Origin of the sequence: Pseudomonas sp. B329 (assembly GCF_023127835.1) — a bacterium.
Lineage (GTDB): Bacteria > Pseudomonadota > Gammaproteobacteria > Pseudomonadales > Pseudomonadaceae > Aquipseudomonas > Aquipseudomonas synxantha_A.
Window position 1 is genome coordinate 113,018 of sequence record NZ_SPKP01000030.1, and the last position, 57,671, is coordinate 170,688.

The 57,671-nt window shown below is 59.0% G+C and carries 47 protein-coding genes (1 of these 47 cut by a window edge); 19 read left to right on the top strand and 28 right to left on the bottom strand.

Annotation, left to right across the window (positions count from 1 at the left end):
• Nucleotides 1-22: 22 nt before the first annotated feature.
• Nucleotides 23-925 (bottom strand): LysR family transcriptional regulator, encoded by a 903-nt coding sequence (locus tag E4P00_RS17310; RefSeq protein ID WP_078821340.1) that lies wholly within the window; start codon nucleotides 923-925, stop codon nucleotides 23-25.
• Between the two features lie 101 nt (nucleotides 926-1,026).
• Here E4P00_RS17310 and E4P00_RS17315 point away from each other — a divergent pair, with 101 nt between their 5' ends.
• Entirely contained in the window at nucleotides 1,027-1,731 is a 705-nt protein-coding gene (locus E4P00_RS17315) for an SDR family oxidoreductase (RefSeq protein ID WP_248132233.1), read from the top strand.
• A gap of 24 nt (nucleotides 1,732-1,755) precedes the next feature.
• On the opposite strand, the gene E4P00_RS17320 is transcribed toward E4P00_RS17315, so the two are convergent.
• Both E4P00_RS17320 and E4P00_RS17325 read right to left on the bottom strand, forming a co-directional pair.
• The gene (locus E4P00_RS17320) at nucleotides 1,756-2,628 is read right to left on the bottom strand and encodes a hypothetical protein (RefSeq protein WP_032875424.1); all 873 of its coding nucleotides are present in this window, start codon (nucleotides 2,626-2,628) and stop codon (nucleotides 1,756-1,758) included.
• Nucleotides 2,629-2,807: 179 nt separating this feature from the next.
• Nucleotides 2,808-4,118 (bottom strand): MFS transporter, encoded by a 1,311-nt coding sequence (locus tag E4P00_RS17325; protein ID WP_248132235.1) that lies wholly within the window; start codon nucleotides 4,116-4,118, stop codon nucleotides 2,808-2,810.
• Nucleotides 4,119-4,278: 160 nt separating this feature from the next.
• Here E4P00_RS17325 and E4P00_RS17330 point away from each other — a divergent pair, with 160 nt between their 5' ends.
• The gene (locus tag E4P00_RS17330; protein ID WP_078821344.1) at nucleotides 4,279-5,394 is read left to right on the top strand and encodes a sugar diacid recognition domain-containing protein; all 1,116 of its coding nucleotides are present in this window, start codon (nucleotides 4,279-4,281) and stop codon (nucleotides 5,392-5,394) included.
• 100 nt (nucleotides 5,395-5,494) lie between these two features.
• Complete coding sequence (locus tag E4P00_RS17335) at nucleotides 5,495-6,634, top strand: glycerate kinase (RefSeq protein WP_248132237.1); 1,140 nt, start codon at nucleotides 5,495-5,497, stop codon at nucleotides 6,632-6,634.
• Here the strand turns inward: E4P00_RS17335 and E4P00_RS17340 are convergent.
• From E4P00_RS17340 to E4P00_RS17355, 4 genes are all read right to left on the bottom strand, one after another.
• Complete coding sequence (locus E4P00_RS17340; protein WP_223018332.1) at nucleotides 6,624-7,736, bottom strand: class II histone deacetylase; 1,113 nt, start codon at nucleotides 7,734-7,736, stop codon at nucleotides 6,624-6,626. The two genes, E4P00_RS17335 and E4P00_RS17340, sit on opposite strands and share 11 nt — an antisense overlap.
• The gene (locus E4P00_RS17345) at nucleotides 7,733-8,887 is read right to left on the bottom strand and encodes an MFS transporter (RefSeq protein WP_248132239.1); all 1,155 of its coding nucleotides are present in this window, start codon (nucleotides 8,885-8,887) and stop codon (nucleotides 7,733-7,735) included. The genes E4P00_RS17340 and E4P00_RS17345 overlap by 4 nt, the downstream gene beginning before the upstream one ends.
• 22 nt (nucleotides 8,888-8,909) lie before the next feature.
• Nucleotides 8,910-9,785: a transporter gene (locus E4P00_RS17350; protein ID WP_248091337.1), complete on the bottom strand. Its 876-nt coding sequence runs from the start codon at nucleotides 9,783-9,785 to the stop codon at nucleotides 8,910-8,912.
• Between the two features lie 99 nt (nucleotides 9,786-9,884).
• Nucleotides 9,885-10,856 (bottom strand): LuxR C-terminal-related transcriptional regulator, encoded by a 972-nt coding sequence (locus tag E4P00_RS17355; protein WP_248128701.1) that lies wholly within the window; start codon nucleotides 10,854-10,856, stop codon nucleotides 9,885-9,887.
• A 227-nt stretch (nucleotides 10,857-11,083) separates the two neighbouring features.
• Here E4P00_RS17355 and E4P00_RS17360 point away from each other — a divergent pair, with 227 nt between their 5' ends.
• Nucleotides 11,084-11,596: a GNAT family N-acetyltransferase gene (locus tag E4P00_RS17360; RefSeq protein WP_248132241.1), complete on the top strand. Its 513-nt coding sequence runs from the start codon at nucleotides 11,084-11,086 to the stop codon at nucleotides 11,594-11,596.
• Here E4P00_RS17360 and E4P00_RS17365 read toward each other — a convergent pair.
• Complete coding sequence (locus E4P00_RS17365) at nucleotides 11,593-12,285, bottom strand: aspartate/glutamate racemase family protein (RefSeq protein WP_103735153.1); 693 nt, start codon at nucleotides 12,283-12,285, stop codon at nucleotides 11,593-11,595. The two genes, E4P00_RS17360 and E4P00_RS17365, sit on opposite strands and share 4 nt — an antisense overlap.
• A 165-nt stretch (nucleotides 12,286-12,450) precedes the next feature.
• On the opposite strand from E4P00_RS17365, the gene E4P00_RS17370 reads away from it, so the two are divergent.
• Both E4P00_RS17370 and E4P00_RS17375 read left to right on the top strand, forming a co-directional pair.
• Entirely contained in the window at nucleotides 12,451-12,945 is a 495-nt protein-coding gene (locus E4P00_RS17370) for a hypothetical protein (RefSeq protein ID WP_032875395.1), read from the top strand.
• 105 nt (nucleotides 12,946-13,050) lie between these two features.
• Nucleotides 13,051-13,722, top strand: a complete 672-nt coding sequence (locus tag E4P00_RS17375; protein ID WP_005788271.1) for a DUF3313 domain-containing protein — start codon at nucleotides 13,051-13,053, stop codon at nucleotides 13,720-13,722.
• 19 nt (nucleotides 13,723-13,741) lie between these two features.
• Here the strand turns inward: E4P00_RS17375 and E4P00_RS17380 are convergent, their stop codons facing one another.
• From E4P00_RS17380 to E4P00_RS17390, 3 genes are all read right to left on the bottom strand, one after another.
• The gene (locus E4P00_RS17380) at nucleotides 13,742-15,142 is read right to left on the bottom strand and encodes a DUF1254 domain-containing protein (RefSeq protein WP_148853345.1); all 1,401 of its coding nucleotides are present in this window, start codon (nucleotides 15,140-15,142) and stop codon (nucleotides 13,742-13,744) included.
• A 128-nt stretch (nucleotides 15,143-15,270) separates the two neighbouring features.
• The gene (locus tag E4P00_RS17385; RefSeq protein WP_216091395.1) at nucleotides 15,271-15,627 is read right to left on the bottom strand and encodes a response regulator; all 357 of its coding nucleotides are present in this window, start codon (nucleotides 15,625-15,627) and stop codon (nucleotides 15,271-15,273) included.
• A gap of 197 nt (nucleotides 15,628-15,824) precedes the next feature.
• Nucleotides 15,825-19,436, bottom strand: coding sequence for a hypothetical protein (locus E4P00_RS17390; RefSeq protein ID WP_248132243.1), 3,612 nt, complete (start codon nucleotides 19,434-19,436; stop codon nucleotides 15,825-15,827).
• A 264-nt stretch (nucleotides 19,437-19,700) separates the two neighbouring features.
• Between E4P00_RS17390 and E4P00_RS17395 the strand changes: the two genes are divergently transcribed.
• The 6 genes from E4P00_RS17395 to E4P00_RS17420 all read left to right on the top strand — a co-directional run bounded on the left by E4P00_RS17395 (nucleotide 19,701) and on the right by E4P00_RS17420 (nucleotide 30,469).
• Entirely contained in the window at nucleotides 19,701-23,198 is a 3,498-nt protein-coding gene (locus E4P00_RS17395; RefSeq protein WP_248132245.1) for a response regulator, read from the top strand.
• 15 nt (nucleotides 23,199-23,213) lie between these two features.
• Nucleotides 23,214-24,029, top strand: coding sequence for a protein-glutamate O-methyltransferase CheR (locus tag E4P00_RS17400; RefSeq protein WP_005788281.1), 816 nt, complete (start codon nucleotides 23,214-23,216; stop codon nucleotides 24,027-24,029).
• Nucleotides 24,026-24,625 (top strand): chemotaxis protein CheB, encoded by a 600-nt coding sequence (locus tag E4P00_RS17405; protein WP_005788283.1) that lies wholly within the window; start codon nucleotides 24,026-24,028, stop codon nucleotides 24,623-24,625. Before E4P00_RS17400 ends, E4P00_RS17405 begins: the two co-directional genes overlap by 4 nt.
• Nucleotides 24,619-25,812: a hybrid sensor histidine kinase/response regulator gene (locus E4P00_RS17410; RefSeq protein ID WP_078821356.1), complete on the top strand. Its 1,194-nt coding sequence runs from the start codon at nucleotides 24,619-24,621 to the stop codon at nucleotides 25,810-25,812. The genes E4P00_RS17405 and E4P00_RS17410 overlap by 7 nt, the downstream gene beginning before the upstream one ends.
• 78 nt (nucleotides 25,813-25,890) lie before the next feature.
• On the top strand, nucleotides 25,891-26,268 hold the full coding sequence (locus tag E4P00_RS17415) for a response regulator (protein WP_005788286.1): 378 nt from the start codon (nucleotides 25,891-25,893) through the stop codon (nucleotides 26,266-26,268).
• Between the two features lie 361 nt (nucleotides 26,269-26,629).
• Nucleotides 26,630-30,469, top strand: coding sequence for a hypothetical protein (locus E4P00_RS17420; protein ID WP_248132247.1), 3,840 nt, complete (start codon nucleotides 26,630-26,632; stop codon nucleotides 30,467-30,469).
• Nucleotides 30,470-30,524: 55 nt separating this feature from the next.
• Here the strand turns inward: E4P00_RS17420 and E4P00_RS17425 are convergent, their stop codons facing one another.
• From E4P00_RS17425 to E4P00_RS17440, 4 genes are all read right to left on the bottom strand, one after another.
• Nucleotides 30,525-32,120: an ATP-binding protein gene (locus E4P00_RS17425; RefSeq protein WP_228309906.1), complete on the bottom strand. Its 1,596-nt coding sequence runs from the start codon at nucleotides 32,118-32,120 to the stop codon at nucleotides 30,525-30,527.
• A gap of 71 nt (nucleotides 32,121-32,191) precedes the next feature.
• Nucleotides 32,192-33,694, bottom strand: a complete 1,503-nt coding sequence (locus E4P00_RS17430) for an ATPase domain-containing protein (protein WP_078821359.1) — start codon at nucleotides 33,692-33,694, stop codon at nucleotides 32,192-32,194.
• A gap of 132 nt (nucleotides 33,695-33,826) precedes the next feature.
• Complete coding sequence (locus E4P00_RS17435) at nucleotides 33,827-34,885, bottom strand: tetratricopeptide repeat protein (RefSeq protein WP_078821360.1); 1,059 nt, start codon at nucleotides 34,883-34,885, stop codon at nucleotides 33,827-33,829.
• Nucleotides 34,886-34,961: 76 nt separating this feature from the next.
• Nucleotides 34,962-35,855: a bestrophin family protein gene (locus E4P00_RS17440; RefSeq protein WP_248132249.1), complete on the bottom strand. Its 894-nt coding sequence runs from the start codon at nucleotides 35,853-35,855 to the stop codon at nucleotides 34,962-34,964.
• A gap of 246 nt (nucleotides 35,856-36,101) precedes the next feature.
• Here E4P00_RS17440 and E4P00_RS17445 point away from each other — a divergent pair, with 246 nt between their 5' ends.
• From E4P00_RS17445 to E4P00_RS17465, 5 genes are read left to right on the top strand one after another with little or no spacing between them, the layout of a single operon-like run.
• The gene (locus tag E4P00_RS17445) at nucleotides 36,102-37,751 is read left to right on the top strand and encodes an AMP-binding protein (protein WP_032875355.1); all 1,650 of its coding nucleotides are present in this window, start codon (nucleotides 36,102-36,104) and stop codon (nucleotides 37,749-37,751) included.
• Nucleotides 37,752-37,772: 21 nt separating this feature from the next.
• Nucleotides 37,773-38,540 (top strand): SDR family NAD(P)-dependent oxidoreductase, encoded by a 768-nt coding sequence (locus E4P00_RS17450; RefSeq protein ID WP_005788301.1) that lies wholly within the window; start codon nucleotides 37,773-37,775, stop codon nucleotides 38,538-38,540.
• An 11-nt stretch (nucleotides 38,541-38,551) separates the two neighbouring features.
• Nucleotides 38,552-39,736: an acetyl-CoA C-acyltransferase gene (locus E4P00_RS17455; protein WP_078821362.1), complete on the top strand. Its 1,185-nt coding sequence runs from the start codon at nucleotides 38,552-38,554 to the stop codon at nucleotides 39,734-39,736.
• Nucleotides 39,737-39,745: 9 nt separating this feature from the next.
• Nucleotides 39,746-40,873: an acyl-CoA dehydrogenase gene (locus tag E4P00_RS17460; RefSeq protein WP_032875350.1), complete on the top strand. Its 1,128-nt coding sequence runs from the start codon at nucleotides 39,746-39,748 to the stop codon at nucleotides 40,871-40,873.
• Nucleotides 40,874-40,884: 11 nt separating this feature from the next.
• A complete protein-coding gene (locus tag E4P00_RS17465; protein WP_032875347.1) occupies nucleotides 40,885-41,658 on the top strand; it encodes an enoyl-CoA hydratase in 774 nt (257 codons plus the stop codon).
• A 136-nt stretch (nucleotides 41,659-41,794) separates the two neighbouring features.
• Here E4P00_RS17465 and E4P00_RS17470 read toward each other — a convergent pair whose 3' ends face one another.
• The 12 genes from E4P00_RS17470 to arnC form a co-directional block, all read right to left on the bottom strand.
• The gene (locus tag E4P00_RS17470) at nucleotides 41,795-42,946 is read right to left on the bottom strand and encodes an acyl-CoA dehydrogenase family protein (RefSeq protein WP_005788309.1); all 1,152 of its coding nucleotides are present in this window, start codon (nucleotides 42,944-42,946) and stop codon (nucleotides 41,795-41,797) included.
• A gap of 3 nt (nucleotides 42,947-42,949) precedes the next feature.
• Nucleotides 42,950-44,050 carry an enoyl-CoA hydratase/isomerase family protein gene (locus E4P00_RS17475; RefSeq protein ID WP_005788310.1) on the bottom strand — a complete coding sequence of 367 codons (1,101 nt, stop codon included), beginning with the start codon at nucleotides 44,048-44,050 and terminating at the stop codon, nucleotides 42,950-42,952.
• A gap of 131 nt (nucleotides 44,051-44,181) precedes the next feature.
• On the bottom strand, nucleotides 44,182-44,889 hold the full coding sequence (locus E4P00_RS17480; protein ID WP_078821363.1) for an HPP family protein: 708 nt from the start codon (nucleotides 44,887-44,889) through the stop codon (nucleotides 44,182-44,184).
• A 165-nt stretch (nucleotides 44,890-45,054) separates the two neighbouring features.
• A complete protein-coding gene (locus tag E4P00_RS17485) occupies nucleotides 45,055-45,243 on the bottom strand; it encodes a type VI secretion system contractile sheath small subunit (protein WP_256584644.1) in 189 nt (62 codons plus the stop codon).
• Nucleotides 45,244-45,564: 321 nt separating this feature from the next.
• Entirely contained in the window at nucleotides 45,565-47,187 is a 1,623-nt protein-coding gene (locus E4P00_RS17490; protein ID WP_216091387.1) for a phospholipid carrier-dependent glycosyltransferase, read from the bottom strand.
• Entirely contained in the window at nucleotides 47,188-48,570 is a 1,383-nt protein-coding gene (locus tag E4P00_RS17495) for a UDP-glucose/GDP-mannose dehydrogenase family protein (RefSeq protein WP_032875337.1), read from the bottom strand. It abuts the gene before it with no gap.
• The gene (gene arnF, locus E4P00_RS17500) at nucleotides 48,567-48,980 is read right to left on the bottom strand and encodes a 4-amino-4-deoxy-L-arabinose-phosphoundecaprenol flippase subunit ArnF (protein WP_078821367.1); all 414 of its coding nucleotides are present in this window, start codon (nucleotides 48,978-48,980) and stop codon (nucleotides 48,567-48,569) included. The genes E4P00_RS17495 and arnF overlap by 4 nt, the downstream gene beginning before the upstream one ends.
• A complete protein-coding gene (gene arnE, locus E4P00_RS17505) occupies nucleotides 48,977-49,324 on the bottom strand; it encodes a 4-amino-4-deoxy-L-arabinose-phosphoundecaprenol flippase subunit ArnE (RefSeq protein WP_078821368.1) in 348 nt (115 codons plus the stop codon). The genes arnF and arnE overlap by 4 nt, the downstream gene beginning before the upstream one ends.
• Nucleotides 49,321-50,976, bottom strand: a complete 1,656-nt coding sequence (gene arnT / locus E4P00_RS17510) for a lipid IV(A) 4-amino-4-deoxy-L-arabinosyltransferase (protein ID WP_248132252.1) — start codon at nucleotides 50,974-50,976, stop codon at nucleotides 49,321-49,323. The genes arnE and arnT overlap by 4 nt, the downstream gene beginning before the upstream one ends.
• Nucleotides 50,973-51,857 carry a 4-deoxy-4-formamido-L-arabinose-phosphoundecaprenol deformylase gene (gene arnD, locus E4P00_RS17515; RefSeq protein WP_032875325.1) on the bottom strand — a complete coding sequence of 295 codons (885 nt, stop codon included), beginning with the start codon at nucleotides 51,855-51,857 and terminating at the stop codon, nucleotides 50,973-50,975. Before arnD ends, arnT begins: the two co-directional genes overlap by 4 nt.
• On the bottom strand, nucleotides 51,857-53,848 hold the full coding sequence (arnA, locus tag E4P00_RS17520; protein ID WP_032875322.1) for a bifunctional UDP-4-amino-4-deoxy-L-arabinose formyltransferase/UDP-glucuronic acid oxidase ArnA: 1,992 nt from the start codon (nucleotides 53,846-53,848) through the stop codon (nucleotides 51,857-51,859). The genes arnD and arnA overlap by 1 nt, the downstream gene beginning before the upstream one ends.
• Nucleotides 53,845-54,891 (bottom strand): undecaprenyl-phosphate 4-deoxy-4-formamido-L-arabinose transferase, encoded by a 1,047-nt coding sequence (gene arnC, locus E4P00_RS17525; RefSeq protein WP_248132254.1) that lies wholly within the window; start codon nucleotides 54,889-54,891, stop codon nucleotides 53,845-53,847. The genes arnA and arnC overlap by 4 nt, the downstream gene beginning before the upstream one ends.
• A gap of 410 nt (nucleotides 54,892-55,301) precedes the next feature.
• Between arnC and E4P00_RS17530 the strand changes: the two genes are divergently transcribed.
• Nucleotides 55,302-56,114: a hypothetical protein gene (locus tag E4P00_RS17530; protein WP_216091383.1), complete on the top strand. Its 813-nt coding sequence runs from the start codon at nucleotides 55,302-55,304 to the stop codon at nucleotides 56,112-56,114.
• Nucleotides 56,115-56,220: 106 nt separating this feature from the next.
• Nucleotides 56,221-57,135, top strand: a complete 915-nt coding sequence (locus E4P00_RS17535; RefSeq protein ID WP_103735172.1) for a tyrosine-type recombinase/integrase — start codon at nucleotides 56,221-56,223, stop codon at nucleotides 57,133-57,135.
• Between the two features lie 22 nt (nucleotides 57,136-57,157).
• On the opposite strand, the gene E4P00_RS17540 is transcribed toward E4P00_RS17535, so the two are convergent.
• A protein-coding gene (locus E4P00_RS17540) for a multidrug effflux MFS transporter (protein WP_103735173.1) crosses the window boundary here: on the bottom strand, nucleotides 57,158-57,671 show its 3' portion. Its footprint extends 698 nt past the window's final position; the window shows 514 of its 1,212 coding nt (coding positions 699-1,212); its start codon lies beyond the right edge, outside the window; the stop codon is at nucleotides 57,158-57,160.

Sequence of the window (57,671 nt, forward strand, 5' to 3'; positions counted from 1 at the left end):
AACAAGCCCTGGGCGCATTTCTTCATCCGCGCAGCAATGTCTGGCAGCGGGCCTGTAAAAAACGATGCAGCACTTTCACCCGCTCCGATACTTGCAGACGGTGAGGGCACATCAGGTTGAACGGCGTGGGTTCGCCTTGCCAGTCGGGAAGCAGCGGCACCAGCCGCCCGGCCTGGATGTCTCGGGCCACATCCAGGTTGGCTTTATAGGCAATGCCATGGCCGGCCAGCGCCCAGCGCCGAACGATTTCGCCGTCATCGCTGAGGTAGTCGCCGCTGACTTCGACCTCCTGCAGCAGTGTGCCCTGGCGGAAATACCAGGTGCTATTGGCCTGCCCGCGGCGCATGTAGCGCAGCGTACTGTGCTGCGCCAAATCTGCAGGCACCTGCGGTGCACCGTAGCGCGCCAGGTAGTCGGGGCTGGCGCAGACGATGCGCTGGTGGCCGGGCACCACCGGCAGCGCCACCAGGCTGGAATCCCTCGGCACGCCAAAGCGCAGGGCGATATCGACGGTGTCACGAAACAAATCGGCATTGCTGTCGTTGAGTAACAATTGCAGGCGGATGTTCGGATGCTCGAGCTTGAACTCATCCAGCCAGCCCAGCAGCACATTGCGGCCAAAGTCCGAGGGAGCGGCCAATTGCAATAAACCACTGAGGCTTTGGCCTTGTTGCTTGATGGCATGTTCGCCTTCGGACAGGGCTTCCAGCGCCACTCGCACGCTGTCCAGATAACGCCGGCCTTCTTCGGTCAGGCGCATGCTGCGGGTGGAGCGGGCAAGTAGTCGGATGCCGAGCCGGGTTTCAAGACGCTTGAGGGCAATACTGGCCGCTGCTGGGGTAAGGCCGAGGCTACGGGCGGCAGCGGTCAGGCTACCGGTGTCGGCGCTGCGCACAAAGACTTCAAGGTCGAGAATCGAGCCCATTGATAAAAATCCTTTAAAGATCTTGTCGTTTTACCCGGATTTTTCACCGATTGCCAAGCTGTGAAGATGAAGGCTCACTTTCTTATCCAGGTAGTTTTCACATGGTCTCTTCTCTGAGCGGTAAAACCGTCATCGTTATTGGCGGCAGCAGCGGTATCGGCGCGGCAGTGGCCCAGGCGGCCATCGCTCGCGGCGCGCACGTGGTGCTGGCCGGGCGTCGCTTGACCTCCGGCATCGAGAACGGCGTACGCAGCGAACCGGTGGACGTCACCGATAGCGCGTCGTTGCAGCGATTGTTCGAAACGGTGGGGCATTTTGACCACCTGGTCTACACCTCGGGCCCTTCGGTGCGGGCCAAGCCCCTGATCGAAACCGACCTTGACGAAGCCCAGGAAAATTTCAATGTGAAACTCTGGGGCGCGCTGCGTGCGATTCAACAGGCGCTGCCGTTCCTGAATGAACACGGCAGCATCAGCCTGACTTCCGGTCAGTTGGGGCGCAAGCTGGCACCGGGGCAGTTCATCAAGACCGGCATCAACGCTGCGACCGAAGCATTGGGCAAGCAACTGGCCAAGGAACTGGCGCCACGTCGAGTCAATGTCATCAGCCCGGGCGTGATTGACACCCCGGCCTATGCCGGGTTGGCGCAAAAGCAGCGCGTGGCGATGTTTGCCAACGCAGGCGGGGCATTGCCGGTTGGCCGGGTAGGGCAGGCTGAAGACGTGGCGGCGGGGTATGTGCTGGCCATGGAGAACAGCTTTATAACGGGAAGCATCATCGACATCGACGGCGGCGGGCAGCTGTAACCGCCCACCGCCGGTGCCCTTTGGTTAATGACGGGCCTTGTCCAGTGTAAACGTCCCTATGGCAGTAAACTCAGGCCCGTCATTTCTTCGAAAGGAACAGGCAAACTCACCCGAGCCATGCTCGTCAGTGACTTCTTCGTTCAGTTTCAGCACCCCAGCATGGGCTGTCACCGTCCCATAAGTGTCGAGTCGTTGAAACTGAACGCGGACGTCATTATTGCCGGCCAGGTCATGGATCAATCCCTTCGCGTCGTTATAGACCACGATGGCAAAAATATTCCGAGTCCGCGGCAAGCCGTCATCGTAATAGTCGCCCATGAAGATTCGGCGATCCGGGCGGTGGCCCCCGAAGTCGGAGCTATCAATCCGCAGGTCGGTTTTGAACGAGTAAGAACCCGGTAGCGGCCCACCCTCGAAAGTCAGGTCCAGTTCACCCTTGGCCGGATACTGGGCGCTGTGAACCATTGACACGCCTGTCAGGTCGACATCACCTTTTGTCAGCGTTATTTGTTTATCGCTACCAAACTGCGCTTTACCCGAGAAAGACGCCTGCATCCGTTCACCGTCGAATGACACTGTTATCTCCCCAGCAGTTGCCCAATAGGGAGAAATGCCCGAGTTTTCATACGCAGAAAAGAGCAACCTGGCGTGCCCATCGGCAAAGCTATAGCTGTGTTCGGTCCCGTCACTCGGTAGCTCAGCGGGAAGATAAATATCAATGCCATAAAAATGGTTGGGCTCTGGAGAGAGACGTTTTGTCGCCACCAAATGCCATATTCCATTTGGCTCCTGGTACATATCCATTTTATCCGCGTCACCTTGGAAGGTCAGGTTGTGCGCGCCTGCTACTGTGACTGTTAACTTACCTTGGGTGCCCTGTGCTGTTTTACTGATCATCTCGATAGCCCTTCAAGAAGTGAAATGAATTCACAGTGAAGGCTAAATGCGATCCAAAAATTTGAATACTGTCAAAAGTGACAGGTATAAAAAGCAAGCCTTTAATTCCATTCAAGGCAGCGTGTGCCGACGCAAACACCCTCACGCCTTCCAAGAGCATCTGCGCCGTCCCATGGAGGTTAAACCTTGAGCGCACGCGTCATCCGCAAAGCCAACATACTCCCACCCACAATCACCGCCGCCAGCAGGTACAACGCCACATCGGTTGAACCAGTGGCATCTTTCACAAAACCGACGATATACGGGCTGAGAAACCCCGCCATCTGCCCCATGGAGTTGATCAACGCCAAGCCACCCGCTGCGGCACCGGCACTGAGCATGGCGGTGGGCACCGGCCAGAACATTGGCAGGCCGGTAAGTGCACCCATGGTGGCGATGGTCAAGCCAAGGATGGCGATGGCCGGGGTGGTGGCGAAGTTAACCGCAATCACCAGGCCGATGGCGCCCATCAGCATCGGCACTACCAAGTGCCAGCGGCGTTCCTTGCGCAAGTCAGCGGAGCGGCCCACCAGCAGCATGAACACCGCCGCCAGCAAATAGGGGATCGCGCTGAGCCAGCCGATCACCAGGTTGTCGCTGAACCCCAGGTTCTTGATGATCGAAGGCAGCCAGAAGTTGATCGCATACACGCCGCTCTGGATGCAGAAGTAGATCAGGCCGAACGCCCAGATCGCCGGGTTCTTGAAGACTTCGGCCAGCGAATCGCTGGTGGTTGCGGGCTTGTTCGCCAGGTCCGTGGCCTGGTCGGCTTCCAACACTGCGCGCTCATGGGGCTTGAGCCACTTGGTATTGGCGAAGCTGTCACTGAGCAGAAAGTAGGCGAGGGCGCCGAGGATCACAGTCGGGATGCCCTGCAGCAGGAACATCCACTGCCAGCCCGCCAGGCCACCTTGGCCGGCTGCGAAGTGGTTGAGGATCCACCCAGAGAACGGGCTGCCGAGCAAGCCGGACACCGGGATTGCCGACATGAACAGCGCCATGATCCGCCCACGGCGGAAGGTCGGGAACCACTGCGAGAGGTACAGCACCACGCCGGGGAAGAAGCCGGCTTCAGCGGCACCGGTAAACAGGCGTAAGGTGTAGAAATGCGTCGGCGTGGTCACAAACAGCAAGCAGGTAGACAGCGTCCCCCACACGATCATCATCAACGCGATCCAGCGCCGTGGGCCGAACCGGGTGAGTGCCAGGTTGCTCGGCACGCCGCACAGCACGTAGCCGATAAAGAAAATCCCGGCGCCCAGGCCGTACACGGTTTCGCTGAACTTCAACGCATCGAGCATCTGCAGCTTGGCAAAGCCAACGTTTACCCGGTCGAGGTAATTGAACAGGTAGCAGATAAAGATGAAGGGGATCAGGCGCAGGGTGATGCGCTTGTAGATGGCGTTTTTATCGTCATCGCTGGCCAGTGCTGCAGTGGCGCTCTGTGGCATGGGATTCTCTCTTTATTATGATTTTTCGCGGCGCGAGGGTAACGTTGACCGCCCCAACAGTCTCGGCGACGTAATGGGCGACTGTCTTTGTGCCGGCGCACAGCGAAGCCGCCTTTGCGCTGTGCCGGTGAACAACCCGTCTTTTCAGGAAATTAGCCCCATGTTCGAGTTGGATCATGACTTGGCGCAGGAGATTGTCGATCGCACCATGGCAATCCTGCCGTATAACGTCAACGTCATGGACAGCCAGGGCCTGATCCTCGGCAGCGGTGAGCCGGAGCGTATCAATACTCGTCACGAAGGGGCGCAGTTGGTCCTGGCCAATGGCCGGGTGGTGGAAATCGACGGGCAGACCGCCAAGCATCTCAAGGGCGTGCAACCGGGCATTAACCTGCCGCTTATGCACGATCAGCGGCTGATCGGCGTGCTGGGCATTACCGGCGAACCCGATGGCCTGCGCACCTATGCCGAACTGGTGCGTATGACGGCTGAAATGTTGGTCAGCCACCGCCATCAGCAAGCTGAGCAGCAATGGCGACGCCAGCGTTGCGATGATTTGCTGGCCTTGCTGCTGGCCGACAATGGCGACTCCCCCCGCCTGGTGGACGAAGCCCGGCAACTGGGCCTCAAACCGCATCTGGCGCGCACGCCATACCTGTTCGAACTGGGCCCGGGCCAATCGGCAGAAGCCTTGAGTGCCTGGCTTACCAGCCGCTATCCCGACAGTTGGTGCGTCAGCCCTGCGCAGTTCTCCCTGCTGTGGTGCCGGCCTGCCGCTATGCAGGTCGATAATCCGCGTTTGCTGGAAAAGCTCGACGGCCTGGGTTGGAATATCCTGCGTGTTGCGGTTGGCGGGCAAGCGGATGGCTTGCCAGGGCTGCGCCGCTGTTACCGCAGGGTCAGTGATCTACTTGCCTATGGCCGCGATCTCCTGCCGCAAACACGCCTATTGACCCTCACCCGTTATCGTCTGCCGGTCATGCTCTGGCGTCATCGCAACGACGATGCGCTGGACGAGCTGCTCAACCCATTGCGCAAGGTGCTGGCCAAGGATAGCAATGGGCAACTGCTGGCGACCTTGCGCAGTTGGTGCGAGCACGACGGGCAAAGCCAGGCGTGTGCCGATGCCTTGGGCATCCACCGCAACAGCTTGCGTTACCGCATGGAGCGTATTGCCGAACTCAGCGGCGTCGACCCGCTGACCCTCGACGGTATGCTTACCTTATACCTGGGCGTGCAGTTGTTGCCTCAGCCTCTGGAGGCGCAGGCTTTGTAGAAATGACCAACAAACCCCACCTGCACTTGTGCATCGGACCGGCGTCATTGCCCAGGCCAACTGGCAGCATGGGCATTATAAAAACCGGAGAAAGCCCATCATGAAGATCATCATCGCCCCCGACTCGTTCAAGGACAGCCTCAGTGCCGCAGGCACGGCCCAGGCCATTGCCGAAGGGTTGGCCCAGGTCTGGCCGGATGCGCAGTTGGTCGAATGCCCGATGGCCGATGGCGGTGAGGGCACGGTGGATGCGGTACTTGCCGCGTGCAATGGCCAGTTGCGCCGACAAACCGTGCGAGGCCCACTGGGAGACGAAGTCGAGGCGCGTTGGGGCTGGTTGGCCGACAGCCATACCGCGATTATCGAGATGGCCGAGGCCAGTGGTTTGCAACTGGTCGCGCCCGGCCAGCGCGACGCGTGTTCGACGACAACATATGGCACCGGAGAGTTGATCTGCGCCGCCCTGGATGCGGGGGCGCAGCGAATTATCCTGGCGATTGGCGGCAGTGCTACCAACGATGGCGGGGCTGGTGCGATGCAGGCCCTGGGTGTGCAACTTTTTGACGCAGAAAGTCAGCCGCTGTCCCCAGGTGGGCTGGCGTTGGCGCGCCTGGCGCGTACTAGCCTTGAAACGCTCGACCCGCGTTTGGCGCAGGTGCGTTTTGAGATCGCTGCTGACGTCAATAACCCCCTGTGCGGTCCTCACGGTGCCTCAGCGATTTTCGGCCCGCAGAAAGGTGCGAGTCCCGAGCAGGTGGCACAACTGGACGCCGCCCTTGACCATTTCGCCCACCACTGCGCCCAGGTGCTGCCCAAGGATGTGCGCGACGAACCCGGCAGTGGTGCTGCCGGTGGTCTGGGCTTCGCCGCCAAGGCATTCCTCGGTGCGCAATTTCGTCCGGGCGTGGAGGTGGTCGCCGAACTGGTCGGCCTCGAAGACGCCGTACGCGGCGCCGACCTGGTCATCACCGGCGAAGGCCGCTTCGACGCTCAGACCCTGCGCGGCAAGACCCCGTTCGGGGTTGCGCGCATCGCCAGCCAGCACGGCGTACCGGTCATTGTGATCGCAGGCACCTTGGGCGACGGTTACGAGCAGATGTATGCCCACGGTGTGGATGCAGCATTTGCCCTACCGTCGGGACCAATGAGCCTGGAGCAAGCCTGCAGCGAGGCGCCACGCCTGTTGCGCGAGCGCGCCGCGGATATTGCGCGGGTGTGGCGCCTTGCTGCTAATCGCTGACCCCCTGCGCCAACCGCTCCACCCACTGCTCCTGAAACGCTTGCAGCGCCGCACCGGGTTGCTGCAATTGCACAAACTCCAGCATTGGGTCTTGCACCGCGGTGCGCACGCCGCTTAATTCCTCCAGAGTCGCCAACCCGCAAAACGGTACGTAGGCTTCGCTGTAACCGCCTTCATGCACCAGCACCAGGCGGCCCTGGCACAAACGCTCGGCAGCCTGGCGCAGGCTGCGGGTCATCAGCCGGAACGATTCGCTGTGCAGCAACATGCGCGCCAGTGGGTCGACGGCATTGGCGTCATAGCCGCAGGCGATGATGATCAACTCTGGCTCGAAACGCTCCAGGGCGGGCAGCACAATGCGTTCCATCGTATGCGCATAGGTTGCGTGACCACTGCCCGGCGGCAGCGGGATATTGATGTTGGCGCCCAGGCCGGCACCCCGGCCACGATCCCGTTCGCCGCTGTAGCCCGGTGGGTAGCAAGCGTCCTGGTGCAGTGAAACCGTCAACACATCGGCGCGCTCCTCGAAGATTGATTGCGTGCCGTTACCGTGGTGCACGTCCCAGTCGATCACAGCGACTTTGCCGAGCCCGTTATGGACCTTGGCCGCTTCGATGGCAATGGCAATATTGGCGAGAAAGCAGAAGCCCATGGCGCTGTCTGCCAGGCAGTGATGCCCAGGCGGCCGAGACAGGGAATAGGCATTGTGCGCCTGCCCCTTGAGCACCGTGTCTACGGCGGCGATGGTCAAGCCTGCAGACAGTTTCGCGATCTCGTAGCTGCCCGGCCCAATCGGCGCCTGCGGGCCGAGCTCGCCGCCGCCAGCATCGCTCAGGGCCTTGAAGCGTTGCAGATAAGCGCTGCTGTGCACCCGTAGCAGGTCTGCTTCACTGGCCGGCGGTGCGCTAAGCAGGTGCAGATGACGCGTCAATCCAGACACATCCAACAAGCTTTTCAAGCGACGTTTGGTCTCCGGGGATTCGGCATGACCGCTGCCAGCCGGCGGCTGTACCCAGCCGCCTACGGGCAATGTCAGCGCGTGCGCACCTGCGCTGTGCCACAGGCTCATTTCATCGAAGAAAAATGCGGTGGTTCGGTTCATACCGGCTCCAGTTCGGTGAGGTGATTGGGACGGCTGGTGAAGATCATCACCAGGGAAAGCAACGTGATGACGGCAGCGCCCAGCAGCAGGAGGGTGAACCCGCCGCTGGCCTCGATCAGGCGGCCGGCAATCGCCGGGCCGATGGCCAGGCCACCGCCGATCACCAGGTTGGAGGCGTTCATGAGTTTGCCGCTGTGATCAAGATCGGCCAGGCAGGCCAGCACCAACGGCAGGATGAACGTCCAGGTGAACTTGAACAGCAGCGCCGCCAGGGCAAAACGCAGCAGCGCTGGCTCGCCGAGCAAAAGCAGCACAGCCGCCACCATCAGCGCATAACCCCCGAGCAACAGCATTGCTCGGGGCAGTCGCCTGCCAATCAGCGACGCGCTCGCGGCGCCGGCAATGCCCATTACGGTTGCGATGGCGAGTACCTCACCACTGTGTTGTGGGGAAATCCCGACACGGGCGCCCAAGGCACCGATAAAGGTCCAGACACCGCCCAGGCTGATGTAAAAGGCCAGGACTGCGCCGACCCCCAGCACGGCTTTCCAGCGTGAGCCAGGCAATGAAGGGCCGCGGTTTGCCGGTGCCGTGGCATTGCCAGCGGGAAACGCCCGGGCCAGAGGCAGCAACAGGGTCATCAAGCCCGCCAGGATCAGGTAGCAGGCGTTCAGTCCAAACCGCTCGAACAAGCCCGGCAGTACGATCAGCCCGAGTGCACCGACGACTAATTGGCCCATCACCCACAGCCCGTAGACACGGCTGGGATTGGCGGTAGTGGCGGCGCTGGCCAGGCAGAGGATCATCAATGAGCCGCCGGCCAGGGCGCTGGCACAGCGCAGCGCCAGTAACGCTGCATAGGTTTCGGCGTGCATCGACAACAGATTGGCCACGATAAATAGCAGCGCTGCAATCAGGGCCGCGGCGCGCCAGTCAACCCGCTTGAGCCACCACCAGGCAGGCAAGGTCGCCAGGCTCATCGCGCCCAGCTCCACGGAAAACAAATCGCCGATGCGTGCCGGGCTCAGTTGCCATTCGCTGGCCAACTGCGCGGCCACGGCGGGTGCGGTCATCAGGATGGTTGGGGTGATGGCGGCAAACAGCACGATTGCCGCCAGCCGTGCCTTTGCCGCAGAGGGTTGAGTAGGCATTTTCAAACTCCAGGAATGGGGATCAGAACACATGGACCAGACGCAGCAATGCCTCGGTCCCGGCATAGCCGTTGGAAGCAGCGACGTTTTGCGAAAGGCTGACCATCAGTTGGTTCTGGGTGTCGAGCCAATGCCCCAGTTCCAGGCCCAGTTGCGTGTAGCGTTTGTGGGTATCGTCGATACGGCGATTGTTGATGCGCAGCGCACCACCATCCGCCTGGATCAGGCGCAGTGCCCCGTAAGTGGCGGCGCTGAAGTCATAGGACGCGAAGGCTTGCAGGCGATACAGCGGGGCTTGCTTGAGTTCGCTGCCAAAATAGTCGTCATTCTTGGCGTAAAACTGGGCTTCGAGGTTGGCTTCCAGCACCCAGTTATCGCCGATGCCCTGGGTGTAGTTGTAGACAAAGGTGGCGCCCCAACGGTTGGCACCCGGGGACACATCCGGGTTCTGGCTGTGGTACTCACCTAGAGGCACGGTGATCAGGCTCAACAGGCCGCTGTAGGTGCGCGATGCCGGGTCGTTGATGAAAAACAGCGTGCCGCCCACTTGTGGATCGCCCAGGCCGCGCTCGCGGGTGCGCTGCTCAGTGCCGGGCAAGCGCGCCGTAATGTCGGCAAATGGCAGGATGAACTGCGGCGTACACAGCGTGCCGCAGGCGTCGGTGAAATACACCTGGCGGTAGGCCAGGGCGTTGACCTTGAGGTCGGCCTTGCCGGTGCTGTCGGCGGGCCCATGGAAATCGCCGGCACGGGTGGCGGGCAGGTACACCACCCCCAGGCTGGTGCCCGCCGGTGCGCCAAAAAAGTCCCGGGCGTTAAGGTCGGCAGCCTGGCTGTCGAGGCTGAGCAGCGTGCCGCCAAGCAGCACTGTGATCTTGCATAGAGGTGAATGAATCATGGCAAGGCATCTCTTGTAAGCGGCAGCCAAAAAACGGGCAACAGCTGCCCGCGACCGTGAAAACGAGCGTGGCAAAGTCTTAAGTTGAAAGGGCGAGGATCAGTCGGGTGGGGCGTGCACCAAGTGCGCTATACGCGCCTTGTCGTTGACCCCCAGCTTGGTGTAAATGGCGCGCAGATGGTGACGTACCGTATTGGGTGAAAGGCCAAGGTCGCGGGCCACTTGCTTATAAGTCTTGCCCTCGCCAAACCCCTGGGCCACGTCGTTCTCTCGCGGGCTCAACTGGGGCAGTGCACGGTTGAGGCGCGCCGCCAGCAGCAACTGGTCGCCCACTGCCGAAACCTGGATGTGAATGTGCTTGCCGGCATGGCCGCGTTCATCCAGTTGTACCGGCAGGGTAGGGCCGCTCCAGCGCGGCCACTCACTGAGCAAAATGTCGATAAAGCCGCGCTCGGCGCATTGCAATACGCCTCGAGGGTCGCATACAGCCAAGGCGAGGTTGCGTGGGCTGGTCAGGGTTTCACGCATGGCCACCAGCGTGCGGATCTGGTTCGCGGACACTGCCGCCACCAGATGCAACATCAGATTATTGAGCAGCAGGCAGTCATGGGTGTTGAACCTGGGCGCACCGGGTTTGCGGTATAGCGTCAGGTGGTCGCTGAGGTGGGTTTGCGGGTCGATATGGATCACGCACAGCAATTGGCCCAGGCCGTGGAGCTGCCCCAGCCAATTCAAGGCGCTGCCATTGGCCGGGTCGCGCATGTCGATGATCACGGCCTGGCCGGGTGTTGCATGCACTCGGCCGACGGTCACGTCCAGATGGCGGATCGACTGCCAGTCCGCCAGGTAGTGTGGTGGTAAATGGTACAGGTAGCTGTTGTGCTCCTCCGGCATACCGTCAATCACCGCCGCGCGCCCCCACCAGGCACTGTCAAATGCCAGCAACTGGCTCAGCCGTGCCAGGGCATGGTGCTGGAAATGTTCGATGTCTTGATGTTGGGCCAGGCGCTGCAGATCCAGGGCCAGGGTACTGAAGGCCTGCAACAGGCCATTGGGATCAAGGCGACTCATAGGTATTCCTCTGTGGGACTTTTTTTGTTGTTCTCGTCACAGGGTGAAGGCCGGGGCCTGGGGTCAGGGGGCAGGGCCTGGGTTGAGTATCGATGTTGCACGGCTGGACTGCCATCGTTCAGATGCAGGATGGCGCTGGTTGATGTGTGGGAAAACGCCGGGCTCGTCAGGCGGCTGACTTTGCCCCTACACTGGTCCGCCATTGGTCTTTCAAAGGATGAAACGCAATGCACACACCTGAGCCCCATATCGTGATCCAGCGCTTTACCGAGGCCCACCTTGAGGGCGTCGCCGCGCTCTACAACGAACCGGCGGTCTGCCGTCAGGTGCTGCAAATGCCTTTCCAATCGGTGGAAGCCTGGCGCAAGCGTTTGGTGATGGATAAAGAGCGGCGCTTGCAGCTGGTGGCAGTACATGGCGGTGAAGTGGTTGGCCAACTGGGCCTGGAACAGTACCTGCGCGTGCGTCAGAGCCATGTCGGTTCATTCGGCATGGGCGTGGCGACTGCCTGGCAGGGCAAGGGCGTCGGCTCGCGGCTGTTGACCGCCGCGCTGGACGTCGCCGACAACTGGATGAACCTGCACCGCGTGGAACTGACGGTGTATGCCGACAACGAAGCCGCGCATCACCTGTATCGCAAGTTCGGCTTCGAAGTGGAGGGCCGGTTGCGCGATTACGCCCTGCGTGACGGTGCGTTTGTCGACACCCTGAGCATGGCGCGCCTGCGCAAGTCGGTTTAATCCGCTAGAGCAAACGCCACCGCAGCCTGCGCATGCAGCGCGGTGGTATCCAGCAGCGGCAGGGCGCTGTGTTCGGGCTGGATCAACAGGCAGATTTCCGTGCAGCCGAGGATGACCGCCTGGGCGCCGCGCGCGGCGAGCGCCCGGATCACCCGCTGATACACCTGGCGCGAAGCGTCGCTGATGACTCCCACGCACAACTCTTGATAAATGATTCGGTGCACTTGCTTGCGCTCTTCCGCGTCCGGTATCAGCACGGTCAGGCCCTGGGCGGCGAGGCGGGATTTGAGGAAGTCCTGTTCCATAGTAAACGCGGTACCGAGCAGACCCACCGTCAAGGTTCCGGCCTCAAGGGCTGCGGCCGCCGTGGCGTCGGCAATATGCAGGAATGGAATCGACACCGCCGCCTCAATACCCGGCGCCACCAGGTGCATGGTATTGGTACACAGCACCACGCACTCGGCGCCCCCTGCCTGCAAACGGCGCGCGGCGTCCTCCAGGATCAGCGCGGTATCGTCCCAGCGCCCGGCGTGCTGGGCCTGCTCCACCGGGCCGAAGTCCACGCTGTACAGCAAAATCTGCGCGCTACGCAAAGGGCCAAGCTGGTCACGTACGCGCTGGTTGATGAGGCGGTAATACTCGGCGCTGGATTCCCAACTCATGCCGCCGATAAGGCCGATGGTGCGCATGCAATGCTCCGGACAAGGGGGTAGGGCACCACCTTACTCATCGACGGTGGGTTCGTCATACGCAGTTGCCGACAAAATCACCGGAGCAGTTTTTAACCCATACGGTAATGCTCTGCATCTGCCATGATCAGGCTTGGCAACCTGGCTCACCCAAGGAAATCCGCAATGGACGATGTACAGCAACTGGGCGAGATGCTTCGTCATTACGCCGATAGCGAAGCACACAAACAACAGCAGTTCGACCTGCAATCAGCACGTTGGGCGCAGAAGCTTGGCGAGCTGTTCGGCCAGATTGAACAGTGGCTGGAGCCGGTAAAAACCGTAGGTTTGCTGGAGGTTCAGCGTGAGGCTTACACCGCCAGCAGCCCGAGCGTGCCGGTGGAGAGTTCACCCTTCAAGAGCGAAAAACTCAGTGTGCACATCACTGGCAAAAGCGTGGAGTTCGTGCCGGATGTGATGGGCGTCGGTGGTTTGATTTCAGTATCGGTGATGGGCCTCACCGCCGCTCGCCACGGCAGTGTGTCGCTGGTCCTGCCGGTGGATAAGCACGACTGGCTGTGGAAGAAAACCAACGGCCTGAAAGACCCGGACACCTTCGGTTTCGACGCCAACTTCCTGGCCACTCAGCTACAGAGCCTGATCCCGCGCGAACGCGCATGATCGGCACAGAAAAAAACAGGCTCTGCATTTAATCAGGTGCATTGCCCAAGTATTGGCTATACCTAAAACTCATTCTTACGATGATGGTCGCCAGGGAGTTCAACAATGAAATTAAGGCTCATGATCAGCACACTGTGCGTCGCCTCGCTCGGCATGGCAGGCTGTGCCAGCAAGGTGCCGCAACCAGATGAGTATTCAGGGTTTCTCTCCAATTACAGCCAGCTCAAGGAAGCCAAGTCGCCCTCCGGGGCAGAGGTGATGCGCTGGGTCGATCCGCAGTTGGACTTGAGCCGCTACACCGCAGCGTACATCGAGCCTACCCAGTTCTATCCCAAACCCCAGGCCACCGCAAAGATTCCGGACAGCACCCTGCGGGGCATCAGCGACTATTACAACCAGGCGCTCAGGCGTGAACTGGCCAAGTCACTGCCCCTGGCCAATGCTCCAGGCCCAGGCGTGATCGTGGTGCGTGCGGCGATTACCGCCGTGAGCAGCAAGACCGAAAGCCTCAAGCCCTATGAGTTTATCCCCGTGGCGCTGGTGGCCGCAGCAGTCAGCACCGGCACGGGCATCCGCGATCAGGAGACCACGCTGGGCACTGAGGCGCAGTTCCTCGACGGAGGCACGAACAAAGTGGTGGCTCAGGTGGTACGCAAAGGCACCGGCAAGCCATTGGCCAATGACTCACAGGTGCTCAAGGCCGACGACGTGAAAGTCGTCATTGACGGCTGGGCGTCGGACCTGCATCAGTCCTACGTGAAGCTCAAAAAACATTGAGCCTCGGCAAGCCCAGGTGCTATTTCAGCGGTGTCAACGGGGGCAGCTTCCATTGACCGTTACCCACCTCGGGCTTGGGCAGGTAAATACGCAGGATCGCATAGAACGGACCGGGCGGGGCCGGCAGCCAATTGCTCTGTTCGGCCTTCGGTGGCTCGTGGTGTTGCAGCGCCAGGGTGAGGCCACCGTCGGCGTCACGCTGGAGGGTCGATAACATCCGCGAGTTGATCAGATAGCGTTTCTTGTGGTTAGGCACCAGCATTTTTGTCTTGGCGTCGTACAGGGTCAGCGACCAGAACGCATCGGTCGGTGGCAGCTGGTCCTTGGCAAAATGCACGGTGTAGCTGTGGCGTGCGCCGTTGGCCGGCTTACCCTCACTGTCGACGTCGTAGGTCAGGTGAGCCGCTTCGTCGCTGGAGTGACCGAAAATGCCCAGCTCGGCACCGGCGTAGCGATACAGGTAGTTGTTTTGCAGGCGGTCGCGGCTACCGAACAGATCAGCCTGGGCAACCTGATGAGTGTCGAGTTTGTCCTTTTTGAACGCGGCAAATTCGGCCCGGCCATCGGCGATGCCTTCTTCCAGGGCCTTGCGCTGTTCTGCTGTCAATTGGTTGACCTTGAACGGCGCACCCGGCGCTATGCCGATTTTGGCAAAGCGCGCCAGCAGGTCTTTTTCGCTGTCCTGTGGGGCGGCGAAGGCCAGCATGAAGTTCAGGTAGCGAAACAGTTGCGGGCCTTCGGTCATGGTCGCCGTCGGCTTGGGCCATTCGATCTTCGGCACCTTGGCCGGGGCAGGCTGCTTCACATAGCTGCTCAGGGGCTGCACTTTGTAGCCGCTCTGGATTTGCTTGACCTTGGCCAGGTCCTTGTCATCAAACAGTTGCGTGCGGTACAGGGCGTAGGCGATGTTGCTTTCGCTGTAGACCACGCGGTCGATGTCCACCGGTTGCTGACCTTTCCAGTCAGGCCCGGCGATCATGTAGTGACCGCCGTTGTTACCGGTGCTGCGGGTGCCCAGATAAGCAATGTTCTGGGAATAGAGGTCGATCAACTGCACCGAGTAGTAGCGCTCGTCTTCAATCCTGGGCAGGGTCAGTACCAGAGGCTCTTTGCGCAGGTCCATCCATACGAATGAGTAGGGTGTGTCGGCGTTCGGGCTAGGGAGCGCGGTGTCCTTGGGGGTCAGTACCTGCGCGGTATTACCGATATGGTTGAACGGCGCCTTGAAGTGGGCGCCGCCCTTGTCAACGGCCTGGGTGTAGAGCGTCTTGTACATTTGCACCACCGGGAAACCGTACAGGTAGGCTTCCTTGGCGATGGCCCGGGCTTCACTCGGGCTGGCGGTGAAGTCAGCCCAGGCGCCGGTACTCATAAATATCGAGAGGCTCGCCAACAGCAGGCGCGTCGGTTTTCCAATCATGTTGTTGCGTCCTTCCTGAGTTCTGTCTAAGAGCGTGAGGTGAAGGCGCAGAGTTTCCAGTTTTATTGGCCGAACGTCACGTTAATCCCTTCGCCGACGCGGACAGATCACTAAAGGAGGGGGCAGGCTCAAAGCATTGATTTGACTTTGTCACGTAGTTGGTCGATGGAAAATGGCTTGGCGATCACCTGCATGCCGGACGTCGCATCAATATTTTCGGCATAGCCACTGGCAAATAGAATAGGCAGGGTGGGGCGCAGTTCGCGGACCTTGGTCGCCAGCTCCCTGCCATTCATGTCTGGCAGGCCGACGTCGGTCATCATCAGGTCGATCACCTGGCTAGTGTCCTGCACCATAGAGAGTGCCTCTTCGGCGTCAGCGGCCTCAAGCACCTTGAACTCCAACTCTTCGAGTACATCGACGATCAGCATGCGCACGATGGCATCGTCTTCGACTACAAGGATGGTGGATGCTTCAGCGGACATAAGGGAGATTCCTGAAAAATAAAGGGCGTGTCTTCAACGCTTGAAAGACCATTCTCTAATGAGTCGCGCCGATCTCGGCAAGTTCCGTTGCGGTGGGGCATTGTGAAGGGTATGCGAGCAAATGTCGCGGGAACAAAGGGAAGAACGTCAATGGCACTGCGCAACCATGCCATTGACGCAAGTGATTCAAACGAAGGTCAAAGATTTGCGGTGATCAGCGGATAGGGCTCGTTGTACGGCACGGTGTTGACAAAGCTCTGTTCGTTGAAATAACTGACGTTGAACTCTGGTACGCCGCTGGCAACGTCGACGGGTTTAAGCGTGCCGGCGGCCCATCCACTGTTCAAAGAGACCTCCAGCCCCCGGCGCATTGAGGCCTCATCCGCAAACGTCGCCAACCCGAAGTTGGGGTTGAAGAAAAACCATTCTTTCTCGTTGTTTTTGTTCAGGGTGACGCCTGCGAGCAGCCCATGATCTTTGGTACTGATCGCCAAGAGTGTCGGAGGAGTTGCCTTGCTGAGATTGTCGATAATGTCGGTGTACGGCAATTGGCTGAAAGGTTGCGTACCGTGATACTGACTACTCAGAACCTGATGCATTTGGTTCAGTTGCTTACGAAAAGCCTTTACGTTGGGGTCGTCAGCATTCCCAACTGCTTTCATGAAGTTACTGATGAACTGGTCCCTGCGACCGTGCAGAATCGCCAGCGCCATGGTATTCACAATAGCTGCGCACTCCCCATTAGAAGCCAGGTCCGTTTGGCTGAGGTAGAGGTTTTGCGGCATTGCGTAGGCTTTACCCCCTTGGGCAACTATCTCATTTTGAAAAGCTTTGTAATGTTCAAGGCTAGTGTGCGCCATGCGTTTCTGTATTTCCTTGGCCAATGTGCCTACCGCCTCAGGATCATTGGTCTTCGTGACTGCCAGATCCCTAACCTCCGATTGCTTCATCGTTGGGTGGTAGCCTGGGACATCTTCGACCCGGCCCGAGTTAAAGCCTCGCATGTAGGCAACGCTATCATTTCTCTGGGCGCTCTCTAATGTGTCTCTGAATATCTCGCGACTGGTGGATGGATTGGGCGCAGCGTACCTGGCTATCCAGTCAATAAAGTTACTGTTTATCTGACCATTGGCGGCAACGGTCGCAGGTGTGAAATCAACCAGCGCAGCTCCGTAAGGCTTCTGCGTGATCGGGTCATAGGCGTACCACTTGCCCTCTCGAAACACAGCGCCGCCTTCGACCGTCTGCTCTGTAACCTTGTAGGTGCCGGTTGCGACGATGCCCTCCTGTTTACTGGCGGCTTTAAGCAGGTCATAACTACCGGTTGCGCCTTTGAGCATGTTCACGCATTCGAGGCCCTTGGTCGCAATTTTATGTAGCACGGTCCCAACCCCGGTTATCCCGCCGACCAGACCGCCGAGTACGTTGAGTGAATCAATTGCCATTGCACCGAAGAGCTTTGCTGTCTTCACGGCCCTGGCGCCAGCACTCAAGGTCCGCACGCCCTTGAGCGCGGCATTGCCGGCTTGCGCAGCTTTGCCCACGCCAAACGTGAGGAATCCGAGGATATCGAAGGCCAGGTCAGATACCGCCTCGCCGTAGTTGCCTTGCCGAATGTTGTTAACGGCAGGCCGAAATGGGATCAAATTGAGCAGGAACTCACCCACCTGACTATCGCCCATCCGATCATGCTCGAAGGAAGTAACGCTCTTGGCGTAATTGAGCAACTCCTTGCGGTCGAGGTCCATTTTTTCCAGGTAGAAACTGGCAATCGCATTGGTTCGGCTGGAGTCGAAGCTATTGGGAATCGCATCACTGCCAGGTTTTTCTGCAGAGTCAGGGGCGGGCGAGTTAGTGAAAGGGTGATAAGGCCTTGATATCGCGTGGAGTTGTTCCCCGGCTTTATTGGTTTTTTCTAGGGTGAGCAGGCCAGGGAAATTTGAGATCAGCCCGTTTTTTTTCTCGATACTGCCGGTGCTAGTGTTGATGTGGTAGAGATTTTCCACGCCCTCTCGGGTGGTTTTCACATATAGAGTACGATCACGCTTGACCAACTCTAAGTGGCCATCCTTTGTTTTGCGGTATTCATCGCTGTAGAAGTATTCAAGTTTGCCGAATTCGAAGTTTTTGCGATCTTCCAATGGCTGCTCGCCAATCAGATGTTTGACCATCCCATGGTGGCCTTTCTTTTGTGCCGTTATAGCCTTTTCATATTGGTCCATGAAGTTTGCGGTGATGTCACACTCTTCGGTGCGTGCAAAGCGATTGAATGCAGTGATCGGAAGCCGCTTGTCGTTGGTGATCCATGCGTATTTCTCCCCTAGACGCTCCCCCTCCAGCAGAATATCGAGCATGGAGCGCATTCTCGGGTCACCGCGCAGAGGGCCGTCTCCGGTGTAACGCATGGCCAATACTCGGGCTTCGAAAACCGCCGGATCTACGTCGGGAAACTCGGCTTTCAGGCAGTCAAGCGCCATCTCCGTGCGATTGGGAATAGGCACCTGTATGGAAGAAGAGATATCCGTCAACGATTTCAGATGGTTGTTGTAAGCCACCCTGACCTGTTCGATTTGTGAAGGTGTAGGTTCGCTGTTATGGCGGGACAGCAGGTTTCGGGTTATCCCCCAAAGTATCAAGGCATCGCGCTGGGCCGTTTGAACGGCGTGGGTGTTGGCCGGCAAGGACTCTGCTGCAATCAGCACTTCGGCATACGTCATGCCGGAAACCCGGCCGGGCGTCTGGGCTTCGATTTTGGCGGCGGCGATGGTCAACTGGACCCACAGGGCACTGCCGAACGTCACCCTGGCAGGGATATCCTTGATGAGCAGTTGTGGGGCCGCCCGGGACAACAAGAGGTGCATCACCAGTTTCACGATGTTGGGTGTCGCTCGGTTTTTCTGGATCAGATGAGCACTCAGCTTTTCAAGTACCGATGAGGCGGATTGCCCCCAGTGCTCGGGGGCCGCCAGGTCGAAATCGGTTATTCTGTTGCTGACTTGCCCCCCGCTGATGCTCCAGGGGTCCAGTACGGTGTGAATAGCGGCCAATATATAGTCGTACACACTGGTGCTTGAAGAGACGCCACCCAAGTGCGCTTGCAGGGCTCGTCCCAATTCCTGGGACCTAGGGGCGTCGAGCAACTTCTGCAACGCTGCTTCAGGATTTTGCAGGTCGCTTTGCGTCACCGAACTGCCGTTCAGCAAGTATGTCAACGTACCTTTGTCAACGTCCGGTAGCGGCAGGTCGGATAAGCCAGTGTCGCGGCTGAACATGAACTGGTAGACCTTTTGCTTATCCTGCTCTGACATCGGTATTGGCCAGGACAGTGCTCCACCGAGATTCCCCAGAGGGAACTGCGCGGCTTTTTGCTCCAATACACGGGCCAGCGCCCTGGCGTCATCGATTTGACGTGGCAGATCAAAGCCGAGGTCGGTAATGACGGTAGCCAGCGTCGGCGGCGTAGTTTGTGCCGAGGCGTAGGATGAGTCCGGGTGAGGTTCCAGAGTGGTTCTGTTCAACCAGGACAAAAGCCCGAAATCAATCCAGGTTTTCGGAAGATCAACGTTCATCCTTCTTGAAATACTTCCAGTCACCGAGGGGTCAAGCTTCTGAAGTTGCTCAGCCACTTTCCGCACATTTTCCTGGTCTGCCAGTTGTCTGCGCAGGGTGGCGAGAGGCGGCGCTTGAACTGCTGGAGTGGGTTGGGCATTGGTCGTTGCTGGCGCGCTTGAGGTGCTTTGCGCTTCAAATTCAGCGGCTTTGACGAAGAAAGGGGAGGCGGGGATGTTTACTACAGAAGTCATGCTCATTAGGTCTGCCTTGGCGGGTCAAAAAGGACGCCTTCCAATAGGTCTTCCGTGTTCCTGAGGCGCATTTATGAGTGTCAGAACAAGCGAGGTGCGTTCCGTGCTCTGTTTGAACCTATGTAAATGGGCGAATGAAATAGACCTGATTGCGCACGAAACTCGACATGCATTGAGTAGGCAATCGCTTCGAATCAACGCACAAACATAGCCTTGACCCTTGTTGTTCGGGCAAACTCCCCCTTTTTCGCATTTGGCCAAGGCATCCCCATGACTCCCACGTCGTCCGTCGATGAAAAGAGCTTTCGTACTCTGTTGAGCCGTAACGTGGCCCTACCCTTGGGCGTGGGGGTGCTCAGTGCGGTATTTTTCGTCTGCCTGATTACCTATCTGCTTTCGGTGATCCAGTGGGTGGAGCACACCGATCGGGTCATCAATAACCTCAATGAGACGTCCAAGCTGACAGTTGACCTGGAGACCGGCATGCGCGGTTTTCTGATCTCCGGTGACGAGCATTTTCTCGACCCTTATGAAGTGGCCAAGCCGCGAATCATTGCCGACCTGCGTAATTTGCAAGACCTGGTGGCAGACAACCCCCAGCAGGTCGACCGCCTCAAACGCCTGGAAGCCTTGCAGAACGAGTGGAACACCTACGCCCAGTCGATGATTGATATGCAGCGCCAGAACGGTGACTACCGTGGCGCCGTCAAGGCTGGCCGTGGCAAACGCCTGACGGACGAGATTCGCCGGGAGTACGAAGACGCGGTGGCGATGGAGCAGCAGTTCCGCATCACCCGTAACCAAGAGGTCACCCGCACGACGGTGCTCAGCGTCACCCTGTACCTGGTGTTCGTACTGGGACTGAGTGGGTTTCTTGCTTATATCGGTAGAAAGAATTTAGTTTCACTTTCAGACAGTTACAGTAATAACCTCGCGTCACAACAGAAGATTGCGCGACGCCTCGAACAGCAAGCCTGGCTACGCAATGGCCAGACCGAACTGGCTGAACAGGTGCTTGGCCAGCTGACCCTGAACATGCTCGGGCGCAACATCCTGCAGTTCTTCGCTCAGTACATGGGCTCGGCCGTTGCCGCTTTGTATGTGCGCGATGAGCACGGCGGCCTCAAGCGCGTGGCCACTTATGGGTTCTCCCGCGAGCAAGAGCAGCAGGAGCAGTCGATCTATAGCGACGAAGGCATCGTCGGGCAGGCCGCCCAGCTGGATCGCCTGATTCGCCTGGACGATGTGCCGGTGGATTACTTCAAGGTCAGCTCCGGCCTGGGCGAAGGCGCTACCCGCAGCGTGCTGGTGATGCCGACCAGCGATGAAGACCGCGTCAACGGTGTGGTTGAACTGGGCTTCCTGCGTGCGCTGGATGAGCGCGATGTCGAACTGCTGGAACTGATCGCCGGCAATATCGGCACCTCTATCGAAGCCGCCCGCTATCGCCAGCGCTTGCAGGAAGTACTGGCCGAAACCCAACAGCTCAACGAAGAGCTGCAAGTGCAGCAGGAAGAACTCAAGACCGCCAACGAAGAGCTGGAAGAACAGTCGCGTATCCTCAAGGAATCCCAGGCCCACCTGGAAACCCAGCAGGCCGAGCTTGAGCAGACCAACGAGCAACTGGCCGCGCAGACCCAGACCCTTGCCGAGCAGCGCGACGCCATGGATCGCAAGAATATCCAGCTCAACCAGGCCCAACTGGAGCTCGAAGATCGCGCCGATGAGTTGCAACGCTCCAGCAAATACAAGTCCGAGTTCCTCGCCAACATGTCCCACGAGCTGCGCACCCCACTGAACAGCTCGTTGATCCTGGCCAAGTTGCTGGCAGAAAACCCCCAGGAAAACCTCAGCGCCGAGCAGGTCAAGTTTGCCGAGTCGATCTATTCGGCCGGCAACGACTTGCTCAACCTGATCAACGACATTCTGGATATTTCCAAGGTTGAAGCCGGCAAGCTGGAAGTGCGCCCGGAGAACTCCAGTGTGGTACGCCTTGTCGACGGCTTGCGGGGCATGTTCGAGCCGCTGGCGGCAGATCGCAAGCTGGGCTTTGAGGTGGACGTGCAGGAGGGTGCACCGACTTTGCTGTTTACCGACCGGCAGCGTCTGGAGCAGATCCTCAAGAACTTGTTGTCCAACGCCATCAAGTTCACCGAACAGGGTGAGGTCAGCCTGACGGTCTCCAGGGCGCCAGGGGAGGGCATTGCCTTTACCGTGCGCGACTCTGGCATCGGTATCGCCCTGGACCAGCAGGAAAGCATCTTCGAAGCCTTCCGCCAGGCTGATGGCACCACTAATCGCCGTTATGGCGGCACCGGCCTGGGCCTGTCCATTTCCCGCGACCTGGCGGCGTTGCTCGGCGGCTACATCAGCGTGACCAGCGAAACAGGCAAAGGCAGCATTTTCACGCTGGTATTGCCGGAGCAGTACGTGGAGCGTGAGGAAGATGCAGCACCTATCGAGCAACCGCGCCAAGCCGTGGTCGCGCCAAACCCTGCGCCGGTGAAGATTTCTGCGCTGCCAGTCACTGATACCCAGCAGATCCCACGTTTTGCCGATGACCGTGAAAAGGCCCCTTTCAGCACCCGCTGCATCCTGGTGGTGGAAGACGAACCCAACTTCGCGCGCATCCTGTTCGACCTGGCCCATGAGCTGGGCTACCACTGCCTGGTCGCCCACGGCGCCGACGAAGGCTACAGCCTTGCCGAGGAATACATCCCGGACGCGATCCTTCTGGACATGCGCCTGCCAGACCATTCCGGGCTGACCGTGCTGCAGCGTCTCAAAGAACACGCCAACACCCGCCACATCCCCGTGCACGTGATTTCCGTGGAAGACCGCGTCGAAGCTGCCATGCACATGGGCGCCATCGGCTATGCGGTCAAACCCACCACTCGTGAAGAGCTCAAGGACGTGTTCGCCCGCCTGGAAGCCAAGCTGACCCAGAAGGTCAAGCGCGTGCTCCTGGTAGAGGACGATGATCTGCAACGTGACAGCATTGCCCGCCTGATCGGCGACGATGACATCGAGATCACTGCCGTAGGCTTTGCCCAGGAAGCCCTCGACCTGCTGCGCAACAACATCTACGACTGCATGATCATCGACCTCAAGTTGCCGGATATGCTCGGCAATGAGCTGCTCAAACGCATGGCCACCGAAGACATCTGCTCGTTCCCGCCGGTAATCGTCTATACCGGGCGCAACCTGACCCGCGATGAAGAAGCTGAGCTGCGCAAGTATTCCCGCTCGATCATTATCAAGGGTGCACGCTCACCTGAACGCCTGCTGGATGAAGTCACACTCTTTCTGCACAAAGTCGAATCCCAGCTGTCCCATGACCGCCAGAAGATGCTCAAGACTGCCCGCAGCCGCGACAAGGTCTTCGAGGGGCGCAAGATCCTGCTGGTGGACGACGATGTACGCAATATCTTCGCCCTGACCAGCGCCCTGGAGCACAAGGGCGCCGTAGTGGTTATCGGACGTAACGGACGCGAAGCTATCGACAAGCTCAACGAAGTCGAGGATGTCGACCTGGTATTGATGGACGTCATGATGCCCGAGATGGACGGTTACGAGGCCACGGCCTTGATCCGCCAGGACCCGCGCTGGAAAAAACTGCCGATCATTGCGGTGACGGCCAAGGCCATGAAAGACGATCAGGAACGCTGCCTGGCGGCCGGGTCCAACGACTATCTGGCCAAGCCGATTGACCTGGACCGTCTGTTTTCGCTGATTCGCGTATGGCTACCGAAGATGGAACGTATTTAAGTGGAGCAGTGTTTTTTGGACAAAAGCAGCGACATTGAGCTGCGCCTGTTGATTGAGGCGATTTACCTCAAGTACAGCTACGACTTTCGTGACTACTCCGGTGCGTCGGTCAAACGGCGCGTGGCCCACGCCTTGCGCCAGTTCGACTGCGCGACTATTTCGGCGCTGCAGGAGCGAGTGCTGCACGACCCGGCAGCGTTCATGCAGTTGCTGCAATTCTTGACGATCCCGGTGAGCGAAATGTTTCGCGACCCGTCGCACTTCCTCGCCATCCGCCAGGAAGTGGTACCGCTGCTCAAGACCTACCCGTCGATCAAGATCTGGATCGCCGGCTGCAGCACGGGCGAGGAGGTATACTCCATGGCCATCCTGTTGCGCGAAGAGGGGTTGCTGGAGCGCACGATCATCTACGCCACGGACATCAATCCGGCATCGCTGGAGAAAGCCAAGCAGGGCATCTTCTCCCTTGAGAACGTTCGCGCCTACACAGCCAATTATCAGCAGGCAGGTGGGCAGCGTTCATTTGCCGACTATTACACCGCAGCCTACGATTATGCGATCTTCGACAAGACGCTGCGCGAGAACGTGACCTTCGCCGACCACAGCTTGGCGACCGACAGTGTATTCTCAGAAACACAATTAATTTCATGTCGTAACGTATTGATTTACTTCAATAAAAAGTTGCAGGATCGAGCATTCGGATTGTTTCATGAGTCGCTGTGTCATCGTGGCTTTCTCGTCTTGGGCAGCAAGGAAACCCTGGATTTTTCTGCCTACAGCAAGCAATTCGAACCCTTGGTCAAACAGGAACGGATCTACCGAAAATCATGAGCGAGGCGCATGACCCCCCGATGCGTGGGATTGAAGCTATCGTTGTCGGCGCTTCCGCCGGCGGCGTTGAGGCCTTGCTGAGCATTTTTGGTGAGCTGCCTGTGACCTTCAGCCTGCCGATCATCGCCGTGCTGCACCTGCCGGATGAGCGTCGCAGCCAGTTGGCAGAAGTCTTTGCGCGGCGCCTGAGCATTCCGGTCAAGGAAGCCCGGGACAAAGAGGCGGTCGAGGCGGGCACCTTGTATTTTGCCGGGCCTGGTTATCACTTGTCGGTGGAACATGACCGCAGCCTGTCCCTGAGCCAGGAAGACCGTGTGCACCACTCACGGCCCGCCATCGACTACCTGTTTGCCTCGGCTGCCGATGTGTATGGGCCGCGCCTGCTGGCGATCCTGTTGACCGGCGCCAACCAGGACGGCGCGCAGGGGCTGGCCCACGTCAAGCAATCCGGCGGCACCACCATCGTGCAGGATCCCAAGCAGGCACGGATCGCCGTGATGCCCCTGGCGGCCCTGGCCTTGCATACACCTGACCATATTCTTTCCTTGAGCCAGATCGGCTCATTGCTGGCTTCCCTGGAACCCTTCCCATGTTAAGTACTGTCCAGGCCAAACTGCTGATCGTCGACGATCTGCCGGAAAACCTGCTGGCCCTTGAAGCGCTGATCAAGCGCGAGGATCGCCAGGTCTTCAAGGCATTGAGTGCCGACGAGGCGTTGTCCTTGTTGCTGGAACACGAATTCGCCATGGCGATTCTCGACGTGCAGATGCCCGGCATGAACGGTTTCGAACTGGCCGAACTGATGCGCGGCACCGAAAAGACCAAGAACATTCCCATTGTGTTCGTCAGCGCCGCCGGCCGCGAACTCAACTATGCCTTCAAGGGCTATGAAAGCGGGGCGGTAGATTTCCTGCACAAACCGCTGGACATCCACGCGGTCAAGAGCAAGGTCAATGTGTTCGTCGACCTGTATCGCCAGAGCAAGGCGATGAAGCTGCAAGTCGAGGAACTAGAGCGCAGCCGCCGCGAGCAGGAGCTGTTGCTCACGCGCCTGCAAGCTACACAGGCCGAGCTGGAGCAGGCGGTGCGTATGCGAGACGACTTCATGTCGATTGTCGCCCACGAAGTGCGTACGCCTCTGAACGGGCTGATTCTGGAGACCCAGCTGCGCAAGATGCACCTGGCCCGTGACAACGCCGCCGCGTTTACCCTGGACAAGATGCATGCGATGGTCGACCGCGATGAGCGGCAGATCAAAAGCCTGATCCGCCTGATCGAAGACATGCTCGATGTGTCGCGCATCCGCACCGGCAAGCTGTCCATACGCCCGGCGCGTTTTGATCTGGCGCAACTGGTGCGCAACCTCGTACATAACTTCGAACCACAGGTCGCCGCTGCCGAGTCGTCGATGCAGTTGGTGGCCGACGAGGCTGTGGAAGGCAACTGGGATGAGTTTCGTATCGAGCAGGTGATTACCAACCTGCTGACCAATGCCCTGCGCTACGGGGCTAAAAGCCCGGTGGATGTGCGGGTGTATACCGAGCATGGCGAGGCGCGCGTGGAAGTACGCGACCGTGGCATTGGTATCAGTGAAGCCAACCAGAAGCGCATTTTTCAGCAGTTCGAACGGGTTTCTGCCAACCATGCCGCCGCTGGCCTGGGCCTGGGGTTGTTTATTTCCGAGCAGATTGTTGCCGCCCATGGCGGCACCATTGAAGTCGAGAGCCAGATAGGCGAGGGCGCCCTGTTTCGGGTGTGCCTGCCCCTTGAGGCGGCTGCGTGAAATCAATCGTCAGCTCAACGCAACCTCTGCGTGACCCCATGGTCGTAACTGCAGCAATTGACCGGACAAAGGCTTCCCATGAGTGAAGATGCGCAAGATGTCGTACTGATCGTCGAGGATGACGAATCCATTATGTTTGTGCTGGGTGAATACCTGGCAGGTTTGGGCTACCGGGTCTTGAAGGCAATCGATGGGGAGCAGGCCTTTGAAATCCTAGCGACCAAGCCGCACCTGGACCTGATGGTCACCGATTATCGCCTGCCTGGCGGGATTTCCGGGGTGCAGATTGCCGAGCCGGCGCTCAAGCTGCGACCGGAATTGAAAGTGATTTTTATCAGCGGCTACCCGCAGGAAATCCTCGACTGCAACAGCCCGATCACGCGCAATGCACCTATCCTCGCCAAGCCGTTTGATTTGGATACGTTGCAAGAGCATATCCAGCGTTTGCTTGCATAAGTACACGTCCTCCACCGCGAGGGAAAATCCTCGCGGATGAGTCCAACATCAGCCGATGGAGTAATAACTTCAGGTTGGGCAACTCTGCTCACCCGGTGAAAGGCTGACTCAAGCAAAAAGGTAGTGGCAACATTCATATCGATCTTGGTTTTTTAAGCGAGGAAAGTGGTAACAATGTCGGATGACATAACGAAAGTATATTTCAGCCTGTCATGACGGCCTTTTGCCAAGGCGGCGTCGAAATATCGTTGCTTTATATATCCTGATCGGAACCTTCTGACAGATTCAGCCCATTAATCTCGTCGGCGATGAGCCACATTCATCACTGACTTTATTAATTTGTCTTTCAGAAGGTTGACCCATGACCCTATCCAATATTTCCTCAAGCAACCGCCTGTCTGATCCGGTAATGAACTCGCACCCGCTTTCTATCGAGGCGCCCATACAACAAGCCCAAGCCACCGGGGAAACTGGCGATAGGCGGCTGTTGGAGCTTTATGCGAGTGCCATACGCCAAGCAACGCAGACAAACACGGGCGATGAAACAATTGACAATATTCCTAATGACTCGCGGTTTGGCGCATGGTGGCAGCAACTGTACAACGCTACCCATAGCCCGGTTTTCCTGGAGTGGGCGAAATCGAAGAATATCGATACCTCACAAGCCATCACCATCAACCCTCACAGTGACGTGCTGACCGTTACGATCAATGGCGAACGTACTGAATTGCGCGGTTCGGAACAAGGCCCCGGCTGGCGGGAGGCTACGGGCCCGATCATGGTGGCCGCGAAAGCGTTGGGGTCTTCCACCGTCGACGCGCCAACCCGCCCAGCGCTGGCGCCGTTGATTCTGGTTGCTCGATTTTATGGTGAGGTACTGCTGCCTTACAGAAAAGAAGAAGTGCTCGCCCGAGCCACGCAGCTTGAACATAATCAGGAATTCGATGTGTTGGGAGCTGAGACTTATGTCGATCTTGGCGCTCAATCGCCCGAGATACTGGAACAGCAAAAGCGCGAGCTAGGCGATAGCGCCAACAAATTCGCGTTGCTTGAAAAACTGAAGAAATTCAACCACGTCCATCCTCAGTTCCTTGCCGGGTATCTGGCCGATACACGTGTCTCGGCCCACCCAGACTCATCCTACCGAGAAGACACTCAACAGCCCGACGCCAGTCTGCAAGACCTGCTTCATGCAAACGGCTGGTACGTGCCAAATAATGTGGACGAACTGAAAAATCTGATCCATGTTCTGGGCTCCCCTGCATTGCCTCAAACAACCGACGGAAACTTTGCCGGCGCATTGGCATGGCCCACGCCAATGTCCGCCGAGGACCAGGCTGAACTGGTGCGCATAGTCATTGACAACCAGCCGCCATTGCCTGGTTTGAGCAGCGACGCTCGGCTTGGCAGCGCTGATGTGTTGGGGGCATTGGTAAAGCAGGTCCCCCGCGCCGTACTCGATCAAGGGGATCCAGTCGCCACCGTAGAATGGATCCTCAACAGCGGTGTGGGCCAAAAATTAGGCACGGAGCTGAAAAAGCGAATGGGGGAGGTGGCGCAACACTCCACACCACGGGAAGTATTGTTGACGGTATTGGCTGTGACACTGGACTCACAAAGTCTGGTTGAGGCAAAACCCGATCACATTGCCGGGTTTAATCTCACCGCGCCCGAGTTCAATCACCAGCCCTTGTCCGTCATCAAACAAGGGCTGATCGATCATCTGGTGCAGACCAACAAAACCACACCAGAGGCCGCGCCAGTTGCAGCAATGCTTCTACTGAGTCGTGCCGCACCAGAGCTATGTGTCAAAGACATTCCCGAAGACGTGACCTATCTCTCAGCTAACTGGCTCAAGCTCAAGGCAGCGGTAGGCCGGCTCGAAGCAACCAGCCCGGGTGCCGCGACACGCATGAGCTTTAGCGAAATTGTTAATTTCGACGCTATTGAGCCTATTACAGACCATGAGCAAGAGATTCAAACGCTGACGGCCTTGCCTGGGCTCCGCGAATGGGGCAAAGCTCATGGCAAGCTCTCGATAACAAAGGAGCATACAGCTCAACAGCTGGAAGAAACCCAGAAGGCATTCAGTCAGGAGCAACAGCAGATATTGAGCGCCGCTGACGTATTGACGTCCTCACCCCCGACGCAGCGTTCTATAGCACTGGCCGAGCTCAAGGCGCACTTCGGTGAGGACATGCCGTTTGAAGAAAAGAGTATCCGTAGCCACGTCACTCGGACGGATGGCTACAGGTTAACTCCATCGCTTACATTAGATCCTGAAGGCAGTTATTCATTGCTGGACCTTTATCTGGCGAAGAAGGCAGGGTTGACGGTGGGTTGGTACTCCACCAACCCCAAGATTACTGAAACAGTCATCAATAAACTTTTAACGTTGCCGGATCCGATAACAAAACACAGCGAGGTGTTCGATCAGTACGCGGAGGATTTGTCGCAGGCCTGGAGTACAGTGACAAAAAAGCTTATTTCCAACTTGCCTCTGGAAGACCGCAAAAACATCGAATGGGGCGATTTGGAGTTTTATGAAAAAGGTCAGACAACGCGTACGGAAACAATCGCAGGCCGTGCGGGAACTCTACACTATTCCAACGGTTTTTCACGGCCTAAAGAAGACAGGTCACTGATTATTAAAACCGTTCGTAACGGTGTCGAGACTTACTATGAGTTTGATCCTCAACGCAAGGCGATACGAAAACGAGACGATTGGAAGGACACCTTCCATGAGGGGCCTCAAGGTCCAGAGACTGAAATCCAGTACGGCGGTCTTGGCAAACAATTCACCGTTGATACCATTCGAAAACATCCGGCCTCTGATGACGCCGCCACTAGGCGGGGATCCCCAGAGAACGAAGATTTCCTACCTGATTCATTTTCCAGTGACCGAAGTAATTTTTTGGGCATGCTGCTCTCTAAAAACATTATAAGATCCTACGGCATGGAGGAGGTGAAGGCCTCCACTCGCGAAGTAACAACGTTTGATCAAGAAAAAGAAAAACAGACGTTTTTTCGTAACCTGATCCTGGGTTTAATCCCCGGAGGGTCTGCCGTGTGGAATTTGGCACACGGCAATTACAAAGATGCAGCTGCGGATATCATTTTTGATATCGTGTTATACGCCGCCACCGCAGGGCTAGGAAAGCCGGTTAGTGGAGCATCTCGTGCGGGGTCAAGCCACTTCGGAAAGTTCCTGACTGCTGGCAAATCGACAGCTGGCGTGGGTAACTTGCTTAGGTCGACAACAAACGGTGGGGGGAAACTGGTATCCACAGGCCGTCAGTGGTTCGGCAGGTTGACAGGATCCTCCGACAGTGTCGACTTACTTAAGCTCTCCAATAGACACGATATTGCAATAGGTACTTATAAACCGCTCAACGGCGAGCCAATATCGAACGTCGCTGCGAAGTTCGATGAGGCGACTGGCAGATGGTCACCTTATGATGTAACCAAAAACAAAGTCTATGGCAAACCCCTGGAAAACTTCACCCCTGAAACCGCCAGGTATTTTGAGGACAGCTTGGGCGTTGCAGATGATGTTGCAGATGGCGTCGGTGAAGTGGTACGCCGCAGAAAAAAAACCAATCACCTGGAAAAAAGCCTGGCCAATGATCGCGCAATACATTTAGGGCGCGAAATCAAGGACTTCAAGGTGCTCGGCGATGGTATTTTTTGCTATGTGGATAAATATAAAGGCGTGGAGAGGCTTAATATCTGTGCCCATGGCGTCAATCCGAACTTTAAACAACTTCTCACTGATGAGCCAATGAGTATGTTTTTTAATGGTAAGAAGAACACGCCCGCTGATCTGCTGGAGCATCTTCGCGCTTCGGGTATCAGCCCTGAAAAGTTCAACAATGTACGCTTGTTGATGTGTCACTCAGCCAATGGTTCTGCCAATTCTTTTGGGAGTCAGTTTGGGAAATTAATAAAGCGTGATGTCAAGGCGTTTCAAGGGCCTGTTCGTGCGTATGTCGTGCCTGAACATGTTGATGCTTTAAAGGCAGATATAAACCTGACAAGTCCCGGAGCTTCAACCGCTGATATTAACCAGAGGATCTACAATCAGCTTCAGCTGAATTTATCTCTTGGCACAAGTAAAACCAGCTCTAAAGGAATTAGCGGCTCTCGGTCTGGAAAGGAAATACCCTTTTATTATCGCCCAGTAAAGTTTAAGGCAAGCTAAAACATGATCAGCCCCTTCGTCACAGCGAAAGGGCTGTCAGTTCTGATAAAGGCCCTTACTCCCGAATCATCTCCCGTACTGTGGCCGTTAATAAATCAAACGTAAACGGCTTGGTGATCAACTGCATCCCTGGGTCCAGGAAACCACCGCGCACCGCTGCGTGTTCGGCATAGCCTGTAATGAACAACACCTTGAGTTCAGGTCGAATTTGCCGGCCGATTTCCGCCAATTGCCGACCATTCATACCGGGTAACCCGACATCGCTGATCATCAGGTCAATGCGTTGTTCGGACTCAATGATTGGCACCGCCGTATTCGCGTCCTCAGCCTCGATAAACCCATAACCCAGTTCCTTGAGCACGGCGCTGACCAGCACCCGTACTGCGGGGTCATCCTCGACGATCAACACCGTTTCCCCTGCATTGGCAAACGGTAGCAAAGTCGGATTGAGCGGTTCCTGGGCTTGGGGCTCGCCGATAAAACGCGGTAGGAACAAGCTGACCGTGGTGCCTTTGTTGACTTCGCTGTGGATGGTCACATGCCCACGAGACTGGCGAGCGAAGCCATAGATCATTGACAGCCCCAGCCCGGTGCCCTGGCCGATGGGTTTGGTGGTGAAAAACGGATCGAACACACGGCCCATCAAGTGTTGCGGTATGCCGCAACCGTTGTCGCTGACACTCAGCTCTACGTAATCGCCCGGTGTCAGGGAGCCGTAGGCGGCGGTGAAGACACTGTCGAGGTGGCGATTGGTGGTTTCCACCCTGAGCGTGCCCCCCGTGGGCATCGCGTCGCGTGCATTGATTACCAGGTTGAGCAGGGCGCTTTCGAGTTGGTTCGGGTCGGCTTCGGCTGTCCACAACACCTCGCTCAAGCGCATGTCCAAGCTGATACTTTCGTTGATGCTGCGTTGCAGCAACTCGCCCATGGAAATGACCAACTGATTGATCTGCACGGGTTTGGAATCCAGCGATTGTCGACGGGAGAACGCCAACAGTCGGTGGGTAAGGCTGGCCGCACGGTTGGCGGAGGTCACGCCCAGGTCGATCAGGCTGTCCAGGTCATCCAGCTTGCCGCGGGACACGCGCCTGCGCAGCAATTCCAGGCTGCCGATAATGCCGGTGAGCATATTGTTGAAGTCATGGGCGATACCGCCGGTCAACTGGCCGACGGCTTCCATTTTCTGCGATTGGCGCAACGCTTCTTCGTTGTTGCGCAGTTGCGCAGTGCGTTCTTCCACTTGCTGTTCGAGGGTTTCCAGGGTGCGCTGCAAACGCAGTTCGCTCTGGCTCAAGTCGATCAGCCGGTCGCGCGCTTCGTATTGGCGTCGACGACCGCGCAGTGCAGTACTGACCAGACTGATAAGCGTCACAGGATGGAATGGGCGCTCAAGGAACGTGACGTTGCCCAGTAGCCCGCTCAAGTGTGAAGAGCCATTTTGTTCACTGCCGCCGTGATGGGTCATCAACACAATGGGCAGGTCCGACCAGGCCGGCTGTCGGTGCAGGAACTCCAGCAAAGGTTCCAGGTTCACGCCACGCAAGGCTTCAGCCGCAATGATGAGCAGGCCGGCACCCTCGTTCAGCGCTGCGCACAAATCCTCAAGACTGCCGGCAACCACACCTTGGTAACCGGCTTCATTGAGCATCATCAGCGCGAGTGAGCTGTCTCGCCCCAGGGGCGCAAGGATGATGGCTCGTTCGAAGGCAGAAGGAGGCGGGGTCACACGTCCTCTTCCTTGAGCAGGGGTGAACCGGCGCCCATGTAGGTCGGAATGCCGCGCAACACGCCCTGGAAATTATCCAGTGGTTGGCCTACGGTCATGCCGCGACTGCTGATACGGTACTCACGTATGGTCGACTCGTGGGAACCGGTGCGTTTCTTGATAATGGAAATCGCGCGGCGGACCTTGCCCAGTGCTTCGAAATAACGCAGCAGGATAACGGTGTCGGCCAGGTAGGTGATGTCTACCGGGGTTTGCATATCGCCGACCAGGCCGTGCTGGGCAACGGTCATAAAGGTCGCAGCGCCGCGGCGGTTGAGATAGAGCAGCAGTTCGTGCATATGCAGGATCAGTGCATTTTCTTCCGGCATCGCCGCTTGATAACCATTGATGCTGTCAATTACCACCGTCTTGATGCCGCGTTCGTCCACACAACGTCGTACCCGATGGGAAAACTCACCCGGGGACAACTCGGCCGCGTCCACCTGTTCGATCAACAGATTGCCGGTAGCTTGCATAGCCTCCAGGTCAATACCCATGTTCTTCATGCGCTCGAACAGCAATCCCATCTCTTCGTCAAAGATGAACAGTGCGGCCTTTTCTCCGCGCTCTACGGCGGCGGCGGCAAAAATCATCGAGATCAAGGATTTGCCGGTACCGGCCGGACCGAGGATCAGACTGCTGGAGCCGGTCTCGACACCGCCGCCCATCAAGGCATCCAGTTCGGCAATGCCGCTGCTCATGGTTTGCCGTACATAGCCACCACGGTGCTCGGCCGCTACCAGACGCGGGAACACATGTACACCGTCGCCCATGATGGTGAAGTCGTGGAAGCCGCCCCGGTATTTCTGCCCGCGGTACTTCACGACTCGCACACGACGGCGTTCGGCGCCGTAGTCAGGGGTCAACTCTTCCAGGCGGATGACGCCGTGAGCCACGCTGTGCACGGTTTTGTCGAGAGACTCGGTGGTCAGGTCATCGAGCAGCAGCACCGTGGCGTCATAACGCACGAAGTAGTGCTTGATCGCCAGGATTTGCCGGCGATAGCGCAGCGAGCTTTGCGCCAGCAGACGGATCTCCGACAGGCTGTCGACTACCACGCGGGTCGGTTTGACGCGTTCCACCACTTCGAAAATCTGCCGAGTGGCTTCGCCCAGCTCCAAGTCGGAGGAATACAGCAAGCTCTGCTGATGCTCTGCATTGAGCAAGCTTTCGGGCGGGGTCAATTCGAAGATATGGATATTGTCGTCCAGGTCCCAACCGTGGGACTTGGCACCTTGGCGCAGTTCCCGCTCGGTTTCTGACAAGGTGATATACAGCGATTTTTCACCGTTTTTCGCCCCTGCCTGCAAAAAGTGCAGGGCGACGGTGGTTTTACCGGTGCCCGGCTCACCTTCAAGGAGAAACAAATGGCTACGTGATAGCCCGCCGGAAAGAATGTCATCAAGACCTTCGATGCCGGTGGCCGCCTTTTCACTTAAAAGCGCATTGGATGTAGACAAGAAGTGCCCTCAGGTCACGTACAAGTTGGGTGCACGCCGAAGGGGCGCGCCATATTCACTTGACCGTATCGGCATGTGGCGGTTCAACGTTTCTTAAGAATTGCAGACGTGTAGGAGCGCGCAAGCTCGTTCCTACAGGCCTTGCTGCAAGGCCGGATCATCCGGGTTCTGCTGCTCCAACTGTGCCAGCAGCACCTGGACGTTCTGCAATTGGCCGCTCTCTTTCCAGTAATTGACCAGCAGTACACGTGCTTTGCGATTGGCCGGGTGGCGCTGAACGATCTCTTCCAACTGGCGCTGGGCCGCCTCCAGTTCATCCTGGTCGTGCAGTGTGGTGGCCAGGTCAAAGCGATAATCCTGGTTGTCCGGCTCAAGCTCCACCGCCTTGGACAGGCCGAGCAAGGCATAGGGGCGCTCGCCGTGGTGCAGCAACCACATGCCCAAGGCGTGTTGCAGGTAGGCCGACTCCGGATGCGCCGCCAATTGCTGCGCCAACAGTTGGCGCGACTCCTCGCTCTTGCCTTGCTTGTCCAGCAGTTCGATTTGCGCCACGCCTGCTTGCAGGTTGTCCGGCTCCAGGCGCATTGCCTGTTCCAGAGCGTCTTGCGCCGGTGCCAGCATCGCGCTGTGGATGTACAGGCGCGCCAGTTGGATCCAGCCTTGCGCGGTTTCGGGCTGGGCCTTGAGGGTTTTCACAAACTCGTCGAGTACCTGCTGCAAGGGGCCGAAATACAAGCCCAGGGTGTCCGGTGACAGACCGAGCAGGGCATTGGCCGCAGCAAAGCGCACAGCCTGTTCGGGATCATCCAGTACCGGACCGAGCAACAGGGTGCGCTGGCCGCTAGGTACCAGGCCGACGATGCTGTGGATCGCCGCTTCGCGAACCATTGCAGATTCATCGGCCAGGTCTTTATCCGCCAGCTTCAGCGCTTGGGGGCTGGGGTAATTGGGCAATTGGGCGTGCAGGGCGGCACGGCGCTCAGGCGACAGATCAGGCCGTCCCAACTGTTGGTACAACACGCGCGCAGCGCCCGGCTCACCGTTTTGGGCCTGTTTCAACGCCTTGGAATAACCGTGGGCAATGGCGGGCGCCACGGTGACTTGAGGGGGACGAGAGAAAAACCAAGTGATCGACACGATCAACAACAGGGCGCACAGGCCGATGATGGAGTTACGGCGTGACTTTGACATGCGGGCGTCCGAAAGCTGTGGTTGCTAGTGCAAAGCCATCAGCTTCGGTCAGTGCAGGGCCAGTGTCAAACCGGCGTCAAGTCAGCACGTACTCCACCGGTTGCGGCGCAGCAGGCAAGTCGACTTCACCGAGGGCCGCCAGGATCTCGCGCTCCAGGGTTCGCAGGATGGCATCGCACGGCAGGTCGTTTTCGTCAAAGCCAAACGGGTCTTCCAATTCATCGCCGATCGCATCCAGACCAAAGAAGGTGTAGCTGACGATTGCAGTGAACACCGGCGTCAACCAGCCCAGCGGTTCGGCCATGGCGAAGGGTAACAGGATGCAGAACAGGTAAATGGTGCGGTGTAACAGCAAGGTGTAGGGGAAGGGCAGCGGAGTGGTCTTGATGCGCTCACAGGACGCCTGCACCTGGCTGAGGCCGACTAGCCGAGCTTCCAGCTGGGTGTAGCGCCATTCACTGATCACACCCTGCCGGGCCAGAACGCACAACCGCGCACCGAGCATCTGCAGCACGCTGTCAGGCAAGTTGGGGTGGCTCGCGCGCACGGTAACCCAGGGCTGCATGGCGCGTACCTCATCTTCATGGCGCAAATGCGCGATCAAGCCATGGGCAAAACCGCATAGCTCACGCAACAGCCCGGCCCGCTCGGGGGTATCGCCGAGCACCTGGGTTTCACGAATCAGCGAGCGTACCTCGATGATCATCTGTCCCAGTTGCTTGCGGCCTTCCCACCAGCGGTCATAACAGGCGTTATTGCGAAAACTCATGAAAATCGACAACGACAAGCCCAGCAAGGTAAAGGGCGTAGCGTTGACCTTGGAAAAATAGGCGGGGTGCAGGGTTTCCACCAGCACAATGACTGAAGCCAGCAGCGTGACCAACAGGCTGCGCCAGGCAATGCGCTTGGCAATCGAGCCCTTGAGGGAAAACAGGATGCCCAGCAGGTTGGGCTTGGGGCGAACGATCATGGCAGGCTTCTGTGAGGGTGCAGGCATCAGGGTAGAAGCTGGCTTGCAGAGCGTCCAATCACTTGGATCGACCGTTTGATCGGTGGGATCAATGATCGCCATAGCCGCCGATAGGCAGGATTGGCCAAACCAGTCAGCCAAGTTGAAGGCTTTGACCATTGCCCCTGCAACGCTCTGGAGCGACTATTTCAGCCGATTTATCCAGTTAAAAAGTCCTGAAAATAAAAATACAGAAGGATTGAAACGATGCGTGAGTATTTGGCCGCCACCACCGAGTTTGATTATCAGCGCACTGTCGATGCCGCACTGGCTGGCAACCTGCAGGCGCTCAATGCCTGCGTGGAGTGCTGTGACCGCCACGCGCTGCCAGGGCGCATCGCGTTGTTCTGGGAGGGTCGGGACGGGCGCAGCGCCACGTCGACCTTTACCGAATTGCAGGATCAGGCCGCACGCTTCGCCAATTTCCTCCTGGCCCAGGGCGTCAAGCGCGGCGACAAGGTGGCGGGCCTGCTGCCACGTACGGCCGAGTTGCTGGTGGTGGTGTTTGCAACCTGGCGCATCGGCGCGGTGTATCAGCCGCTGTTTACCGCCTTCGGCCCCAAGGCCATTGAACATCGCCTGACCAGCTCCGGCGCGGCGCTGGTGGTCACCGACGCGGTGAACCGCCCCAAGCTGGCCGAAGTCGCCGGCTGCCCGACCATTGTCACGGTCACCGGCGCCAAGGGCGAGGGCATCGTGCGTGGCGACTATAGCTTCTGGGCTGAGCTGCCCAACTACTCCAACGTCTGCGAGCCGGTGTTGCTGGGCGCGGAGGATCCGTTCCTGCTGATGTTCACTTCGGGCACCACCGGTCCCTCCAAAGCACTCTCGGTGCCGCTCAAAGCCATTGTCGCGTTCCAGGGCTATATGCGCGACGCCGTGGACTTGCGCCCTGAAGACGCGTTCTGGAACGTCGCCGACCCCGGTTGGGCCTATGGCATCTATTTCGGTGTGACCGGGCCGTTGTCCATGGGGCATCCGATTACCTTCTACGACGGCCCGTTCACCCTGGAAAGCACCTGCCGGGTCATCAATAAATACGCGATCACCAACCTGACCGGCTCGCCCACGGCGTATCGATTGCTGATTGCCGGCGGCGAGCAGTTCGCCCGTTCAATCAAGGGCAAGCTGCGCATCGTCAGCAGTGCCGGCGAGCCGTTGAACCCGGAGGTGATCCGCTGGTTCGCCGACAACCTGGAGGTGACCATCCACGACCACTACGGTCAGACCGAGCTGGGCATGGTCTTGTGCAATCACCACGGCCTGACGCATCCGGTGCATGTGGGCTCGGCGGGGTTCGCTTCGCCCGGGCACCGCATCGTGGTGCTGGATGACAACCACCAGGAACTGCCAGCCGGGCAGCCCGGCATTCTGGCCATCGACCGCGAGCAATCGCCGATGTGCTGGTTTGCCGGCTACGACGGTGTGAAGACCAAAGCCTTCGTCGGCAAGTACTACCTCAGTGGCGATACGGTGGAATTGAACCCCGACGGCAGTATCAGTTTTGTCGGGCGCAGCGATGACGTGATTACCACTTCCGGCTACCGCGTGGGGCCATTCGATGTCGAAAGCGCCCTGGTCGAACACCCGGCGGTGGTCGAGGCCGCCGTGGTTGGCAAACCTTGCCCTGAGCGTACTGAACTGGTGAAAGCCTTCGTGGTGATCAGCGAGCAATACCGCGCCACCCCGGAACTGGCCGAAGAGCTGCGCCTGCATGTACGCCAGCGCCTGGCCGCCCATGCTTACCCACGGGAAATCGAATTTGTCAGCGACTTGCCCAAAACCCCGAGCGGCAAGCTGCAACGCTTCATTTTGCGCAATCAGGAAATAGCCAAGGCCCAGGCGGCCGTGGCTTGATCCCTTTCAAAGGAAACAACGATGCAGATTGAAAACAAGGTATTTCTGGTCAGCGGCGGTGCTTCTGGCCTCGGCGCGGCCACGGCTGACATGCTCATCGCGGCCGGCGCCAAAGTCATGCTGGTGGACTTGAACGCTGACGCCGTTGCCGCCAAGGCCACGCAACTGGGCGACAACGCTCGTAGCACCGTGGCAGATATCTGCCAGGAAGCCGCTGCCGAAACTGCCGTGAAGGCAGCGGTGGAGGCGTTTGGTGGTTTGCATGGCCTGATCAACTGCGCCGGTGTCGTGCGCGGCGAGAAAATCCTTGGCAAGAACGGCCCGCATGGGCTGGCCAGCTTTGCCCAGGTGATCAACGTCAACCTGATCGGCAGCTTCAACCTCTTGCGCCTGGCCGCTGCGGCGATCGCAGAAACCGAAGCGAATGCCGACGGCGAGCGCGGTGTGATCATCAATACCGCCTCGGTGGCGGCATTCGATGGGCAGATCGGCCAGGCCGCGTATGCCGCGTCCAAAGGTGCGATTGCCAGTTTGACCTTGCCCGCCGCTCGGGAACTGGCGCGTTTCGGCATCCGTGTGATGACCATCGCCCCGGGCATTTTCGAAACCCCGATGATGGCCGGCATGACCCCGGAAGTTCGCGACTCCCTGGCCGCTGGCGTGCCGTTTCCACCGCGCCTGGGCAAGCCCGCCGAATATGCCGCGCTGGTGCGACATATCCTTGAAAACAGCATGCTCAATGGTGAGGTGATCCGTCTCGACGGTGCCTTGCGTATGGCCGCCAAGTAAGGAGTGCCTGTATGAACGACCCTATTGTGATTGTCAGCGCCGTGCGCACGCCCATGGGCGGGTTCCAGGGTGACCTCAAAAGCCTGACCGCACCGCAGCTGGGCGCCGCAGCGATTCGTGCCGCCGTTGAACGCGCCGGTATCGCCGCCGATGCGGTAGACGAGGTGCTGTTTGGCTGCGTACTGCCGGCCGGGCTCGGGCAGGCACCTGCACGCCAGGCGGCCCTGGGCGCCGGCCTGGACAAGTCCACCCGTTGCACCACCCTGAACAAGATGTGCGGCTCGGGCATGGAAGCAGCGATTCTCGCCCACGACTCATTGCGCGCCGGCAGCGTCGATGTGGTGATCGCCGGCGGCATGGAAAGCATGTCTAACGCACCGTACCTGCTGGATCGTGCGCGCAGCGGCTACCGCATGGGGCACGGCAAGGTGCTTGACCATATGTTTCTCGATGGCCTGGAGGATGCCTACGACAAGGGCCGCCTGATGGGCACCTTTGCCGAAGACTGCGCCGAGCACAACGGCTTTACCCGGGAAGCTCAGGATGCCTTCGCCATCGCGTCCCTGACGCGCGCGCAGGAGGCCATCATCCATGGCAGCTTCGCCAGCGAGATCGTCCCGGTGCAGGTCACCGTGGGTAAGGAACAAAAAACCATCCTGCACGATGAACAGCCGCCTAAAGCCAAGCTGGACAAGATCGCCAGCCTGAAGCCGGCGTTCCGTGAAGGCGGCACCGTCACCGCGGCCAATTCCAGCTCGATCTCCGACGGCGCCGCGGCATTGCTGCTGATGCGCGAGTCGGACGCCCATAAACGTGGCCTCAAGCCGTTGGCGTTGATCCACGGGCACGCCGCGTTTGCCGATGAGCCGGGGCTGTTTCCGGTGGCGCCGGTGGGGGCGATACGCACGTTGATGAGCAAGACTGGCTGGCGCCTGGAAGACGTCGACCTGTTCGAAATCAACGAAGCCTTTGCCGTGGTCAGCCTGGTGACCATGAGCAAGCTTGCGATCCCTCACGACAAGGTCAACGTGCATGGTGGTGCCTGCGCCCTGGGCCATCCTATTGGTGCTTCGGGTGCGCGGATCCTGGTGACACTGCTGTCGGCCTTGCGCCAGAAGGGCCTCAAGCGTGGCGTCGCGGCCATTTGTATCGGCGGCGGTGAAGCCACGGCCATGGCCGTTGAATGCCTCTACTAAGGATGACTTATGCTGCCCAATGACGAACAACTGCAAATCAGCGACGCCGCCCGGCAATTTGCCCAGGAACGCTTGAAGCCGTTCGCCGCCGAATGGGATCGCGAGCATCGCTTTCCCAAGGAAGCCATCGCTGAAATGGCCGAACTGGGCTTTTTCGGCATGTTGGTGCCGGAACAGTGGGGCGGTTGCGACACCGGCTACCTGGCATACGCCATGGCCCTGGAAGAAATCGCCGCAGGTGACGGCGCGTGCTCGACCATCATGAGTGTGCACAACTCGGTGGGCTGCGTGCCGATCCTCAAATTCGGCAATGACCAGCAAAAGGCCCAATTCCTCACGCCCCTGGCCAGTGGCACCATGCTCGGTGCCTTCGCATTGACCGAACCCCAGGCCGGTTCCGATGCCAGCAGCTTGAAGACCCGTGCACGCCTTGAAGGCGATCATTATGTGCTCAATGGCTGCAAACAGTTCATCACCTCCGGGCAAAACGCCGGGATCGTGATTGTGTTTGCCGTCACCGACCCGGCAGCGGGCAAGCGCGGGATCAGTGCCTTCATCGTACCCACTGACTCTGCGGGCTACACCGTGGCGCGAGTCGAAGACAAGCTCGGGCAACATGCTTCCGACACTTGCCAGATCCTGTTTGAAGACGTGAAGGTGCCCGTGGCCAATCGCCTGGGCGAGGAGGGCGAGGGTTACAAGATCGCCCTGGCCAACCTTGAGGGTGGCCGTGTCGGCATCGCTTCCCAGTCGGTGGGCATGGCCCGCGCCGCCTTCGAAGCAGCCCGCGACTATGCCCGTGAGCGGGAAAGCTTCGGCAAACCGTTGATCGAGCACCAGGCCGTCGCCTTTCGCCTGGCGGACATGGCCACGCAAATTGCCGTGGCCCGGCAGATGGTGCATTACGCCGCGGCCCTGCGTGACAGCGGCAAGCCGGCGTTGGTGGAGGCGTCCATGGCCAAGCTGTTTGCTTCGGAAATGGCCGAGAAAGTCTGTTCGGCCGCCTTGCAAACCCTGGGCGGTTACGGTTACCTGAGCGACTTCCCCCTGGAGCGGATCTACCGCGATGTGCGGGTCTGCCAGATTTACGAAGGCACCAGCGATATTCAACGCATGGTCATCTCACGCAATCTATAAGGAGCCGATACATGAGTTATGAAACCATCCTGCTTGACGTCCAGGGCCGCGTCGGGCTGATTACCCTCAACCGCCCGCAGGCGTTGAACGCCTTGAACGCGCAACTGGTCAGCGAACTGAACCAGGCGCTGGATAACCTGGAGGCCAACCCAGAGGTCGGCTGCATCGTGCTCACCGGCTCGAAAAAAGCCTTTGCGGCCGGCGCCGACATCAAGGAAATGGCCGAGCTGACTTACCCGCAGATCTACATGGACGACCTGTTCAGCGACAGTGACCGTGTGGCCAACCGCCGCAAGCCGATCATTGCGGCGGTGAATGGCTTTGCCCTCGGTGGCGGCTGTGAACTGGCGTTGATGTGCGACTTTATCCTGGCCGGTGACAGTGCCAAATTCGGCCAGCCGGAAATCAATCTCGGCGTGCTGCCGGGCATGGGCGGCACCCAGCGCCTGACCCGCGCCGTGGGCAAGGCCAAGGCCATGGAAATGTGCCTGACCGGGCGCTTTATCGACGCCGTCGAAGCCGAGCGTTGCGGGATCGTGGCGCGTATCGTGCCGGCCGATGAGTTGCTGGAAGAAGCGCTGAAAGTCGCTGCCCTGATCGCCAGTAAGTCAGTGCCGATCAGCATGATGGTCAAGGAGAGCGTGAACCGCGCCTTTGAAGTCAGCCTGTCCGAAGGCGTGCGCTTTGAGCGCCGGGTGTTCCACGCGGCGTTTGCGACCCAGGATCAGAAGGAAGGCATGGCCGCATTCGTGGCCAAGCGGGCGCCGGAGTTCAAGGATAAGTAAAACGCTGTGGGAGGGGGCTTGCTCCCGATGGCGGTGGATCAGTCAGCACATCAGCTACTGAACCACGGCCATCGGGAGCAAGCCCCCTCCCACATTTGAACTGCAGCGTTTGACACAGTTTTTTGCAGTGTGTCAGTCAGAGCTGGTAGTGCTTGAGTTCCCTGGCAATCACCATCCGCTGAATCTCGCTGGTGCCTTCGTAAATCTGCGTGATCCGCGCATCCCGGTAGTAACGCTCCACCGGATAGTCTTCCAGATACCCATACCCCCCATGAATCTGCATCGCCTTGGAGCAGACACGCTCGGCCATTTCCGAGGCAAACAGCTTGGCCTGGGAAGCTTCGGACAAGCATGGTTTGCCGGCACTGCGCAGGCGCGCAGCGTGGAGGATCAGCAAGCGTGCTGCGTTCAGCTGCGTTTGCATGTCAGCCAACAGGTTGGCCACGCTCTGATGTTCGATGATCGCCTTGTCGAACTGCACGCGATCCCGGGCATAAGCCAGCGCTGCTTCAAAGGCGGCGCGGGCGATGCCCAAGGCCTGGGCGGCAATACCGATGCGCCCACCTTCCAGGTTGGACAGGGCGATTGCAAGGCCCTTGCCGCGCTCACCCAGCAGGTTGGCTTGTGGCACGCTGCATTGGTTGAGCGTAACGGCACAGGTGTCCGACGCACGGATGCCCATCTTGTGCTCGGTGCGGTCGACCACAAAACCCGGGGTGTCGGTAGGCACCAGAAACGCTGAAATACCCTTCTTGCCCAGTTCCGGATCGGTCACCGCAAACACGATGGCCAACCTGGCGCGCTTGCCGTTGCTGACAAATTGCTTGGCGCCGTTGATCACCCACTGGCCGTCTTTCAATTCGGCACGGGTGCGCAGGTTGTGGGCTTCGGAGCCGGCCTGAGGTTCGGTCAGGCAGAAGCAGCCGATGGCCTGGCCGCTGGCGAGTTCGGCCAGCCATGTGTGTTTTTGCTCAGCTGTGCCGTAGTTGAGGATAGGCCCGCAACCCACTGAATTGTGGATACTCATCAAGGCGCCCGTGGCGCCGTCACCCGCGGAAATTTCCTCCACGGCCAGCGCGTAGGCCACGTAGTCCACATAGGTGCCGCCCCATTCTTCCGGGACCACCATGCCGAGCAGGCCCAGTTCGCCCATCTTCGCCACCAGCGCGTCGTCGATCCACCCGGCTTTCTCCCAGGCTTGGGCATGGGGAGCAATTTCGCCACGGGCGAAGTCCCGCGCCATGTCGCGGATCATGATTTGTTCTTCTGTGTATTCAAGATCTTGCATGGCTTATTTCTCAATCTGCGCGAAGCTGTGGAAGAAGCTCTCGACGTGGCTGGCATCCAGCGCATTGAGCGTGGGCGGGTTCCAGCGCGGGGCTTTATCCTTGTCGATGATCAGGGCGCGAACGCCTTCAATCAGGTCGCCACGTTCGAACCATTGACGGTCCAGGTGCAGCTCCAGAGCAAAGCACTGTTCCAGCGGGAGGTGCCGACCACGACGCAGCATTTGCAAGGTCACGGCCATGGCCAGGGGCGAGCGGGTCTGCATCAGATGGGCGGTAGTCAACGCCCATTCGTGGGTGTCGGCGACCGTAACTGCCTGCAATTGCTCGACGATGCTAGGTACATCCGGCAGGGCGAAGAAGTGATCAATGACCGGGCGCAGGGCCGCCAGCGGCGCATCGGGCAATTGCTGCACCGCCAGTTTGGCGAGCACACCTTGCAAATCCTTGAGGGGGGAATCGCTCCATTGCAACTGGTCGAGCTTGTTGTCCAGGGCGGGGAGTCTGGCGCTGTCGATAGACCAGTCGGCCAACCCGCAATACAGCGCATCGGCGGCACGTATCTGCACCCCGGTCACGCCAAGGTAAGTCCCCAGCTCACCGGGAATACGCGACAGGAAATAGCTGCCGCCTACATCAGGGAAGTAGCCGATAGCCACTTCCGGCATCGCCAGGCGACTGCGTTCAGTGACGACCCGCAGATCCGCGCCTTGTACCAGGCCCATGCCGCCGCCGAGGACGAAGCCGTCCATCAGTGCCACGACCGGTTTACGGTAATGGTGGATGGCCAGGTCAAGGGCATATTCCTCCACGAAGAAATCCTGGTGCAGGGTGTCGCCGTTCTTGAAACTGTCGTACAGCGAGCGGATATCGCCGCCAGCGCAGAAGGCTTTTTCGCCGGCGCCACGCAGCACCACGGCATAAACCTGCGGGTCATCCGCCCACGCCTGCAGCTGCGCCGTCAACTGGCGGACCATGTCGAGGGTGATGGCATTCAAGCCGGCGGGGCGATTGAGGGTGAGGTGGCCGATATGGTTACGCACTTCACTCAGTACTTCCTGCTGAATATCGGCGTGGCTTGCTTCGGATGAAACCTGAGCAGTCATCACTAACTCCCTGCTTTTATTGTTCTTTATCAAGATGTTCGCGGGCGAACCTTCTCGCGATCCTACCAGTGCAAATTTGCCCAGTACAACCGGTAATCATGCAGGTCGTTTTTGCATTTATGCAGCAGGGATCAAGCCGCGCGGTTGGCCAGGACCTCACCGATACTGCGACGTCGTGCATGGCCTTCTGCTGCGTGGATCAGTTGTTCCAGCTCAGTGGGCTCGACATCGTAAAATTGCTCCATTTCGGCCAGCGCCAGCTTGAGGTCGGCCGCTGTAATCGATGGATCGCTCACGGGCTGAATGCCGAGGACGACAGGAGCAGGCTCGGCTGGCCCCTTGGGGTAACGTGTGCGCGTGGCATTGTTATAGAGCAGTGCGCATCCCAGCAGAGCGCCGGCACCCAGCATGACCGGCGCCAGTTCATACCAGCCCAGGGCGATGGACGCAGGGTCGGCCAGTACCAGGGTCATGGCCAGGCCACCGGCCGGTGGGTGCAGGCAACGCAGCCAACAAATCAGGATTACCGTCATGCCCGCCGCCAGGCACGCGCTACCCAGGGTTCGCCCCAGTACCCGTGCCACCAGCAATGCAACGATGCCGGCACACAGGTAACTGCCCATGATCGACCATGGCTGGGCCAGCGCTCCCGATGACACCGCAAACAGCAACACGGCCGAAGCGCCAAGGGGGCCGAGCAAATGCAGGGCGACCTCCATGCCGAATACCTGGGCGCAAGCCCAGACACTGAACATTGTGCCCAAGGCCATGCCGATGCCGGCACGACTCCATTCAGCGGGGCGGGTGTTGATTGCAGCGGGTAACCAGCGAGCGAGCATTTAAAGACGATCCATAAACGGCGGGCGAAAAAAAAGGCCTGCCTGGTTTCCCGGTGCAGCCCTTTGAACGTTCCAACATTTGGGGGAGGAACCCGTGCAGTGTGCCGAGGTTGGTCTGATCGCACCACTGCATATTAATGAAGGTTAAACGCAAATATTATGCAGTTAAAGGGTGTCTCCGAAGGTAATGGGGCCTGCCACAGTGGGCGCTGGTGTGCAGAGTTTGCCCAGCACCCGGTTATTGGCCTCTTCATTGAACAAGCGCTCATGCAGGTTTTCGCGCAATTTGGCGTCGTCGGCCAGTGGCCCCTTCAACGCCACCAGCGCGTCGCGCAATGCCATCAAACGATCCAGTCTTGGTAAAGGTACATTCAACAGTTCCTCTCGCACGGCATTGTCCTCTCAATGAAGTAAGCCATCGCGCTTGGGCAGCCTACAGCGTCCTTGTAGTTATGGCGTGCCTTGACCCAAGCGCTTTCGGGACAGCCCTGACGATCGGGTGGTAGATACTTAACGCACGTGGCAGCGAGTCTACCGTCGGGTTCCAGGCACAGGAAGGGAAAGTGCACCAGCTATTACGCAAAGGAATGTAGGTGTTTTCTTGGTGCTTGTGATGAAAGACGCCTACTGGTTAAAGAGTCGGCGTTCTTTCTTACAATGCCCCTGGAAAAGTGCTCATGGCACCGTGGTTTTTACCAGATGCAACAATACGTAGGGGTTCTTGTCGAACTCGCCGGTCAGCGTGGGCGCGATCGAACGCAAGCGTGGATCGTCCAGCCCTTCGAAGTCGGCCTGGCTCATGACCAACCATGCCGGGGCCTGGATCGGCTTCAATTCAATGGGCAATTGGGTAAACAGCGGGACCTTGTCACAATCGAAGTTGACCATGAACTTGATGGCTTTCGCGTCTTTACCCAGCGCGTGCAGCACCACGGGCGCCGGTTGCTGCAGGACTTGAGCCTTGACGGCGAGGCTGAACGTGCGGGTGTCGTATAACCGACGCTCCAGGGGTTCGACCACGAGGATGTAGGTTGTCCAAAGGGCCAGCACTGCAGCCAGGGCCGGGCCATACGTACGCAGTCGGGACTTGAGCAGTGTCAGCAGCGCCAGGATCTGAAGCAGCCCAAGCACGGCGAAGATCACTTCGAGGTGGGCCAGCGGCTCCGGATAACGCCGCCGCGCCACTAGCAGGCCAATCACCAACAGCGTCGGCAATAGCGTCCAGACGCCCAGCATCAGGCCGCGCAGCCAGGCAAACAGTCGCCCCTGTGTCGCCTGGAACGGATACGCGGCAATGATCGCTGCCATCGGCAACATCGGCAGGATATAGCGCGCTTTTTTCGCCTGGGGCACCGACAGGCCCACCATCACCAGCACACCCGCGGCTGCGCAATACAACACCAGCTTCAATGCCGGATCCGGTGTGCGCCGCCCGCCGATCATGACCGCCACCAATACCAATATTGCCAGCGGATAAGCCAGCGCGTAGTTACCCATGGAGCTGGTGAAGTAATACAGCACACCGCCGGAGCCTTCGCTGCCATCCATGCGTCCCAGGAACTGCATACGAATCACGTCATGCATGAAGTCTTCGCCGCCGCTGAGCTTGGCCAGCAGCAGCAACAGACCGACGCACGCTGCCAGCAGCGCCAACGCCAGCAGGCCGAAGCTGAACAGGCTGCGCCATTGGCGGTTGATCAGGTAATAGCTGCACAAAACGCCTGTGGGGATCACCAGGCCAATCGGCCCACGCAGTGCAAACCCGAGCAGCAGCAACACAAACACCCAATGCAAGCGCTTCGCCGCAGCGAAGTGATCATGGGCATAGCCCAGATAGAACACCGCCAGAGTCACGGCGGCGAGCATCTGGTCCAGGGAGACCGCGCGGGTTTCGCTGACAAAGGTGCTGCTGAGCAGCAACATTGCCAGGCTCAACAGCCCCCAGCGCGGGGAGTAGGGCGCAGTCAGGCGGTAGACCAGCATTACGATCACTGCTGACGCGACCGCGGTGGGCAGCCATGCCGTCAGGCTGGTGACCTGGCCCAATGGCAATGACAGCAGCCAGGTCAGCAGCGTTGAAGTCGCCAGGTAGTCGGCATACGGTTGGCCGTAGGTCGTGGGGAAGAAGCCTGGCCCGTGGCGCAGCATTTCCTGGGCAAACACCACGAAGCGTGAATCAAAGCCGATGATCGCCTGGTGCCAGTTGCCGGCGATAAACAGCACCAGCGCCAAGAGCCCAAGCCCCAGTGACTGGCGACGGATTGTGCTGCTCTGCATGGATGGGAAAGCCTTGTTCACCTAGCCGACATCCCTGACCTGTTCCACCCAGTTTTGCTGGGGAATCGGTAACTCGCAGGAATCGCCACGGCCAATGGGGAAATACTTGAAGCCTTTGCGTGTCAGGCGTTCGCCGTCATACAGGTTGCGGCCATCGAAGATCACTGGGGTTTTCAAGCGCTGGTGAATCAGGTCGAAGTCCGGCGCCTTGAATTGTTGCCATTCGGTGCACACGATCAGCGCATCGGCGCCGCCCAGGGTGGACTCCGGGGTGCCCATCAGCATCAGGCGCGGGTCGTCGCCATAGATCCGCTGGGTTTCCTGCATGGCTTCCGGGTCGAAGGCGCGCACATTGGCACCGGCGGCCCACAAGGCTTCCATCAGCACGCGGCTGGGAGCGTCGCGCATGTCATCGGTGTTGGGCTTAAAGGCCAGGCCCCACAGGGCGAAGGTCTTGCCCTTCAGATTGCCTTTGAAGAACGCATTGATGCGCTCGAACAGCTTGCTCTTCTGGCGCTGGTTGATGGCTTCCACTGCTTCGAGCAGGTCGCTGGAGCAGTTGGCTTGCTTGGCGCTATGGATCAAGGCACGCATGTCTTTGGGGAAGCACGAGCCGCCGTAGCCACAGCCTGGGTAGATGAAGTGGTAGCCGATTCGCGAGTCGGCACCAATGCCCAGGCGCACCGATTCAATATCAGCGCCCAGGTGCTCGGCTAGTTCGGCAATCTGGTTGATGAAGCTGATCTTGGTGGCCAACATGCAGTTGGCGGCGTACTTGGTCAGTTCGGCGCTGCGCAGGTCCATAAAGATGATGCGGTCGTGGTTGCGATTGAACGGCGCGTACAGGTCGCGCATGACCTCACGTACTTCCTCGCGCTCGCAGCCAATGATGATGCGGTCCGGGCGGCGGCAGTCGGCAACGGCCGAGCCTTCCTTGAGGAATTCCGGGTTGGAGACAATATCGAACTCCAACTGACGGCCAGCGGCATTCAGGTTCTTTTCGATATGAGCGCGCAGGGTGTCACCGGTGCCGACCGGCACGGTGGATTTCTCCACCAGGATTACCGGCTGCACGCGATGGCGGGAAACGGCGTCACCCACCGACAGCACGTATTTCAGGTCGGCAGAGCCGTCTTCATCCGACGGCGTACCCACGGCGATGAACAACACTTCACCGTGCTCGACAGCGAGTTTTTCGTCGTAGGTAAAATGCAGGCGTCCGCTTTCCAGGTTGTCCTTGACCATCGCGGCCAGGCCCGGCTCGAAGATGGTCACGTGACCTTTCTGGAGCGACTCGACCTTGCTCTTGTCAACGTCCATGCAAATGACATCGTGACCGACTTCGGCTAATACAGTGGCCTGTACCAGACCAACGTAACCACTACCAAATACGCTGATTTTCATGGGGTATTCCTGGGACTTGAGGTGCATGCACGACGAGAGTTGATAACCAGTACGCCGAGGATGACCAAGGCCACCCCCAGGGTTTTTGAAAGCGAGAAAGCTTCGTTGAACACCGGCAGGCTGGCGGCCAGCAGATAGACCAACGCGTAGCTGATGCTGAGCAGCGAGTAGGCACGGCCCAGAGGCAAATGCTTGAGTGCGCCAAGCCAGCAGAGCATCGACAGCGCGTAGGCGATGATCGCCAGGATCACCACGCCCAGGGCGCTCAGGTCGATGCTGTTGTGGGCGAAGGCGGCCAGCCACTCGGTGGGCAAGGGCAGGCGCGTCATGCTCCAGCGCATGCCCAGTTGGGCGCCACTCACCAGGCCGACACTGCCCAGGGCCAGGGCGAAACCCTTTATGCGGCTCATACCTGGCGCCCCAGCAGCACGACGCCGGCAATCACCAGCCCCACACCCAGCCAGTGACGGCCATCAATGGGTTCGTGAAATACAAAGCGCGCCATCAGCGTGACCAGCACAAAATTCAGGCTGAGCATGGGGTAGGCAATCCCCACTTCCAGGCGTTGCAATACCAGCAGCCACACCAGCAGGCCCAGGCCCAGGCACACCAACGCTGACCATAACCACGGCGAGCGCACCTTCAATGCCCAGCCTTGAGGCAGGTTCCGCCAGCTTTCCACGGCAAACTTTTGCGATACCTGGCCCATGCAGGTGAGCAAGCAGGCTGTGAGCAACAGCAGCAGGGTGGTCATGGCGCGACCTGCGGGAAAATCAGGATCACGATCTTGCCTTGGGCATAACGCTTGCCATCGGTGGGCAGCAGCGCGAGCTCGTCCTTTTCACCTTGGCTGTTGACGCGCATCACCACACCCACGGCACCGGTGCGGCGGGTTTGCGCCATCCACGCCTGGATCGCATTACGGTCGACCAGCCGATGGGCCGTGTCGGCGTAAGCCAGCCCGTACTTGACCTCGCCCGAGGTGTTGTAGAGCGTGATATCCGGTCGTTTGAGACGCCAGGACAGTGCAGAAGCAGCGCCCAGATCGTTGCTCAACAGGGCGACAGTGGGCTGTAATTCCTCGATGTGATCGATGATGAACTGGTCCGGGGTCTTGTTATAAACCACCGAATGGGGCAATGCCGCAGGCACCAAAACCACTAGTAGCCCACTGCCAATCAGAGGCGCGGCCCACAACGTCAAGGGCCGTGCCGCTTGCAGCAGGTTGACCACGATCCAACCGAACAGGAAGATGAACACCAGCACCAGGCTGAAGGTTTCCTCACCCGGCTCGTACACCGGTTTTTTCAACTGGAACCAGCTGAGGGCCAGCAATACCAGCACACCGATCGCCAGGTTCAGCCAGCCATTGATGCGCAGGACGCGACCGTGGCCTTGCTTGAGCTTGTCGCTCAAGGTCGAGCCCATCAGCAACGCCAGGGGCAGCATGCAAGGCATGATGTAGGAGGGCAACTTGCCCTTGGCCAGGCTGAAAAACGCCAGCGGCATCAACAGCCATAGCAGCAGGAATGCGGTTTTCGGCGCGCGCTTTTGCAGCCATGCCTGCTTGAGCGTGGACGGCAACAGGGCTACCCACGGTAGCGCGAACGCTACCAGCAGCGGCAGGTAATACCAGAACGGCTCAGCGTGCTGGGCATCTTCCCCGGCAAAGCGCTGGATGTGCTCGTGCCAGAAAAAGAAATGCCAGTAGTCCGGTTCTTGCAGGTGCACAGCCAATGCCCACGGCACGCTGACAGCAATTGCAACCACCACGGCCACGCCGCCAACCGTGCACAACTCACCCAGGCGTTTTTGCCAGAGGGCGTAGGGCAGGGCGATCAATACCGGTAGCAACCAGGCCAGGAAGCCCTTGGTCATGAAGCCCATGCCGCACGCGAAACCCAACAGCGCCCATGACCACAGTCGGCCGCGCCGCGTGCTGCTGTCAAAGCAGAACCACAACGCCACGCCGGTCAGGTTGACCCAGAAGGTGAACTGCGGGTCCAGGTTGGAATAACCACCGAGGGCCGCCACGCTGACGAAGCTCATGTACAGCAGGGTGCTGACCAGGCTTTTGTGCGGGTCGCTCCATAACCGGCGGGATACCAGGTAAACCAGCACAATGCTCAAGGCGCTGCTCAAGGCCGAGACAAACCGCACGCCGAACAGGTTCTGCCCGAAAATCGCCTGGCCCAGCGCAATCATCCAGTAGCCCGCGGCGGGTTTTTCGAAGTAACGAATACCCATGAAGTGCGGTGAGGCCCATTTGCCGGTCAGCAGCATTTCCTGGCTGATCTGCGCATAGCGGGTTTCATCGGGAATCCACAGGCCATGGGTGGCCAGCGGCAGCAGGTAAAACGCGGCAAACGCCAGCAGGAGCAGGGGCAAGGCCCAGCGACGAATCATGCCTGCTGTACTCCCAACCAACCCTCGCGGCCGCTCAATGCGCCGCGCACCAGTTTTTGTTGGGGCAGGGTGGTTACATCTGCGGGCAGAAGATCACCCAAGGGTTTGAAATCAATGCCGCGCTGCCCTGCCTGGGCGAGCAACTGACGAAAATCATTGGCCATCAGAATCCCTTCAACTTCTGCGTGGATGGTGTAGACGTTCAGCTTCGCTGCGCTGAATCGGTCCAGGATGAAGCGGTTGAAATCATTGGCAGCCACCACCGGCCCGACGACTTCGTCGAAGGTCGGCAGGTCTACCGGAATTTGTGGGGTGCCCGCGCTGCCATCGGCCAGTGTCGGTCGAAACAGGCTGGTGCCCCGGCAATCACTGTTGTAGCGAAAATTGAAGCCTTGCTTGGCTTGCACCACACGTTCGTCGGCGCGCCACCCGGCGGCGGCTGAACAGTCCACGCGCTCGCCTAGGATGTCGCTCAAAGTCTGCACACCACGCCGAATCTGCTCGACCAGCTGTGCCTCGCTCCAACGCCCGGTATTGGCCTGCCAGCCATGGTGATCCCAGGCGTGCAGGCCGACTTCATGCCCGGCGGCCTTGGCCTGGCGCATCAGATGCCCCAGGTCGCGGCCGATCGGCTTGCCTGGCCAGGCGGTTCCTGCCAGCAAGATGTCCCAGCCATACAGGCCGGCGGCGTTGGAACGCAGCATCTTCCACAGAAACTGTGGCCGAATCAGGCGCCACAGATGGCGGCCCATGTTGTCCGGGCCGACACTGAAGAAGAACGTCGCCTTTACCCCGGCTTCATCCAGGGATTCGAGCAGCCGCGGCACACCTTCACGGGTGCCACGGTAGGTGTCGACGTCGATGCGAAGACCTGCCTGCATTACTTTTTATCCGCAATTTCAAGCATGGCTTCACGCAGGAAGAAATCGAGCGTGTTGCCGATGGTTTCGCTCATCTGTACGCTCGGCTCCCAGTTCAGCAGGCGCTTGGCGTTCTCGATGCTCGGCTTGCGGTGCGCCACGTCCTGGTAGCCCGTGCCGTAGAACGCCTTGCTTTCGACGTCGCGGAAACCGGCGAACGGTGGGAAGTTGTGGCGCAGTGGGTGAGCCTCGAACTGACGCAGCAGTTCTTCGCCCAACTGGCGGATGCTCGCTTCGTTTTCCGGATTGCCGATGTTGATGATCTGGCTGTCGCACACGCCATTGTCGTTATCAATGATGCGCGCCAGCGCTTCGATACCGTCGGCAATGTCGGTGAAGCAACGCTTCTGCTCACCACCGTCGAACAGACGGATCGGCGTGCCTTCCACCAGGTTCAGGATCAATTGGGTAATGGCGCGGGAGCTGCCGATACGCGCAGAGTCCAGGCGGTCCAGGCGCGGGCCCATCCAGTTGAACGGACGGAATAGGGTGAACTTCAGGCCCTTGTCGCCGTAGGCCCAGATCACGCGGTCAAGCAGCTGCTTGGACACCGAGTAGATCCAGCGCTGCTTGTTGACCGGGCCGACCACCAGGTTGGAGGTGTCTTCATCGAAATACTGGTCCTGGCACATGCCATAGACTTCGGAGGTCGAGGGGAAGATCACGCGCTTGTTGTACTTGACGCAGTAGCGCACCAGCTTGAGGTTTTCTTCGAAGTCCAGTTCGAACACACGCAGTGGGTTACGGGTGTATTCGATTGGCGTGGCGATGGCAACCAATGGCAGGACCACGTCGCATTTCTTGATGTGGTATTCGATCCACTCGGTGTGGATGCTGATATCGCCTTCCACATAATGGAAATTCGGGTGGCTGCGCAGACGCTCGATGGCGTCGGAGCCGATGTCCAGGCCATAGACTTCGTAACGGTCGTCACGCAGCAGGCGCTCGGACAGGTGGTTACCGATAAAGCCGTTTACGCCCAGGATCAACACGCGGGTACGACGTGGCTTGCGGCCAGACTCGGCGCCACGCAGTACGGAGCCATCCACCAGGCCCAGTTCATCGGCCAGGGCCGGACCGGCCAGGTACAGGCCGTTTTCGTTACGCTGGCCAAACTTGATGACCAAGGAGTCTTCACCGCAGGCAATACGCAGCGGGTTGACGCTGATCACACGGCCTGGCGCCAAACCGTCGTTGCCCTTGACCACGTCGGCTTGCCATACGATCAGCTTGTGCTCGCCCACTGCGCAGAAGGCGCCCGGGTACGGCTGCGTCACCGCGCGCACCAGGTTGAACAGTTGTTCGGCAGGCTTTTTCCAGTCCAGCTTGCCATCGGCGGCAGTGCGGCGGCCAAAATAGGTGGCTTGGTTTTCGTCCTGGGCGGTTTCGGTGAGCTTGCCCAGGGCCAATTGTGGCAGCGCGTCGCGCAGCAAGGCTGTGGCCGCATCACGCAATTTGGCGTGCAGGCTCAGGCCGGTGTCGGTGCGGTCGATGCTGACTTTCTGCTGGGCGAGGATGGCGCCGGCATCGGCACGCTTGACCATGCGGTGCAGGGTGACGCCGGTTTCGGTTTCGCCGTTGACCAACACCCAGTTGGCCGGGGCGCGGCCACGGTATTTAGGTAGCAACGAACCGTGCAGGTTGAACGCGCCCTTGCGGGCGGTGGCCAGCAGCGGTTCGCTCAGTAGGTTGCGGTAGTAGAAGGAGAAGATGTACTCCGGGTTCAACTTGGCGATGCGCTCGATCCACAGCGGGTGGTTGGCGTCTTCCGGGGCGTGCACCGGGATGCCATGGCGTGCGCAGAGTTGGGCGACGGAGCCGTAGAAATTGTTTTCCTTGGGGTCATCGGCATGGGTGAACACGGCAGCAATGTCGTAACCCGCACCGAGCAGGGCTTCAATGCCTGCACAGCCGATATCGTGGTAAGCGAAGACAACAGCTTTTGAACTCATGACTGAACCTGATCCGAAGGAGAAGGAGAAGTAGAAGTAGAAGTATGGGAAGACACCAGGCCGTCAACGACGACGACTGGAGTCGGTGCTGCCGGCTGGTTGCGCAGCACTTTTTCAATAAAGAAGCGCGGGCGGGCGCGTACATCGCTGTACATGCGGCCCAGGTATTCGCCCAGCAGGCCCATGCCGATGAACTGGCCACCGGTAAACACGAACAGCACCGCAAACAGCACGAACAGACCATCACCCGCCCAATCGGCGCCGAAGGCCAGGCGCATGACGATCAGCGCAAAGGCGAACAGCACGCCCAACGCCGCGAGGCTGAAACCGACGATGGACAGCAGGCGCAATGGTGTGGTGGTCATGCAGGTCAGCAGGTCGAACATCAGGCTGATCAGGCGCATGGCGCTGTATTTGGACTCGCCGTGCTCACGCTCGGCGTGGTGCACGAGGATTTCCGTGGTATGGCGGGCAAAGCCGTTGGCCAGGATCGGGATGAAGGTGCTGCGTTCACGGCAGGCGAGCATGGCGTCGACGATGGTGCGGCGGTAGGCACGCAACATGCAGCCGTAGTCGGTCATGGCCACGCCGGTAGAGCGCTGCACGGCCAGGTTGATCAAGCGCGACGGCCAGCGACGGAACGCGGAGTCCTGGCGGTTGTTACGCACGGTGGCGACCACGTCGTAGCCCAGGGCAGCTTGCTCCACCAGGCGCGGGATCTCCTCCGGCGGGTTCTGCAAGTCGGCATCGAGGGTAATTACGACTTCGCCACGGCACTGTTCGAAGCCGGCCATGATCGCGGCGTGCTGGCCGTAGTTGCGGTTCAGGATCACCGCTACAACATGGCTGCCTTCTTCAGCGGCGGCGTCTTCGAGCAGTTGGGCCGAATTGTCGCGGCTACCGTCATCCACCAGGATGATTTCGTATTCGTAGGCCAGCTGCTTGCAGGCTGCTGTAGTACGACGCAGCAGCTCAGGCAGGCTCTCTTGTTCGTTGTAGACCGGGATAACGATCGACACGCAGTGAATAGGGTAGGGTTTCAAAGTTTCATGACCTCGGCTGGAGCAACTTGACGCGTGAAAACAGCAGCAATCATCGGGCAGAACTACAGCCCGCAGATGACAACGCGGCGCTAAAGATAAAGCGTAATCAACAGGTTAGTCGATAAACCACGGAATGCCCTGAAGTACTGCTTACAAGGTTAAGCGCAAATGTGTGCAACGAATATGAAAGGCGGATGAAAAACTCGTTTATTTGACAGGTAGACAGCTAGGGTTCAGCTAAGTAATCAAGGCGTTACATGTGCAGGCCGGATGGTCAGATCGGAACGCTGTGCCGGGCGTTTGGTTCAATCCGGGCGCTCCCGCTCGGCCAATGCCGGTGATTGAACAATCTTCTCTGCATTGGCGCTCAAGTGCCGGTAAAGTAAGCCATCTCTTGCCAGGGTACTCGGATGAATAGCGTGCAGCTTTTGCGCGGCCAGTTGCGGCCTGCGTTGATGGGATTATTGATGACGATGGCCTGTGTCACCAGCGTACGCGCCGATGAAGGGATCGCACTGACCAGCATTGAACAGGTGCCGGAAGGTGTGGAAGTGCCCGGCAAGCAAGTCGGTGCTTATACCTGGGATGACCTTCAGGGCAAGAACCTGCTGGTACTCGCCGAGCAGGTCAGCGAGCGGGAGGATGATGGCACCCAGTCGGCGTTTGTCTACGCAGCGCAGTACCTGCTCACGGGCGATCGCCCCAAGCGGGTCTGGATGCTGCACGACGACGTGCAACACTGCGAGTTCGACGCCAGCCTGCGCTTTGATCAGGCGGCCACCAAAGTCACCGACCTGCTGCGCGACGGCAATACCCAGGTCACGGTCGGTTATTCGCGCACCTGTACCAGTGATGTGAGCCCCAATGAGTTCAAGCTGATCATGCGGGTCGGCAAGTCCGGCAAGTATCGCCTGCGCGGCCTCGATCGCGTCGGCGCCAGTTGGTGGGACGAAGATGCCGGTGCCCTGCGCGGCATGCCCTTGCCCACTGACTGCAGCGTCGAGGCCCAACAGAAGTTGGTCAGCCAGTACAAGGAGCAGGGCACCGAACTGCCACTGCCAGGCTGCTATGGCGACGAGAAGGACTTTGCCAAGGCCCCGGCTGGCTACCTGACGTTTATGCGTGGGCATTGGTTTGCGCTGATGCAGCGACAGGACGCTGACTGGAGCCAGTCCCTGGCGCAACCGCAGGAACCGGCAGAGGAAGTCGAATTGGCGCCGTGATTTTGTGCCAGTGCCGCGCCTGGGTTAGACTCAGTCTTCGCCAATCCACTAAATACATCGATTAATCAACGAGTTGATTGATGTATTTAATCCAAAGGCTGATCCCTTGACCGAGACTATCCGCAACCCGCTGACCCTCTACCTCACTCGCCTGGCGCCCTCCAGCCAACTGACCATGCGCTACGTGCTGCAGGATGCCGCCGACCGCCTGGGTTTCGAAGACCTCAACCTCGAAGACATTGACTGGCATTTACTGCAACCCGAACACGTCGTCGCACTGGTGGCCGCATTACGCGAGGACGGCTATGCGCCGAATACCTCATCGCTGTACGTGAATGCGGTACGAGGAGTGATGAATGAAGCGTGGCGCATGAGCTTGATCAGCCAGGATCACCTGTTGAAGATGCGCTCGGTCAAGGCTGCCGCCGGTACGCGCCTGGGGCAGGGCCGCAACCTGCGTCGTACACTGATCCGCGAGATGCTCGATGTATGCGCCGCCGATCCTCGGCCCCAGGGCCTGCGGGATGCAGCAGTGATCGGCCTGTTGTATGGCTCCGGGATGCGCAAGTCGGAGTCGGTCAATCTCGACCTCGAGCAGATCAATTTTGATCAGCGCAGCCTGCGGGTGATCGGCAAAGGTAATAAGGAACTGATCAAGTACGCGCCGGACTGGGCGTTCGCAAAACTGCGGGCGTGGCTTGAGTTTCGTCGTGAACAACTCAAGGAAGGTGAGCAGGACGACACCTTTCTGTTCAACCGTATCCGCCGGGGCAGCCACATCACACGCGAACGCATTACCAAACATGCGATTTATTACATTGCTCGGCAGCGCGGTGATCAGGTGGGTGTGAAAATCATGCCCCATGATTTCCGCCGTTCGTTCATCACCCGAGTGATCGAAGAGCATGATTTGTCGATTGCCCAGAAATTGGCGCATCACACCAATATCCAGACCACCGCCAGCTACGACGTACGCGACGACAATGAGCGGCGCAGGGCAGTGGACCGCTTTGATCTGTGAGCTGGGCGGGGTAGGGCAAGCCTCAGGAGGAGGGCGGGACGCTTGAGGCCAGGTGCGCCGGCAACCGGCGCAAGGTCCACAACGTGGTGAGCATCGCGGCAAGCGCACATAGCGCAATGCCGATCAACATCGGTGCAGGAGTATGGTCGGCGAATACGCCCACCAGGGTCATCGAAACGGCCGCGGTAACCATCTGGATCGCGCCAAGCAAGGCAGACGCAGAGCCTGCCACCGCGCCATGATCTTCCAGCGACAGCACACCTGCCGCCGGCAGCAACAGGCCGAGAAAACCGAACCCGATAAACAGCAGGCCCATCATCAAGGGCAGGCTATCACCCCAGAATGTGGTGGCTGCCAACAGGGCCATGATCGTGGCTACTGCGACCACCGACCAACGAATAAGCGGCGCCAGACCAAACCGTGCGCTCAGGCGTGCGGTCAGTTGGCTCATGGCAAAAAACGAGGCGGCGTTGAGGGCAAAACACAGGCTGAACTGTGTCGGTGTCAGGCCGAAATATTCGATGTATACGAAGGGC

Bases quoted from the DNA above. Each gene is read 5' to 3' on its own strand.
- E4P00_RS17310 (WP_078821340.1), bottom strand. From the start codon at position 925: ATGGGCTCGATTCTCGACCTTGAAGTCTTTGTGCGCAGCGCCGACACC.
- E4P00_RS17315 (WP_248132233.1), top strand. From the start codon at position 1,027: ATGGTCTCTTCTCTGAGCGGTAAAACCGTCATCGTTATTGGCGGCAGC.
- E4P00_RS17320 (WP_032875424.1), bottom strand. From the start codon at position 2,628: ATGATCAGTAAAACAGCACAGGGCACCCAAGGTAAGTTAACAGTCACA.
- E4P00_RS17325 (WP_248132235.1), bottom strand. From the start codon at position 4,118: ATGCCACAGAGCGCCACTGCAGCACTGGCCAGCGATGACGATAAAAAC.
- E4P00_RS17330 (WP_078821344.1), top strand. From the start codon at position 4,279: ATGTTCGAGTTGGATCATGACTTGGCGCAGGAGATTGTCGATCGCACC.
- E4P00_RS17335 (WP_248132237.1), top strand. From the start codon at position 5,495: ATGAAGATCATCATCGCCCCCGACTCGTTCAAGGACAGCCTCAGTGCC.
- E4P00_RS17340 (WP_223018332.1), bottom strand. From the start codon at position 7,736: ATGAACCGAACCACCGCATTTTTCTTCGATGAAATGAGCCTGTGGCAC.
- E4P00_RS17345 (WP_248132239.1), bottom strand. From the start codon at position 8,887: ATGCCTACTCAACCCTCTGCGGCAAAGGCACGGCTGGCGGCAATCGTG.
- E4P00_RS17350 (WP_248091337.1), bottom strand. From the start codon at position 9,785: ATGATTCATTCACCTCTATGCAAGATCACAGTGCTGCTTGGCGGCACG.
- E4P00_RS17355 (WP_248128701.1), bottom strand. From the start codon at position 10,856: ATGAGTCGCCTTGATCCCAATGGCCTGTTGCAGGCCTTCAGTACCCTG.
- E4P00_RS17360 (WP_248132241.1), top strand. From the start codon at position 11,084: ATGCACACACCTGAGCCCCATATCGTGATCCAGCGCTTTACCGAGGCC.
- E4P00_RS17365 (WP_103735153.1), bottom strand. From the start codon at position 12,285: ATGCGCACCATCGGCCTTATCGGCGGCATGAGTTGGGAATCCAGCGCC.
- E4P00_RS17370 (WP_032875395.1), top strand. From the start codon at position 12,451: ATGGACGATGTACAGCAACTGGGCGAGATGCTTCGTCATTACGCCGAT.
- E4P00_RS17375 (WP_005788271.1), top strand. From the start codon at position 13,051: ATGAAATTAAGGCTCATGATCAGCACACTGTGCGTCGCCTCGCTCGGC.
- E4P00_RS17380 (WP_148853345.1), bottom strand. From the start codon at position 15,142: ATGATTGGAAAACCGACGCGCCTGCTGTTGGCGAGCCTCTCGATATTT.
- E4P00_RS17385 (WP_216091395.1), bottom strand. From the start codon at position 15,627: ATGTCCGCTGAAGCATCCACCATCCTTGTAGTCGAAGACGATGCCATC.
- E4P00_RS17390 (WP_248132243.1), bottom strand. From the start codon at position 19,436: ATGAGCATGACTTCTGTAGTAAACATCCCCGCCTCCCCTTTCTTCGTC.
- E4P00_RS17395 (WP_248132245.1), top strand. From the start codon at position 19,701: ATGACTCCCACGTCGTCCGTCGATGAAAAGAGCTTTCGTACTCTGTTG.
- E4P00_RS17405 (WP_005788283.1), top strand. From the start codon at position 24,026: ATGAGCGAGGCGCATGACCCCCCGATGCGTGGGATTGAAGCTATCGTT.
- E4P00_RS17410 (WP_078821356.1), top strand. From the start codon at position 24,619: ATGTTAAGTACTGTCCAGGCCAAACTGCTGATCGTCGACGATCTGCCG.
- E4P00_RS17415 (WP_005788286.1), top strand. From the start codon at position 25,891: ATGAGTGAAGATGCGCAAGATGTCGTACTGATCGTCGAGGATGACGAA.
- E4P00_RS17420 (WP_248132247.1), top strand. From the start codon at position 26,630: ATGACCCTATCCAATATTTCCTCAAGCAACCGCCTGTCTGATCCGGTA.
- E4P00_RS17425 (WP_228309906.1), bottom strand. From the start codon at position 32,120: ATGATGCTCAATGAAGCCGGTTACCAAGGTGTGGTTGCCGGCAGTCTT.
- E4P00_RS17435 (WP_078821360.1), bottom strand. From the start codon at position 34,885: ATGTCAAAGTCACGCCGTAACTCCATCATCGGCCTGTGCGCCCTGTTG.
- E4P00_RS17440 (WP_248132249.1), bottom strand. From the start codon at position 35,855: ATGATCGTTCGCCCCAAGCCCAACCTGCTGGGCATCCTGTTTTCCCTC.
- E4P00_RS17445 (WP_032875355.1), top strand. From the start codon at position 36,102: ATGCGTGAGTATTTGGCCGCCACCACCGAGTTTGATTATCAGCGCACT.
- E4P00_RS17450 (WP_005788301.1), top strand. From the start codon at position 37,773: ATGCAGATTGAAAACAAGGTATTTCTGGTCAGCGGCGGTGCTTCTGGC.
- E4P00_RS17455 (WP_078821362.1), top strand. From the start codon at position 38,552: ATGAACGACCCTATTGTGATTGTCAGCGCCGTGCGCACGCCCATGGGC.
- E4P00_RS17460 (WP_032875350.1), top strand. From the start codon at position 39,746: ATGCTGCCCAATGACGAACAACTGCAAATCAGCGACGCCGCCCGGCAA.
- E4P00_RS17465 (WP_032875347.1), top strand. From the start codon at position 40,885: ATGAGTTATGAAACCATCCTGCTTGACGTCCAGGGCCGCGTCGGGCTG.
- E4P00_RS17470 (WP_005788309.1), bottom strand. From the start codon at position 42,946: ATGCAAGATCTTGAATACACAGAAGAACAAATCATGATCCGCGACATG.
- E4P00_RS17475 (WP_005788310.1), bottom strand. From the start codon at position 44,050: ATGACTGCTCAGGTTTCATCCGAAGCAAGCCACGCCGATATTCAGCAG.
- E4P00_RS17480 (WP_078821363.1), bottom strand. From the start codon at position 44,889: ATGCTCGCTCGCTGGTTACCCGCTGCAATCAACACCCGCCCCGCTGAA.
- E4P00_RS17495 (WP_032875337.1), bottom strand. From the start codon at position 48,570: ATGAAAATCAGCGTATTTGGTAGTGGTTACGTTGGTCTGGTACAGGCC.
- arnF (WP_078821367.1), bottom strand. From the start codon at position 48,980: ATGAGCCGCATAAAGGGTTTCGCCCTGGCCCTGGGCAGTGTCGGCCTG.
- arnE (WP_078821368.1), bottom strand. From the start codon at position 49,324: ATGACCACCCTGCTGCTGTTGCTCACAGCCTGCTTGCTCACCTGCATG.
- arnT (WP_248132252.1), bottom strand. From the start codon at position 50,976: ATGATTCGTCGCTGGGCCTTGCCCCTGCTCCTGCTGGCGTTTGCCGCG.
- arnD (WP_032875325.1), bottom strand. From the start codon at position 51,857: ATGCAGGCAGGTCTTCGCATCGACGTCGACACCTACCGTGGCACCCGT.
- arnA (WP_032875322.1), bottom strand. From the start codon at position 53,848: ATGAGTTCAAAAGCTGTTGTCTTCGCTTACCACGATATCGGCTGTGCA.
- E4P00_RS17530 (WP_216091383.1), top strand. From the start codon at position 55,302: ATGAATAGCGTGCAGCTTTTGCGCGGCCAGTTGCGGCCTGCGTTGATG.